The organism is Brevibacterium senegalense (assembly GCF_000285835.1).
In the GTDB taxonomy this organism is placed as follows: domain Bacteria; phylum Actinomycetota; class Actinomycetes; order Actinomycetales; family Brevibacteriaceae; genus Brevibacterium; species Brevibacterium senegalense.
In genome coordinates this window covers 308,008-364,846 of sequence record NZ_HE978601.1, presented here as the reverse complement: position 1 = coordinate 364,846, position 56,839 = coordinate 308,008, and the positions used below count along the sequence as shown (strand labels likewise).

Annotated in this window: 53 protein-coding genes and 1 tRNA gene (2 of these 54 running past the window's edge); 39 read left to right on the top strand and 15 right to left on the bottom strand. The window is 71.1% G+C overall.

Annotated elements, in window-relative coordinates; genetic code table 11:
* From HGBR_RS04750 to HGBR_RS16435, 6 genes are all read left to right on the top strand, one after another.
* Positions 1 to 72, top strand: partial view of a hypothetical protein gene (locus tag HGBR_RS04750; RefSeq protein WP_019158185.1) — the 3' portion only. 723 nt of this gene lie to the left of the window's left edge; the window shows 72 of its 795 coding nt (coding positions 724-795); its start codon lies off the left edge, out of view; its stop codon occupies positions 70 to 72.
* Between the two features lie 163 nt (positions 73 to 235).
* Positions 236 to 856, top strand: a complete 621-nt coding sequence (locus HGBR_RS04740) for a heme-binding beta-barrel domain-containing protein (protein WP_019158183.1) — start codon at positions 236 to 238, stop codon at positions 854 to 856.
* A gap of 7 nt (positions 857 to 863) precedes the next feature.
* Complete coding sequence (locus HGBR_RS04735) at positions 864 to 1,625, top strand: hypothetical protein (RefSeq protein ID WP_019158182.1); 762 nt, start codon at positions 864 to 866, stop codon at positions 1,623 to 1,625.
* 39 nt (positions 1,626 to 1,664) lie between these two features.
* Positions 1,665 to 2,888, top strand: a complete 1,224-nt coding sequence (gene ygfZ / locus HGBR_RS04730) for a CAF17-like 4Fe-4S cluster assembly/insertion protein YgfZ (protein WP_019158181.1) — start codon at positions 1,665 to 1,667, stop codon at positions 2,886 to 2,888.
* 65 nt (positions 2,889 to 2,953) lie between these two features.
* Positions 2,954 to 4,318: a 4-aminobutyrate--2-oxoglutarate transaminase gene (gene gabT / locus HGBR_RS04725; protein WP_040364637.1), complete on the top strand. Its 1,365-nt coding sequence runs from the start codon at positions 2,954 to 2,956 to the stop codon at positions 4,316 to 4,318.
* 136 nt (positions 4,319 to 4,454) lie between these two features.
* Positions 4,455 to 5,303 carry a 2-keto-4-pentenoate hydratase gene (locus HGBR_RS16435; RefSeq protein WP_019158179.1) on the top strand — a complete coding sequence of 283 codons (849 nt, stop codon included), beginning with the start codon at positions 4,455 to 4,457 and terminating at the stop codon, positions 5,301 to 5,303.
* Between the two features lie 28 nt (positions 5,304 to 5,331).
* Here HGBR_RS16435 and HGBR_RS04715 read toward each other — a convergent pair whose 3' ends face one another.
* Entirely contained in the window at positions 5,332 to 6,348 is a 1,017-nt protein-coding gene (locus HGBR_RS04715) for a bile acid:sodium symporter family protein (protein WP_019158178.1), read from the bottom strand.
* A 172-nt stretch (positions 6,349 to 6,520) separates the two neighbouring features.
* Here HGBR_RS04715 and HGBR_RS04710 point away from each other — a divergent pair, with 172 nt between their 5' ends.
* Together HGBR_RS04710 and HGBR_RS04705 are read left to right on the top strand one after the other, a co-directional pair.
* Positions 6,521 to 7,609, top strand: coding sequence for an LLM class flavin-dependent oxidoreductase (locus tag HGBR_RS04710; protein WP_019158177.1), 1,089 nt, complete (start codon positions 6,521 to 6,523; stop codon positions 7,607 to 7,609).
* 223 nt (positions 7,610 to 7,832) lie between these two features.
* Positions 7,833 to 8,906: a C40 family peptidase gene (locus HGBR_RS04705; RefSeq protein ID WP_019158176.1), complete on the top strand. Its 1,074-nt coding sequence runs from the start codon at positions 7,833 to 7,835 to the stop codon at positions 8,904 to 8,906.
* 7 nt (positions 8,907 to 8,913) lie between these two features.
* On the opposite strand, the gene pepN is transcribed toward HGBR_RS04705, so the two are convergent.
* Positions 8,914 to 11,688 carry an aminopeptidase N gene (gene pepN / locus HGBR_RS04700; RefSeq protein WP_147522232.1) on the bottom strand — a complete coding sequence of 925 codons (2,775 nt, stop codon included), beginning with the start codon at positions 11,686 to 11,688 and terminating at the stop codon, positions 8,914 to 8,916.
* A 129-nt stretch (positions 11,689 to 11,817) separates the two neighbouring features.
* Here pepN and HGBR_RS04695 point away from each other — a divergent pair, with 129 nt between their 5' ends.
* Positions 11,818 to 13,113 carry an FUSC family protein gene (locus HGBR_RS04695; protein ID WP_245533263.1) on the top strand — a complete coding sequence of 432 codons (1,296 nt, stop codon included), beginning with the start codon at positions 11,818 to 11,820 and terminating at the stop codon, positions 13,111 to 13,113.
* 1 nt (position 13,114) lies between these two features.
* Here the strand turns inward: HGBR_RS04695 and HGBR_RS04690 are convergent, their stop codons facing one another.
* On the bottom strand, positions 13,115 to 13,705 hold the full coding sequence (locus tag HGBR_RS04690; protein WP_019158173.1) for a helix-turn-helix domain-containing protein: 591 nt from the start codon (positions 13,703 to 13,705) through the stop codon (positions 13,115 to 13,117).
* An 82-nt stretch (positions 13,706 to 13,787) separates the two neighbouring features.
* On the opposite strand from HGBR_RS04690, the gene HGBR_RS16430 reads away from it, so the two are divergent.
* From HGBR_RS16430 to HGBR_RS04650, 8 genes are all read left to right on the top strand, one after another.
* On the top strand, positions 13,788 to 14,564 hold the full coding sequence (locus HGBR_RS16430; RefSeq protein ID WP_161601836.1) for an AzlC family ABC transporter permease: 777 nt from the start codon (positions 13,788 to 13,790) through the stop codon (positions 14,562 to 14,564).
* A gap of 1 nt (position 14,565) precedes the next feature.
* Positions 14,566 to 14,910 carry an AzlD domain-containing protein gene (locus tag HGBR_RS04680; protein ID WP_019158171.1) on the top strand — a complete coding sequence of 115 codons (345 nt, stop codon included), beginning with the start codon at positions 14,566 to 14,568 and terminating at the stop codon, positions 14,908 to 14,910.
* A 60-nt stretch (positions 14,911 to 14,970) separates the two neighbouring features.
* Positions 14,971 to 15,282, top strand: coding sequence for a DUF2516 family protein (locus HGBR_RS04675; RefSeq protein WP_019158170.1), 312 nt, complete (start codon positions 14,971 to 14,973; stop codon positions 15,280 to 15,282).
* A gap of 63 nt (positions 15,283 to 15,345) precedes the next feature.
* On the top strand, positions 15,346 to 16,203 hold the full coding sequence (locus tag HGBR_RS04670) for an alpha/beta fold hydrolase (protein WP_245533262.1): 858 nt from the start codon (positions 15,346 to 15,348) through the stop codon (positions 16,201 to 16,203).
* A gap of 8 nt (positions 16,204 to 16,211) precedes the next feature.
* Entirely contained in the window at positions 16,212 to 16,817 is a 606-nt protein-coding gene (locus HGBR_RS04665; RefSeq protein ID WP_019158168.1) for a hypothetical protein, read from the top strand.
* 88 nt (positions 16,818 to 16,905) lie between these two features.
* Entirely contained in the window at positions 16,906 to 18,222 is a 1,317-nt protein-coding gene (locus HGBR_RS16425; protein ID WP_019158167.1) for a glycosyltransferase, read from the top strand.
* Positions 18,219 to 18,773 (top strand): YbjN domain-containing protein, encoded by a 555-nt coding sequence (locus HGBR_RS04655; protein ID WP_019158166.1) that lies wholly within the window; start codon positions 18,219 to 18,221, stop codon positions 18,771 to 18,773. The genes HGBR_RS16425 and HGBR_RS04655 overlap by 4 nt, the downstream gene beginning before the upstream one ends.
* Positions 18,774 to 18,854: 81 nt before the next feature.
* Complete coding sequence (locus tag HGBR_RS04650) at positions 18,855 to 19,598, top strand: phosphoglyceromutase (RefSeq protein ID WP_019158165.1); 744 nt, start codon at positions 18,855 to 18,857, stop codon at positions 19,596 to 19,598.
* 161 nt (positions 19,599 to 19,759) lie between these two features.
* Here the strand turns inward: HGBR_RS04650 and phoU are convergent, their stop codons facing one another.
* On the bottom strand, positions 19,760 to 20,419 hold the full coding sequence (gene phoU, locus HGBR_RS04645; RefSeq protein ID WP_019158164.1) for a phosphate signaling complex protein PhoU: 660 nt from the start codon (positions 20,417 to 20,419) through the stop codon (positions 19,760 to 19,762).
* A 171-nt stretch (positions 20,420 to 20,590) separates the two neighbouring features.
* Between phoU and HGBR_RS04640 the strand changes: the two genes are divergently transcribed.
* Together HGBR_RS04640 and HGBR_RS04635 are read left to right on the top strand one after the other, a co-directional pair.
* On the top strand, positions 20,591 to 21,919 hold the full coding sequence (locus HGBR_RS04640) for a sensor histidine kinase (RefSeq protein WP_019158163.1): 1,329 nt from the start codon (positions 20,591 to 20,593) through the stop codon (positions 21,917 to 21,919).
* On the top strand, positions 21,916 to 22,596 hold the full coding sequence (locus HGBR_RS04635; RefSeq protein WP_019158162.1) for a response regulator transcription factor: 681 nt from the start codon (positions 21,916 to 21,918) through the stop codon (positions 22,594 to 22,596). The genes HGBR_RS04640 and HGBR_RS04635 overlap by 4 nt, the downstream gene beginning before the upstream one ends.
* 81 nt (positions 22,597 to 22,677) lie before the next feature.
* Here HGBR_RS04635 and HGBR_RS16420 read toward each other — a convergent pair whose 3' ends face one another.
* Positions 22,678 to 23,262 (bottom strand): hypothetical protein, encoded by a 585-nt coding sequence (locus HGBR_RS16420; protein WP_019158161.1) that lies wholly within the window; start codon positions 23,260 to 23,262, stop codon positions 22,678 to 22,680.
* A 265-nt stretch (positions 23,263 to 23,527) separates the two neighbouring features.
* Between HGBR_RS16420 and HGBR_RS04625 the strand changes: the two genes are divergently transcribed.
* The 4 genes from HGBR_RS04625 (at position 23,528) to ispF (ending at position 26,199) form a co-directional block, all read left to right on the top strand.
* Positions 23,528 to 24,010, top strand: coding sequence for a CarD family transcriptional regulator (locus tag HGBR_RS04625; RefSeq protein ID WP_026077336.1), 483 nt, complete (start codon positions 23,528 to 23,530; stop codon positions 24,008 to 24,010).
* A gap of 223 nt (positions 24,011 to 24,233) precedes the next feature.
* Positions 24,234 to 24,845 (top strand): PaaI family thioesterase, encoded by a 612-nt coding sequence (locus HGBR_RS16415; RefSeq protein WP_019158159.1) that lies wholly within the window; start codon positions 24,234 to 24,236, stop codon positions 24,843 to 24,845.
* A 35-nt stretch (positions 24,846 to 24,880) separates the two neighbouring features.
* A complete protein-coding gene (gene ispD / locus HGBR_RS04615) occupies positions 24,881 to 25,654 on the top strand; it encodes a 2-C-methyl-D-erythritol 4-phosphate cytidylyltransferase (protein WP_019158158.1) in 774 nt (257 codons plus the stop codon).
* Positions 25,651 to 26,199 carry a 2-C-methyl-D-erythritol 2,4-cyclodiphosphate synthase gene (ispF, locus tag HGBR_RS04610; protein ID WP_019158157.1) on the top strand — a complete coding sequence of 183 codons (549 nt, stop codon included), beginning with the start codon at positions 25,651 to 25,653 and terminating at the stop codon, positions 26,197 to 26,199. The genes ispD and ispF overlap by 4 nt, the downstream gene beginning before the upstream one ends.
* A gap of 52 nt (positions 26,200 to 26,251) precedes the next feature.
* Here the strand turns inward: ispF and HGBR_RS04605 are convergent, their stop codons facing one another.
* The 6 genes from HGBR_RS04605 to HGBR_RS04580 all read right to left on the bottom strand — a co-directional run bounded on the left by HGBR_RS04605 (position 26,252) and on the right by HGBR_RS04580 (position 32,752).
* On the bottom strand, positions 26,252 to 27,493 hold the full coding sequence (locus tag HGBR_RS04605) for a YbfB/YjiJ family MFS transporter (protein WP_019158156.1): 1,242 nt from the start codon (positions 27,491 to 27,493) through the stop codon (positions 26,252 to 26,254).
* A 15-nt stretch (positions 27,494 to 27,508) separates the two neighbouring features.
* Positions 27,509 to 28,894 (bottom strand): amino acid permease, encoded by a 1,386-nt coding sequence (locus HGBR_RS04600; RefSeq protein ID WP_019158155.1) that lies wholly within the window; start codon positions 28,892 to 28,894, stop codon positions 27,509 to 27,511.
* A 179-nt stretch (positions 28,895 to 29,073) separates the two neighbouring features.
* Positions 29,074 to 29,754, bottom strand: a complete 681-nt coding sequence (locus HGBR_RS04595; protein WP_019158154.1) for an MBL fold metallo-hydrolase — start codon at positions 29,752 to 29,754, stop codon at positions 29,074 to 29,076.
* Entirely contained in the window at positions 29,751 to 30,848 is a 1,098-nt protein-coding gene (locus HGBR_RS04590; protein ID WP_019158153.1) for an S-(hydroxymethyl)mycothiol dehydrogenase, read from the bottom strand. The genes HGBR_RS04595 and HGBR_RS04590 overlap by 4 nt, the downstream gene beginning before the upstream one ends.
* 198 nt (positions 30,849 to 31,046) lie before the next feature.
* Entirely contained in the window at positions 31,047 to 31,166 is a 120-nt protein-coding gene (locus tag HGBR_RS19325) for a methionine/alanine import family NSS transporter small subunit (RefSeq protein ID WP_019158152.1), read from the bottom strand.
* Positions 31,163 to 32,752, bottom strand: a complete 1,590-nt coding sequence (locus HGBR_RS04580; protein ID WP_019158151.1) for a sodium-dependent transporter — start codon at positions 32,750 to 32,752, stop codon at positions 31,163 to 31,165. Before HGBR_RS04580 ends, HGBR_RS19325 begins: the two co-directional genes overlap by 4 nt.
* A gap of 223 nt (positions 32,753 to 32,975) precedes the next feature.
* Between HGBR_RS04580 and cysS the strand changes: the two genes are divergently transcribed.
* The 4 genes from cysS (at position 32,976) to HGBR_RS16410 (ending at position 37,278) form a co-directional block, all read left to right on the top strand.
* The gene (gene cysS / locus HGBR_RS04575; RefSeq protein ID WP_040364636.1) at positions 32,976 to 34,472 is read left to right on the top strand and encodes a cysteine--tRNA ligase; all 1,497 of its coding nucleotides are present in this window, start codon (positions 32,976 to 32,978) and stop codon (positions 34,470 to 34,472) included.
* Positions 34,473 to 34,518: 46 nt separating this feature from the next.
* Entirely contained in the window at positions 34,519 to 35,475 is a 957-nt protein-coding gene (gene rlmB / locus HGBR_RS04570; protein ID WP_019158149.1) for a 23S rRNA (guanosine(2251)-2'-O)-methyltransferase RlmB, read from the top strand.
* A gap of 127 nt (positions 35,476 to 35,602) precedes the next feature.
* Entirely contained in the window at positions 35,603 to 36,766 is a 1,164-nt protein-coding gene (locus tag HGBR_RS04565) for a thiolase domain-containing protein (RefSeq protein ID WP_026077332.1), read from the top strand.
* Positions 36,766 to 37,278: a Zn-ribbon domain-containing OB-fold protein gene (locus HGBR_RS16410; protein ID WP_019158147.1), complete on the top strand. Its 513-nt coding sequence runs from the start codon at positions 36,766 to 36,768 to the stop codon at positions 37,276 to 37,278. The genes HGBR_RS04565 and HGBR_RS16410 overlap by 1 nt, the downstream gene beginning before the upstream one ends.
* 268 nt (positions 37,279 to 37,546) lie before the next feature.
* Here the strand turns inward: HGBR_RS16410 and HGBR_RS04555 are convergent, their stop codons facing one another.
* A complete protein-coding gene (locus HGBR_RS04555; protein WP_019158146.1) occupies positions 37,547 to 38,338 on the bottom strand; it encodes an SDR family NAD(P)-dependent oxidoreductase in 792 nt (263 codons plus the stop codon).
* A gap of 101 nt (positions 38,339 to 38,439) precedes the next feature.
* Here HGBR_RS04555 and HGBR_RS04550 point away from each other — a divergent pair, with 101 nt between their 5' ends.
* Complete coding sequence (locus HGBR_RS04550) at positions 38,440 to 39,423, top strand: LacI family DNA-binding transcriptional regulator (protein ID WP_019158145.1); 984 nt, start codon at positions 38,440 to 38,442, stop codon at positions 39,421 to 39,423.
* Positions 39,420 to 40,433, top strand: coding sequence for a LacI family DNA-binding transcriptional regulator (locus HGBR_RS04545; protein WP_019158144.1), 1,014 nt, complete (start codon positions 39,420 to 39,422; stop codon positions 40,431 to 40,433). Before HGBR_RS04550 ends, HGBR_RS04545 begins: the two co-directional genes overlap by 4 nt.
* Before the next feature lie 4 nt (positions 40,434 to 40,437).
* On the opposite strand, the gene HGBR_RS16405 is transcribed toward HGBR_RS04545, so the two are convergent.
* Complete coding sequence (locus HGBR_RS16405) at positions 40,438 to 41,331, bottom strand: trehalose-phosphatase (RefSeq protein WP_019158143.1); 894 nt, start codon at positions 41,329 to 41,331, stop codon at positions 40,438 to 40,440.
* Complete coding sequence (locus HGBR_RS04535) at positions 41,328 to 42,917, bottom strand: alpha,alpha-trehalose-phosphate synthase (UDP-forming) (RefSeq protein WP_019158142.1); 1,590 nt, start codon at positions 42,915 to 42,917, stop codon at positions 41,328 to 41,330. Before HGBR_RS04535 ends, HGBR_RS16405 begins: the two co-directional genes overlap by 4 nt.
* Positions 42,918 to 43,054: 137 nt before the next feature.
* Here HGBR_RS04535 and HGBR_RS04530 point away from each other — a divergent pair, with 137 nt between their 5' ends.
* From HGBR_RS04530 to HGBR_RS04490, 9 genes are all read left to right on the top strand, one after another.
* Complete coding sequence (locus HGBR_RS04530) at positions 43,055 to 45,022, top strand: serine/threonine-protein kinase (RefSeq protein ID WP_019158141.1); 1,968 nt, start codon at positions 43,055 to 43,057, stop codon at positions 45,020 to 45,022.
* 134 nt (positions 45,023 to 45,156) lie between these two features.
* On the top strand, positions 45,157 to 46,041 hold the full coding sequence (locus HGBR_RS04525; protein ID WP_019158140.1) for a DsbA family protein: 885 nt from the start codon (positions 45,157 to 45,159) through the stop codon (positions 46,039 to 46,041).
* Between the two features lie 90 nt (positions 46,042 to 46,131).
* Positions 46,132 to 46,208: transfer RNA gene (locus HGBR_RS04520), tRNA-Thr, on the top strand.
* 272 nt (positions 46,209 to 46,480) lie between these two features.
* Entirely contained in the window at positions 46,481 to 48,427 is a 1,947-nt protein-coding gene (locus HGBR_RS04515; protein ID WP_019158139.1) for an N-acetylmuramoyl-L-alanine amidase, read from the top strand.
* A 61-nt stretch (positions 48,428 to 48,488) separates the two neighbouring features.
* A complete protein-coding gene (locus HGBR_RS16400; protein WP_019158138.1) occupies positions 48,489 to 50,192 on the top strand; it encodes a sensor histidine kinase in 1,704 nt (567 codons plus the stop codon).
* Positions 50,189 to 50,878, top strand: a complete 690-nt coding sequence (locus tag HGBR_RS04505; protein ID WP_019158137.1) for a response regulator transcription factor — start codon at positions 50,189 to 50,191, stop codon at positions 50,876 to 50,878. The genes HGBR_RS16400 and HGBR_RS04505 overlap by 4 nt, the downstream gene beginning before the upstream one ends.
* Before the next feature lie 96 nt (positions 50,879 to 50,974).
* The gene (locus HGBR_RS20305; protein ID WP_019158136.1) at positions 50,975 to 51,388 is read left to right on the top strand and encodes a hypothetical protein; all 414 of its coding nucleotides are present in this window, start codon (positions 50,975 to 50,977) and stop codon (positions 51,386 to 51,388) included.
* 113 nt (positions 51,389 to 51,501) lie between these two features.
* Positions 51,502 to 53,622: a 3-hydroxyacyl-CoA dehydrogenase NAD-binding domain-containing protein gene (locus tag HGBR_RS04495; RefSeq protein ID WP_019158135.1), complete on the top strand. Its 2,121-nt coding sequence runs from the start codon at positions 51,502 to 51,504 to the stop codon at positions 53,620 to 53,622.
* Positions 53,619 to 55,118: an NCS2 family permease gene (locus HGBR_RS04490; protein ID WP_019158134.1), complete on the top strand. Its 1,500-nt coding sequence runs from the start codon at positions 53,619 to 53,621 to the stop codon at positions 55,116 to 55,118. Before HGBR_RS04495 ends, HGBR_RS04490 begins: the two co-directional genes overlap by 4 nt.
* A 34-nt stretch (positions 55,119 to 55,152) precedes the next feature.
* On the opposite strand, the gene HGBR_RS16390 is transcribed toward HGBR_RS04490, so the two are convergent.
* Positions 55,153 to 56,049 carry an SGNH/GDSL hydrolase family protein gene (locus HGBR_RS16390; protein WP_019158133.1) on the bottom strand — a complete coding sequence of 299 codons (897 nt, stop codon included), beginning with the start codon at positions 56,047 to 56,049 and terminating at the stop codon, positions 55,153 to 55,155.
* Positions 56,050 to 56,169: 120 nt separating this feature from the next.
* On the opposite strand from HGBR_RS16390, the gene HGBR_RS04480 reads away from it, so the two are divergent.
* On the top strand, positions 56,170 to 56,839 hold the 5' portion of the coding sequence (locus HGBR_RS04480) for an amidohydrolase (RefSeq protein ID WP_019158132.1). 620 nt of this gene lie beyond the right edge of the window; only the first 670 of its 1,290 coding nucleotides appear in the window; the start codon lies at positions 56,170 to 56,172; its stop codon lies off the right edge, out of view.

Sequence of the window (56,839 nt, the reverse complement as noted above, 5' to 3'; positions counted from 1 at the left end):
TCGCTGGGGGCGGCGCCCATCGCGCTGGGCGGCGTCATCGTCTACGTCCTCACCCGCGTCGCCGGCATCTGAGCCGCCTGCATGTCTGTGAGATCCCTGGGTTAGACTGCCGCCCATGGAGAACTACACCGGACTCGTCCTCTTCTTCGAGGCGCTCGTCGCCCTGGCCGCTCTGGGTGCCCTGGGCGTGGGCGTCAAGGTCGTCGTCAACCTCTTCAAGGTGAAGCGCTGACCCATGCCCGTCGAGATCCCCGTCGACCTGCAGCCGGAACTCGTCCCGCTCGCCTGGCTCATCGGGGACTGGGAGGGACACGGCGCCGTCGTCTACACGGACGTCCCTGAGCGCCCCATCCGCCAGCACCTCTCCTTCACCCGGGAGGGGAACGCGCCGTACCTGCTCTACACGGGGCGCACGTGGCTGACCGACGGCCCGGCCGGCGAGCCCCACGAACTGCTGGGCGTGGAGACGGGCATCTGGCAGCTGGCGCGCACCCGCGGCGACCATGACACCGGGCCCGGCCTGCTGCCGCCCACCGCGGACTCGCCGTACACCACCGCCGCCGCGGTCGAGGAGCTGCGCACGGAGCGCGACGACTTCGACCTCGAGGTCGCCCTGTCCTATCCGCACGGCCTCATGGAGCACTACGCGGGACGCGTCGCGGGCCCGCGGGTGGACCTCGTCTCCGACGGCGGCGTCAAGACCCCCACCGCACTGGACTACAGCGCCTCCAGCCGCATGTACGGCCTGGTCGAGGGACGCCTCATGTGGGTGTGGGAGATGGCCGCGAACGGCCACGAGGCCGCCGCCCACGTCTCTGCGGACCTCACCCGCACCACTCCGTCCGTCCTGGGCTGACCCCGGCGTGGAGTCCACCCGGATCCTCGCGCGCCCCCACGCGCACGACCCCGGTCCGCCGCCCCGGCGCTGGCCGCGCGTGCTGCTGTCCACCGGCGTGGTCCTCCTGGTCCTGCTGCTGGTCCTCGCCGCGTGCGCCGTCACCGTCTACAACCGGGTCGACCGGCTCACCGCCGCACTGGATGCGACGACGGACAGCGCGGACTCGCTCTTCGACACCCTCCTGGCGGACCCCGCCGCGGCGGACGCGGACCTGACCCGCGTCCGCGACTCGCTGGACGACGCCCAGGAGGAGCTCGCCGCATTCCCGATGCCGCAGCTCGAATGGGTGCCCGGCCTGCGCGACGACATGGACGCGGCCAGCCGGACCCTCGCGGTCGCGGACTCGCTGGTCGACGATGTGGCGCCCACCCTCATCTCCGTCGCGACCGTCGTGGACCTGGAGACCGGGAGCCTGCGGAACCCCGCGGACACCGGCTGGCGCAGCACCTTCGACTCCTTGGGCGACATCGCGACGCAGGGCGCGGACGCGCTCGACTCCCTCTGCACCGCCGCGGACACGCTCGAGGCGATCGACCTCAGCTCCGTCATGGACCCCGTCGCCCGTCCCATCGGGGACCTGTCCGCCTCGATCCGCGAGGCCTGCGACAGCGCCTCGGAATACGGCCCGGTCCTGGGCGCGTTGGACTCGGGAGGAGAGCTGCTGGACGGTTTCGTCGAGCGGATCCGCGACGCGGTCGACGGCGCCCTCAGCAGGCGCCCGGGCTGAGCCGCCTGCACCGACCCACCGACCGATGGAGGAGCCCCCATGAGCACGCCCCCGAACGCCCTGATCTTCCCGCGGTCGTCCGCGGTGTTCGGCCAGGATGAGCGCGCTGGCGAGGTCGCCCACTTCGGCATCCCGCTCAAGGAGCAGCGCCAGCTGGCCGACGGCGCGGCGGTCGCGGACCTGTCCGCCACCCGCGTCTTCCGCTTCACCGGCCCGGACCGGCTCACGTGGCTCAACTCGCTCACCTCGCAGAAGATCGATCAGCTGGCACCGGGGCAGTCGACGGAGACGCTCGTGCTCTCGCCCACCGGCCACATCGAGGGCTGGCTGCGCCTCGTCGACGACGGCGAGGTCCTCTGGGCCCTGTCGGACCTGCGCACGGACGAGGCGATCGGCTTCCTCGACCGCATGCGCTTCATGCTGCGCGTCGAGATCGAGGACATGACCGCCAGCCACCAGGCGGTCGGGTTCGTGGGCGCACCGCCAGCGGACCTCGCGACCACGATCGTGTGGGACGATCCGTGGCCGGCGATCGGTCTGGGCTCCGCCTCGTACGCCGTGGTCGACGCGGGCCAGCAGGCCGCGTCGTCCAGCCACCCGGGCGCCTCGATCGACTTCCGCATCGCCGTCGTCGAACGGGAGGTGCTGCGGGAATGGCGGCACGAGGGCCTCGAGGTCGCCGGTCGTGACGCGTGGGACGCGCTGCGCATCGAGGCGTGGCGGCCGGACGCGCAGGACATCGACCACCGCGCGCTCGTGGGCGAGCTGGACCTGCTGCGCACCGCCGTGCACCTGGCGAAGGGCTGCTACCGCGGCCAGGAGGCCGTCGCCCGCGTCCACAACCTGGGCCAGCCGCCCCGCCGGATCGTGTTCCTCCACCTGGACGGCTCCGGGCACCTCGTCCCGGACGCCGGAGCCGAGGTCCGCGCCGAGGTCCGCGGCCAGCTGCGCGCCGTGGGCCACGTGACCACGTCCGCGCTCCACTGGGAGCTGGGTCCCGTCGCGCTGGCCGTCATCAAGCGGTCCGTCGACCCGGAGGCGACGCTGCACGTCGTGGTCCGCGGGGCGGAGGGGAGCGGCACCCCCGCCGAGGCCGCCCGGACGGACGCTCACGCGGACGCCTCCCAGTCCGGTGAGTCCGCGGACTCCGGCGGTCCCGAGGAATTGGTCGTCGCCGCGCAGGAGCCGATCGTCGTGACGAAGCGCGAGCCGTCCGGCCCGCAGGTGCAGCGCAACCGCGAGGTCGATCAGCGCCGGCGGTGACCGCCGACCGGAGGTGACGCGAGCCGAGTGGTGACAGCGGCCTCGGCGACGGTTAGGTTCGAGGTATGGCACACGGAGCAGTGGGCGGCCCAGGGCTGCCGCAGGAGCGGACGATCAACACGGCGATCCCGGGACCCCGGTCGCAGGAGCTGGAGGCGCGCCGCAGGAAGGCGGTGGCGCCGGGCGTGGGCTCGAGCATGCCGGCCTATGTCGTCGCGGCCGGCGGCGGGATCCTCGAGGACGCGGACGGGAACCGGATCATCGACCTGGGGTCGGGCATCGCGGTCACGACTGTGGGGAACTCGAACGAGCGGGTCGTCGCGCGGGCGCAGGAGCAGCTGGCCGCGTTCACGCACACGTGCTTCATGGTGAACCCGTACGAGTCGTATGTCGAGGTCGCGGAGGCCCTCAACAGGCTGACGCCGGGGGATCACGAGAAGCGGACGGTGCTGCTGAACTCGGGTGCGGAGGCCGTGGAGAACGCGGTCAAGATCGCGCGCGTCCACACGAAGCGCAATGCGGTCGTCGTCTTCGACCACGCGTACCACGGCCGGACCAACCTCACGATGGCGATGACGTCGAAGGCGGCGCCGTACAAGAAGGGGTTCGGGCCGTTCGCGGGCGAGGTGTACCGCGCCCCCATGTCGTACCCGTACCGCGATGACGCGGCGGCCGGGACGAAGGTCAGCGGCGAGGACGCGGCGGCCCGTGCGATCTCGATGATCGACAAGCAGATCGGCGCGGACGACGTCGCGGCGATCGTCATCGAGCCCATCCAGGGCGAGGGTGGCTTCATCGTGCCGGCAGAGGGCTTCCTGCCGGCGCTGGCCGACTACGCGAAGGCCAACGGGATCGTGTTCGTCGCGGACGAGGTGCAGGCCGGCTTCGCGCGGACCGGCGCGATGTTCGCCTCCGAGCACGAGGGGATCGTCCCCGACCTCGTCACGACGGCGAAGGGTCTGGCCGGCGGACTGCCGCTGGCCGCGGTGACCGGGCGTGCGGAGATCATGGACTCCGTGGGCGCGGGCGGCCTGGGCGGCACGTACGGCGGCAACCCCACCGCCGTGGCCGCAGCGCTGGGCGCGATCGAGGCGTACGAGAACGACGGGCTGCTGGAGCGGGCCGTGGAGATCGGCGAGATCATCGTCCGCCGCGTCGAGGCGCTGCAGGCGAAGCACCCGGAGATCGGGCACGCGCGCGGACGCGGTGCGATGCAGGCGATCGAGCTGGTGCAGCGCGATTCGATCGACCCCAACCCGGAGCTCGCGAAGGCGGTCGCGGACCACGCGGCGGCGAACGCCGTGCTGGTGCTGGTGACCGGCACCTTCGGCAACGTGCTGCGGTTCCTGCCCCCGCTCACCATCAGCGACGCGCTGCTGGAGGAGGCGTTCGACGTGCTGGAGAAGGGTTTCGCTCAGGCCCTGGGGTGAGGGCCGTGTACTTCCGGTAGGTCTGGGGATCGTGGACGGTCATCGTCGCGATGAAGTATGCGGGCATCGGCGGGCTCCTTCGATTCCGTGGGGGATGCGAGACTGACGCTCACACGGTGGATGAGAGGACGGTCACATGGATGTGAAGAGTGGGAACGACGAGACCCTGGCCGCCTGTGCCGCGCGGATCGCGGGGGCGTACTCACGCGGCGAGTCGATCGCCCCGCTCACGGACGAGCACCCGGACATGACGGTCGCGGACGCCTACGCGATCGCCGACCTGGTCCGACAGGAGCGCGAGGCTGCGGGCGAGCGGGTGATCGGCTGGAAGATCGGATTCACGAACCGCACGATCTGGGACCAGTACGGGGTCCGCGCTCCGATCTGGGGGCCGATGTACGACACGACGACGCGGCCGCTCGCTCAGCCGGTCGACGATCTGCGTGCGGGGGAGTGGGCGCTCGCCGGACTGACGGAACCGCAGATCGAGGCGGAGATCGCGTTCCGCTTCTCCGCGGTCCCGCGGGTGGGTGCCGACGAGCGCGCGCTGCTCGATGTGATCGACGGGATCAGTCATTCCTTCGAGATCGTGCGGTGCCCGTACCCCGGGTGGTCGTTCCGGCCGGTCGACACGATGGCGGCGGCCGGGCTGCACGGCGGATTGGCGACCGGGGCGTGGTTCGCGGTGGGTGAGGCGGACCGGGACGAGTGGGCGCGGGCGCTGACCGACTTCAGCATCACGATCCGCAGCGACGACGGGGTGGAAGGCTCCGGTCGCGGGGAGAACGTGCTGGGTGGACCGCTGTCGGCCCTGCGGCACTTCGTCGAGGAGAGCGCGCGGGTGCACGGCGATGTGATCGTGCGGCCCGGTGACATCGTCACGACCGGCACCGTCCCCCGTGCGTACCCGATCCGCACGGGCCAGCGCTGGGAGACCCAGGTCCACGGTCTGCCGCTGCCCGGCCTCTCACTGCACGCCGTCTGACCCCGACGTACTGGAGTGTCGGGCCGCGTCAGTCCGTGATCGGTCGGCGCGCGTAGAGGGCCGCGAGGATCGCACCGGACACGTTGTGCCACACGGAGAAGACCGCACCGGGAAGCGCGGCGGTCGGCTCGCTGGGGAAGTGGGTCGCGGCCAGTGAGGACGCCAGTCCGGAGTTCTGCAGTCCCACCTCGAAGGACAGAGCCCGACGTTCCGCCGTTCTGAGGCCTGCGAGGCGGGCGGCGACGTAGCCCAGCGTGAGTCCCACTCCGTTGTGCAGGATGACCGCGACGAACACCAGGGCGCCTGCGGTCATGAGCGAACCGGCGGAACCGGCGACCACGACCGCCACGACGTAGGCGATGGCGATGGTCGACAGCCACGGGAGGACGGGCCCCAGCAGATCGATGAGGCGCGAGAAGAGCGCGCGCACGACGACTCCGGCGATGACGGGGACGAGCACGGTCTGCACGATCGACAGCATCATGGCGCCTGCGGAGACGTCCATGTAGGACCCGGCCAGCCAGAGCGTGAGCACGGGAGTGAGGAGCGGTGCCAGCAGGGTCGACACGGTCGTGACGGAGACGGACAGGGCGACATCGCCCTTCGCCAGGTACGTGACGACGTTCGACGCGGTACCGCCCGGGGCGCAGCCCACGAGGATCACGCCGATCGCCAAGGCGGGCGGCAGCCCCAGCAGCTGCGCGATGGCCCAGCCCGCCACAGGCATGACGATGAACTGGCTGCCGGTGCCCAGCGCGACGACCCAGGGGCGCTTGGCGATGCGTGCGAAGTCCGGCAGGGTGAGCGTGACACCCATGAAGAACATGATGACGCCCAGTCCCCACGGGATGGTGGGGGCGAGTGCGCTGATCGAGTCGCTCCCCAGGAACCCGATCACTCCTCCGGCGATGACGAGGAGCGGGAAGATCGTGACGGCGATCCGCGCATTGCGCTCCGTGCGACGCTGTGCGACAGGATCGTGCGGTCCGGTCTGCCCGATCTCCTTCGCTGCGCTGGTGCGCGTGTCCGGGTGCTCATCCTCCACTGTCCACTCCTCCGTCGTCACTGTCGCGCACGCGAGTGCCGTGCGTGCGCACAGGCTATCCCCCCCACGCAGGCGGCTGGCGGCCGATTCCGGCAGGCGGTCCGGTCTGTGCGCGGGTGAGGGTCGCGCCGCTGATGGGATGATCCAGCGCGACCGGCACGTTCACCCAGGTATGACGACTTCACCGGCGCTCTCGATCCTCGACCTCATCCCCGTCAGACGGGGGCAGACCACCGGCCAGGCCCTTGCGGCATCGAAGGAGCTGGTGGAGACCGCTGACCGGTTCGGGTTCCACCGCTACTGGGTGGCCGAGCACCACAACATGCCCGCCGTCGCCTCGACGTCGCCGGCGCTCGAGCTCATGCACCTGGGCCAGCGCACCACCCGTATCCGCCTGGGCTCCGGCGGCGTCATGCTGCCCAACCACGCCCCGCTGGCGGTCGCGGAGCAGTTCGCACTGCTGTCCGCGGTCTACGGCGACCGGATCGATCTGGGGATCGGGCGCGCACCGGGCACGGACCCCTACACGTCCGCCGCGATGCGCGGGCACCTGGGCGAAGGGCGCATGGTCGACCTCCAGGGGAACCCGATCGACCCGGTCGAGCAGTTCCCGCAGCACATCATGGACATCCTCGCGCTGCTCACCCCCGCCGGTGCCACCTTCCCGGTGCGCACGGGCCAGCACACCCTGCACGCCTCTCCGCGCGTCGACGACTCGGCACAGGTGTGGCTGCTGGGATCCAGTGGCTACTCCGCGCAGCTGGCGGCCGCGCTGGGTCTGCCCTACGTCTTCGCCAACCACTTCGCCGGTCGCGGCACCGCCGCCGCGATCCAGCTGTACCGGGACTCCTTCGAGCCGTCGCAGCACGGCGACGAGCCGCGGACCTTCGTGACCGTCAACGCGGCGGTGGGGTCGACCGCCCAGGAGGCGTGGGACCTCGTGCAGCCGCACGTCTATCAGATGGGCCAGCTGCGCCTGGGCACCCCGCTCGAGGCGCAGCGCCTGGTGGGCGAGGACGTCGAGTCCGTCCTGACCGACGGCCACCGCAGGGTGGGCGAGTCTATGTGGGACTCGTGGGCCGTGGGCACCGCAACCCAGGTCGCGGACCGCCTGCGTGAGATCGCACAGGAGTTCGGGGTGGACGAGATCATGGTCCACCCGATCGCGGGTGCCCGCCCGGATGATCCGCTGGACACCCAGCCGGCGCGCGTCGACACGGTCGAGGCGCTCGCCCAGGAGTTCGGGCTCGAGCGCAGCTGATCCGCAGACTCGCTGGCCACGCTCGCGTCTTCGAGGTGCACGCAGCCGGCCCGCACGCGCGTGCGAGTTCTCAGGCCCGTGCATGCACCTCAACGGTTCTCCCGCCCTCCCCGAGGTTTACGCAGCGCGCGGTCAGCCGTTACCCTCGAGGGTGAAACGGTGTCTTCCCCCATGCACCGGGACCTGCCGCACTGCGGCCGGTGCTGACCGAAAAGAGAATCCTGTGAATGCGAAAGCACTCCTGCCCATCATCGGGCTGTGCATGAGCGCGCTCATCGCACAGCCCGCCCTCGCCGCCCCGGACATGTCCGGAGGCACGGACGACGGCGTCGCTCTGCGCGCTCAGTCGGACGGCAAGCTCTCGAAGGGCGACACGGCCTACGTCGCGGTGACCGCAGCGACGGTGTGGACGTCCCCGGACTCACCGCGGTCGATCGACGCCCCTGCCACGAAGGCGCCCGTCGATCTGGCCGCCTGGAACCGTGCGCTGTCCAAGACCTCCGACCGCCGAGGCCTCACTGGACTCGTGCAGACACAGGCGCCCTACGGCGCCGAGGTCACGGTCCTCGCCACCCAGGGGAAGTGGGCCAAGGTCGCGGTCGCGGATCAGTCCACCCCCAAGGAGAAGCGCGGCTACCCCGGCTGGGTGCCGAAGTCCCAGCTCGTCGAGAACGACCGCTTCACGGAGTTCCTGGACGACCACCCCACCGCCGTCGTCACCGCCAAGACCGCGAAGCTGGAGCACGTCCAGTACGCGGAGCTGCCCGGAGACGAGACCCCCCGGGCGACGATCAACGTCGCACTTCCCCTCATCGCCCAGGACGTCGACGACGTCCGGGTCGCACTGCCCGGCGGCGGTGCCGCGTGGATCGACTACGACGACGTGCGCATCGAGGACTCGGAGCACGGCTTCACCGTCGACAAGCCCTCGCGGTCCGACATCGTGAAGACGGCCCGCCAGTTCGAGGACCTGCGCTACCTGTGGGGCGGCGTGAGCCCGTACGGCTTCGACTGCTCCGGCTTCACCTACACCGTCTACCGCGCCCACGGCGTCGACCTGGCCCGCGATGCCGGCGACCAGCAGAAGCAGGGCAAGGCCGTCTCCAGCTCCGGCCTCAAGTACGGCGACCTCATCTTCTTCGCGTCCGGCGGCAAGGGACGCGCCCACCACGTGGGCATCTACGTGGGCGACGGGAAGATGATCCACGCTCCCAACGCCTCGAAGTCCGTCGAGATCGTCGACTGGAAGGCCTGGGACTCCGGCAACCAGTTCGTCGAGGCCCGCCGCTACCTCTGACGCGGCCTCAGTCGCGCGGGGCGTCGCGCAGGCGGATGCTCCGCTGCAGGTCGTCCAGGGACTCGATGAGGAGCCGTCGCTGCGCGGCCGGTGCCTCCGGATGCTCCTGCAACCAGGCCTCCGTCCGCGCCACCACGCGCCGGGGCCGTGCCGACCACGACGGGAACAGACCCACGACCAGCCGGCGTGAGATCTCGATGGGGCGCGTCGCCCAGAACGTCTCGAGCTGCTCGAAGTAGTCGTCGACGCGCGCCTCCAGCAGGGGGTGCGGCATGGGCGCCGTGATCCCGCCGATCCGTGCGGACAGATGGTCGTTGCTGAGCGACTCGTCCCGGGTCGCCTCCATCCAGGCGGTGTCGCGCGCGATCGCCAGCGGACGGGCCGCCCGGACCATCGCCGCGTTGACGGCGCCGGATCCGGTCCGGTCCAGGGCGGCCTCGGCGTCGATGTGCTCCGTGTCCGCCCAGCCCAGGATCACGAGCGCCCGCAGCGCCGTCCACCGCAGCGCGTGGTCGACGACCAGGCCGGGTGCGCCCTCCGCGAGCGCATCACCCGGCAGCGTCGCCAGCACGTGCTGGGCGAAGGCCCGCCCGTGCGTGAGCGAACGGTCGGAGCCGCGCGCGCCTGCGGTCCGCGCGGTGAGCGAGAGTGCGAAGCGGGCGAGGCTCAGCTGCCGGTCCGTGCCCGCTTCCGCCTGCGCGAGGGCCTCCAGCACCGTCTCGAGGACCGCGGCGATCGCGTCGATCCGCTCGTCCTCGCGCACCCAGCGGTTGAGGGCCGTCCCCAGCGTCGTCATGACCGAACTCAGGATCCCCGGGTGCTCTTCCGTCGTCAGCACCCCCGAGGCCGCTCGCAGGTACGCGGGCACGGGCATGACCCCGTCGCGCACCGCGTTCGCGAACGACGAGTTCACGATCGCCCGGTCCAGCGGCTCCAGATCGCCCACCCGGGCGACGGCGGTCGCCTCGGAGACCGGGTCCAGCCGGATCTTCGCGTAGTCGCCGTCGCCGTGATTGAGCAGGAGCAGTGCGGGCCCTGGCTCGCCCACCAGTCCGTCGACCGCCGCCGAGGCCCCGGTCACCTCGACCTCCCACGTCCGGCGCAGGCGCAGGCCGCCCTCGTCGACCTCATCGAACGCGGCCAGCACGAGGCGGTGCGGGCGCAGCGTGCCGGGCTCGCCGTCGGGGGCGAAGCCGTCCCGCTGGGTCAGCCGGGCGGAGGTGATGCGCGGGGCGGGGGAGTCCACCGCGGGCGTCTCCCCGGCCTCGGCGTCGTCCGTCTCGATCTCGAGCCGCAGCTCGGAGGTGCCGCGCGTCTGCAGCCAGGCGGCCGCCCACGCGCGCACGTCGCGGTCCGGTGCGGCGGAGTCGAGGGCTGTGAGGAAGTCATCGAGCGTCGCGGTGCCGAACGCGTGGGCCGCGAAGTAGGCGTTCGAGCCGGCGAGGAACGCGTCCTCGCCCACGTAGGCGACGAGCGCCTTGAGGACGCTGGCGCCCTTCGCGTAGGTGATGCCGTCGAAGTTGAGCTTGGCGGCCTCGACGTCAGGGATGTCCGCGACGATCGGGTGCGAGGTGGGGTACTGGTCCTGGCGGTAGGCCCAGTCCTTGCGGCGCAGGGCGAAGCTGACCCATCCGTCCTCGTACGCCGTCGCGCTGGCCAGGGCGTGGCCGCCCATGTAGTCCGCGAAGGACTCCTTGAGCCACAGGTCGTCCCACCACGCCATCGTCACGAGGTCGCCGAACCACATGTGGGCCATCTCGTGGAGGATGGTGGTGGCGCGGGATTCGCGCTCGGCGCGGGTGGCGCGATCGCGGTGGATGTAGGAGTCCGTGAACGTGACGAGGCCCGGATTCTCCATCGCGCCCAGGTTGTACTCCGGCACGAAGATCTGGTCGTACTTCCCCCACGGGTAGGCCTGGTCGAAGATCCCGTGGAAGAAGTCCAGGCCCTGCCCGGTCACGCGCAGGATGTCCTCCGCGTCGACGTGCGCGGCCAGCGACTGCCGCACATGCACGCCCAGCGGGATCGTCTCGCCTGTGCGCGCGACCCGGTGCTCCCCGGTGAACGACGCGTACGGACCGGCGCACACGCACGTGAGGTACGAGGAGACCGGCAGGGTGGGGGCGAACCGGTGCAGGCGGACGGGGCCGTGCTCCGGGCGGGTGCCGGCTTCCCGGGCGGTGAGCGGGGTGACGGACTCCGCCGCCGTGTTGTTCAGGACCGTCCACTCCGCCGGGGCCAGGACCTGGAAGACGTAGCGCGCCTTGAGGTCCGGCTGGTCGAAGACCGCGGCGACGCGGCGGGCGTCCGTGGGCTCGTACTGGGTGTAGAGGTAGGTGAGGCCGTCCGCGGGATCCGTGAAGCGGTGCATGCCCTCGCCGGAGCGGGAGTACGCGGCGTCCGCGACGACGATGAGGCGGTTGGCGCCTTCGCGCACGTCGAAGCGGATCCTCGCTCCGTCGAACACCTGTGCGGGGTCCAGGTCCTCCCCGTTGAGGGTGACGACGTGGACCCGCGGCGCGATGAGGTCGATGAACGTGGAGCCGTCCGTGCGCGCCGTCAGATCGATGACCGTGCGACTGCCGAACACGGCGACCTGCGGATCCGCGGCACCGGAGAGGTCGAGGTCGACGGCGTAGCCATCGACGCTCAGCAGCGCGCTGCGCTCCCGGGCCTCCGCGCGCGTCAGGTTGGTGGTGCGCGGCGCGCGGGGCGCTGGCGCTGCGGTCTGCGGGGTCGCGGCCTGCGTCACTGCGGCCTCTCGTTCCTCGTCGTGGCCCATTCCGTCAGCATGTCACAGGCGGGTGGGGAGTGGCGACGGGGGCTTCGCCGGTGGCCCGTCCCGGCCCGCAGGGGAGGGGCATCCGTCCACGCCCAGCCCATTCCACAGCGGGGTCGATAGAGTTGTCGTGTGGCTGACGGCGGGCGGATGCGCAGGTGGACGGCGACGACGGGACTGGTCGTCCGCAACCGCGCGCGCATGGGCGCCCGTCGGCTGCGCCTCAACTTCGGCCAGGTCCTCCAGCTGACGGTCGCGGCCACGTTCGCCTACGGCTTCTGCGTCTACGTCCTGGGTCACCAGATGCCGTTCTTCGCCGCCGTCGCCGCCGTCGTGGGGATCGGCCCCATGCTGGACCGGCGTCTGCGCCGGTCGATGGAGATCGGATTCGGCGCGGTGCTGGGCGTGCTCTTCGGCGAGCTGTTCGTGCACGTCTTCGGCGGGGGTCTGTGGCAGCTGAGCGTCATGCTGTTCCTGGCGGTCTGCCTGGGCATGGTCATGAACTCCGGCGCGATCTTCGTGACGCAGCTGGGCATCCAGTCCATCTACATCGTGACCGTCCCCGTCGCGATGACGGACGGCGCCTTCTCCCGCACGATCGATGCGACGGTGGGTGCGTCGACCGCGGTGCTGCTGGCGTTCATCACGCCCTCCGACGCCCGCAAGCGGCCCCGCAACCAGGCCGCGAACCTCCTCGAGGAGATCGCGCTGCTGCTGCGCGAGACCGGCGATGCGCTGCGGCGGTCCGACCCGCAGGCCGCCCGCCGCGCGCTGGCCCGGGCGCGCGACTCCCAGCAGTACGTCGACTCCTGGCGGGCCGCGCTGCGCATCGCGGAGGAGGCCGCCCGCATCAACGCCCGCTCCCGCCGCTACGTGGCGGAGGTGACCCGCCTGGCCCGCGCCTGCGAGTTCGCTGACCGCTCGATGCGCATGCTGCGGGTGGTTCTGCGCCGGGCCGTGTCCGTGTCGGAGAACGGCCCCTCCGATCCGCTGCTGGCCGAGTCCGCGTATCAGATGGCGGAGGCCGCGGACCTCCTGCGCGCAGCCCTGCGCGAGGGGCGAGACCGCATCGAGGCGGAGCGGAAGCTCACCGGAGTCGCCCGCACCCTGCGGCCCACCATCGCCATGCATGAGGACATCGAGCAGACGACGATGCTGCTGCTCCTGCGCCCCCTGGTCGTCGACCTCCTGCAGGCCGCCGGCGCGTCGAACGACGAGGCGCAGGCCGCGCTGCCCACCCTCGAGGTCGAGCCGGAGACCGGCGCGCTGCGGTACGTCGAGGAGGCGGACGACGCCGCCGAGGCTGCAGCCGGCTCCGCAGGAGGAGGCGCCTCCGCGGACGAGCCCGCCTCGACGGACGGGCCCGGGGCCGCGGGAGCGGAGGACGCGGACGCCCGGGAGGACCGGCGGGATCCCGGCGGGGTCTGAGTCAGCTCGATTCGACGACGCAGAGGTACATGGTGCCGGGCGCCAGGGCCTCGTAGATGTGGAGGGTGTCGCCCGGATGGCGGATGTAGTCGCCGGGGGCGGCATCGATCGGCTCGCCGTCGACGGTGAGGCGGAGTGCGCCGGTGGAGATGACGAGGTGCTCGATCGTGCCGGAGGGGTGCGGCTGCGCGACGCGCGGGGCGCCGGGCTCCTGGTGGATGAGGTAGATGTCCCGGCGCGCGTGCGGGGGGCACGCGCTCAGGAGCGCGGCGGAGTAGTCCGCGGCCGACGACGGCAGGTCCATCGCCTCGCCCCGACGGATGACGGAGACTTGCGGGCGGTCCGGGTCCAGCAGCTGTGACAGCTGGACGTCCAGTGCGGTCGCCAGTGCCCACAGCGTCTCGACGCTGGGATTGCCGCTGCCGCCCTCCAGCTGCGACAGCGTCGACTTGCCGATCCCGGCCCGCTTCGCGGTCTCCGACAGGCTCAGTCCGCGGCGCTCGCGCTCACGGCGCAGCGCATGCGCCAGGCGGTCCATGGGGGAGCCCGGTGCGGGGCCGTCGGAGGGTGCGGGATCCGGTCCGGTGTCCATACGACGCATTCTACCGTTCGTTCGTCATATGGTCTAAGTGTTCGCTTGACGGAACGTGCGGGTGCTGGGCACCATGATTCTCATGCACGCACTGAGAGGCATCCCCGGGCCCGTCTGGCGGGACGCGATCGTCATGAATGTGATGATCCTGCTGGTCGGGCTGTCCTACGGTGCCATCTCGCAGACAGCGGGCTTCCCCCTGTGGCAGACGGTGCTGCTGGCGGCGGTGGCGACCGGCGGTGCCGCGGAGCTCACGTTCGTGGGCGTCATCGCGGCCGGCGGCCTGCCCGTCTTCGCGGTGCTGGGCGGTCTGCTGGTGAATGCGCGCAACTTCGCGTTCGGCCTGAGCATCGGCCAGTACGCGCCGTCCGGCTGGCGCACCTACCTGGCCGCGCACCTGGCCAACGACGAGGCGACCGCGTTCGGTCGGGCCGGACGCAACGACCGTGAGAAGTGGTCGCGATTCACGATCTCCGCCATCCTCCTCTTCATCGCATGGGTGGGAGGCGCCGCGCTGGGACAGCTGCTGGGCACCGTCCTGGACGCGAACATGCTGGGGCTCGACACGGCCCTGCCGATCCTGCTGTTCTGCCTGGTCGTGGGGGACATGCGGAACCGGTTCCTGGGTGCGACCGCGGCGGCCGGCGCGATCATCGCGCTCGCCCTCACCCCGGTGGCACCGCTGGGACTGGCGTCCGTGGGCGCCCTGCTCGCACTGCTGCCGGCGGCCGGCATCCTGCGCCTGCGGCGGCGAAGGGCGGATTCACCGGATCCGGTCACGTCGGACACCGGGGACGCGCACGCAGGCGGTGCGGCCTCGGGATCGGGATTCACCGGGACCACGGGACGGGAGGGCTGACATGGAGACGATCCCCTTCCTCCTCGCGCTGACGGGACTGGCCGGCGGCACGTATGCGATGCGTCTGCTGGGAGTCCGGCTGGGCGCCCGCGCCCGGGCCGGCGGCGAGACGGACCAGGCGCCGTCGCCGGCGCGCGTCTGGATGGACCGCGCCGTCGTCGTCCTCATCCTCGCGGTGGCCGTGACCGGCGGCTTCTTCGATGGTCAGGAGGTCGCGGACGCCGGCAAGGTGCTGGGGGTGGCGGCCGGGATGACCGCCGGCATCCTCAAAGTGCCCATGCTCCTCTGCGTCGTGCTGGGCATGGTCGTGTGCGCGGTCATCCGCGCGACCGGCTTCGGCTGGTGAGCGCACTCTGATCGTCGCGGGCTGAGGGGGCCGCTCAGACTCAGCCGGTAGGCTGATCGCATGCAGGCCCTCGGCTCGATCCAGAGCACCATCTTCCTCCTCCTCGTCACGGCGATCTTCGTGTTCGCCGTGGTCGCGCTGATCTCGTCGCTGCTCTACTCGGACGAGATGTACCGCGCAGCGGACAAACGGACGAAGAAGTTCTGGTCGCTCATGCTGGGCGGCGCGGTGCTCGTGAGCTTCCTGGGCCTGCCGCCCCTCAACGCGATGCCCATGTTCATCACGATCATCGCCTTCGTCGCGACCGCCGTCTACTGGCTGGACGCCCGCCCCGCCCTGCGCCGGGTGGACCCGCGCCGCCGGAAGCGCTGAGCCTCCCGCTTGCGTCCCACCGGTGGGAAGCAGTGGGACGTTCGCTGACTACGCTGGGGGACCATGACGGACCGCTCATCAGATGCTGTGCACGGGACGTCCGCGCGCCCCACCACCCCGCAGGCTCCCGACCGCAATCGCCCCGGCGCAGACACGGACTGGATCTCCCGCTTCGGCACCGGTGACCCGGTCACCCTTTTCGCCCACGGCTTCTCCGGACAGATCCGCGACACCCGCCCGTTCGCCGCGGGCATCGACGGCACCCGCGCGCTCGTGCACCTGGGTGGGCACGGCGGCCGTCCGTCGCCCGGTCCCGGCTGGGACTACGGCACGATCGCCGCGCAGCTGTCCCAGGCACTCGCCGCCACGCAGGCCACGCGCGCACTGGGGGTCTCGATGAGCGCGGGCGGTCTGGCCCGGCTCCTCACCCAGCGCGACCCGCACGCGACCGCGCTGCAGAAGGTCGCCTTCGTCCTCCCGGCCTCGTGGAGCGGCTTCTCGCCGGCTCTGTCCGACGCGATCGACGAGGGCGTCGCCCAGGTGCGCGCCCTCCTGGAGGCCCGCGACCGCGCCGGCCTCATCACGTATCTCCTCTCCCGCGAGCCGGCCGAAGTCCAGGCCCTCGAGCCCGCTCGCGCCTGGGCCGCGCAGAAGGTCGACGCCCTCCTCACGACGGACATGTCCGACGGGGTGGGCCTGGCGCAGCAGATCGCCGTCGACCACCCCCAGGCCGCCGCCGCCTTCGCCGGTGACGTCCTCGTCCTCACCCACGAGGACGACCCCTCCCACCCCGTCGAGGTCGCCCGCGACTACGCCGCCGCGTTCCCGCACGCGCAGCTGGAGATCCTGCCGCCCGGTTCGATCCTGTGGCGCGGCCGCACGCGCATCCGCGCGATCCTCACGTCCTTCTTCAACGACTGACGGCACCCGTGCACCGCCGCATCCTCCTCGACACGAGCGTCCTCGCCCCCGAACCGCTCTGGCTCTGGACCCTCGCCCTCACCGACGGCATCCCCGCAGCGCAGCGCCCGCAGCTGCTCGTGACCGACGGCGTCGCCCGCGAGCTGCGCCACGCCCTGCGCCGCGTCGACCCCCGCCTGGACCGCCGGCGCGCGGACCTCGCGGCCCGCCTGCGACTCGACTCCCTCACCGTCGCCGAGGCCGCGGCCGGGCCGTCAGCCCCACCCGCCTCCCAGCGTCCCCGGGTCCTCGACCCGGGCGACGCGTTCCTCGATGCGGACGCGCTGCGGCTGGGCGTGGGGGCGCTCGTGACGGATGACGTCCACGCTTTCGCTCCGCTCACGGACGAGGAGCGGGGCTATGAGATCCAGACGGCGGACGAGTTCCTCTGCGCCGTGACGGGCGACCACGTCCTCGACCTCGTCGAGGCGCACGAGCGGTACCGGGTGCTCCTCGCGCGCACCGCGGACGCGCTGGGCCTCGACCAGGTTCCCGGTTCTGCCAGCCACCGCCTCCGCCGATCGCGCGCCCGCCGCTTCGCGACCCGCCTCGTCCGCGCACAGCGCCGTGCCTGACGCTCGCACGCCATCGCTCAGAGCGGTTCCCACGCACGCGCCCCGACACCGCCCCTCCACCTGTCCGACACCCGGATAGACTCCGGGCGTGCGCATCGTCCTCCTCTCCCTCCACACCTCGCCCGCGGCGCAGCCCGGCACGGGGGACGCCGGCGGGCTCAACGTCTACGTGTCGCACACCGCCGCGCACCTCGTCCGCGCCGGACACGCGGTCGACATCATCACCGCGGACCCGGCCGCGGACTGCAACGCCGCCGTCGACCTGGACGAGGGCGTCCGCCTCCACATCCTCGCCGTCGATGCGACGACCAAGGACGAGATGGGCGAGGAGGCCGGCGCCATCGCCCGGCGGATCGCGGCAGACCCGGAGCTCGCCCCCCTGCTGCGCGGCGCGGACGTCGTGTGGGCCCACTACTGGGTGTCGGGCCTGGTCGCCTGCGACCTGCGCGCACTCGCCCGCACGGCGCCCGCTCCCGGCCCGGTGCCACCGTACGGATCCGCACGGCAGTCCGGTCCCGCCCTCGCGATGTCGTTCCACACGATCGCTGCGGTCAAGGACCGGGACCTGGGGGATGCCCGCGAACCCGCCCTCCGCCTGGACGCGGAGCTCCGCATCGCCCGCGAGGCCGACCTCCTCGTCGCCAACACCGCCTCCGAGGCGGCGGACATGCGGGATCTCCTCCACGCGGACCCCGCCCGCATCCGCGTCGTCCCGCCCGGCGTCGACACGGCCACCTTCCGGCCCGGCCCGCTGCAGGACGCGCGCCGTGCCGTCGGGGTGGAGTCCGCCGACCTCCTCGTCCTGGGGGTCGGTCGCATGCAGCACGTCAAGGGCACGGACATCCTCCTCGAGGCACTCGCGCAGCTCGCCACGACCGAGCCCGTCCTCGCTGCCCGGACACGCGTCGTCATGCTGGGCGGAGCCTCGGGCGAAGCGGACGCGACGCGACTGCAGGAGCGGGCCGCGGCCTCGGCGGCGGGGGGTCTCATCGAGTTCCGGGACCCGGTCCCGGCGTCCGTGCTGGCAGACTGGTACCGGGCCGCGGACCTCGTCGTCGTACCGTCCCGGTCCGAATCCTTCGGATTCGTGGCCGCCGAGGCCGTCGCCAGCGGCACGCCCGTCCTCGCCTCCCAGGTGGGCGGGCTGGCCCACATCGTGCGGCCGGGGGTCTCCGGCGTGCTGGTCGCGGACCGCAGTCCCTACACGTGGGCGGGGGCGATCGCGGCACTCCTGGCGGACCCGGGGCTGCGATCGCGGCTGGCGGTCGGGGCGACCCGGATGCGCGACGAACTCAGCTGGGAGACAGCGGAGGCTGGCATGCTGGGCGTGCTCACGGAACTGGCCGCCGCCGGCACGCGGGGCACGACGGACAGCCGGGGCGCGACGGAGAGGAGTGACGCATGAGCGAGGCAGTCATCGATCTGGTCCGCCGGTGGGCGGCGGAGAACGAGGTGGAACTCGAGTCGGTCAGCGAGTCGCAGGCCGTCGTCATCCTGCCGGGGGAGAAGAAGCTCAAGACGAACGTCTCGATCCGGGAGACCGCGCACACGATCGACTTCCAGGCGTTCGTCGTGCGGCGGCCGGACGAGAACCGCGAGCGCTTCTTCCAGTGGCTGCTCCAGCAGAACGGTCGACTGGGCGGGCTGTCGTTCTCCGTCGACCGCTACGACGACGTGTACCTGAACGCGAGCCTGCCGCCGCAGGCCTTCGCGGGGGAGGACGCGGACGACGTGCTGGACTCCTACCTGGGCCGGTTCCTCGCGATCGCGGACCGGTCGTTCAACGATCTGCTGGCACTGGGCTTCCTCACGAGCATGAAGCGGGAGTGGGCGTGGCGGATCGCCCGCGGCGAATCGACCCGCAACCTCGAGGCGTTCGAGCATCTGGTCGCCGGTGACGGCAACGAGTTCATCGGGACGTTCACGGACCTGGACGAGGAGCCGGAGAGCACCTGACGGGGGCGGAGCGGACGCCTGCTGGACCGCTCCGCGGACGCGCGGTGAGATGATGCGCGGGCTCGTGCCAGAATGAGAGCCATGACGTACAACCTTGTGCTGCTCCGCCACGGGGAGAGCGAATGGAACCAGAAGAACCTCTTCACCGGTTGGGTGGATGTCCCGCTCACGGAGAAGGGCCGCGGCGAGGGTGTGCGTGCAGGTGCGCTGCTGCGTGAGCACGACCTGCTGCCGGACGTCCTGCACACCTCGCTGCTCAAGCGCGCGATCCTCACCGCGCAGATCACGCTCGAGGCCGCGGACCGCTCCTGGATCCCCACGACCCGGTCGTGGCGCCTGAACGAGCGCCACTACGGCGCACTGCAGGGGAAGGACAAGAAGGAGATCCGCGACGAGTTCGGCGAGGACCAGTTCATGGAGTGGCGCCGCTCCTTCAGCACCCCGCCCCCGCCGCTGGACGACTCCTCCGAGTGGTCGCAGGCCGCCGAGCAGCGCTACGCCAACCTGGGCGCCGCCCTGCCGCGCACGGAGTGCCTGGCGGACGTCATCGTGCGCCTCCTGCCGTACTGGTACGACGCGATCGTCCCGGACCTGCAGCGCGGCCGCACCGTGCTGGTCGCCGCGCACGGCAACTCGCTGCGCGCCCTCATCAAGCACCTCGAAGGCATCTCCGACGACGAGATCACCGGGCTCAACGTCCCCACCGGCATCCCGCTGCACTACGAGCTGGACGAGTCCCTGACCCCCGTGGGCGGGAAGGGCCGCTACCTGGACCCCGAGGCCGCGGAGGCCGCGATCGGCGCGGTCGCCAACCAGGGGCGCTGAGTCCCCGGTTCCACCAGTCGGCACCGCCGGCCGGGATCGCAGACCGACGCACCTGACCGACCTCACGCAGAAGCCCGCTCCCGGAACATCCGGGAGCGGGCTTCTGTCTGGTGCCGTCGTGCCGGGCGCAGCCGGAGCGGGCGCCGGTCGGGCAGGCCTGATCATTCGGTGCCGGGGATGAGCTCCGACGTCCACGACCCGGTCAGCAGGTACTCGATGCGCTGAGCGATCGAGACCGCGTGGTCGCCGAAGCGCTCGAGGTAACGGGAGAGCAGCGTGACGTCCGCGACCTGTGACGGGCTCAGGCTGGAGCCTGCGATCTTCGTGAAGACCGCCAGGTGGAGGGTGTCGAGCGTCTCGTCCAGGTCGTCGATCGTGGGGACCGCGTCGAGGCCGGGCTCGGAGACGAGCTCCTGGATCGCGTGCGCGATGCGCACGGCCGCCGTCGTCATGTCCTTGAGGATCTGGCGGAAGTCGTCCGGGACGGCCGACTCCGGGAAGCGGATCCGCACCTGCTGGGACACGTGGCGGGCCAGATCGCCCATCCGCTCGATCGAGGCGCTCATCCGCAGGGTCGCGATGACGACGCGCAGGTCGCGGGCGACGGGGGCCTGGAGCGCCAGGATCTCTGCCGCGGACTTGTCGAGCTCCAGCTGGAGACGGTCGATCTCCACGTCCCCGGCGATGACCTCTTCCGCCAGTTCCAGGTCGTTGGTCCGCAGCGCCTCCTTGGACTTCTCCATCGCGACGCTGACCTTCTGCGTCATCTCGACGAGCATGTCGGCCAGTGAGTCGAGTTCGTTCTGGAAGACTTCGCGCATTCTGGGGTGATCCTTTCCGCATGGTCATCGCGCCGGGTGGGCACAGATCCACGTGCCACCATCGCACCGGTGCGTGAATGGCGACTGACCCGACGGTGAACCTTGGGGCACATCCTACCGGCGGGCCCCGATCCGGCGGACGTGGGCCCTTCGTCGGTCTAGGGTGGGGGCGTGGATCTGCTCATCGTCGCCGTGCTCACGGGAACCGTGGGGTTGGGACTCGGCATCGCCGGGATCCTCGCGTTCCGCTTCTCCGAACGCAGCCGCAGCGCCGCGGACCTCCATTCGGACAACGACCTCCCGGACGGCATCGCAGAGGTGCTCGCGGTGCTCCCCAGCGCCGCGATCGTCGTCGACGCCGGAGACGACGTCGTCAAGGCCTCGCCGGTGGCCTACACGTTCGGTCTGGTGCGCGGGCACTCGCTCGTGGTCGACGAGCTGCTGGCCGTCGTCTCGCGGGTCCGCTCCCGGGGCCTCATCGAGGAGATCGAGTTCGAGCACTCCGTGGGCTCCGCAGGCTCGCCCCGCTACCTGCACGCCCGCGTCGCCGCGCTGGGGCCGGCGTTCGTGCTGGTGCTGTGCGACGACCAGACGGAGGCCCGTCGCGTCGACGCGGTCCGCCGCGACTTCATCGCGAACGTCTCCCACGAGCTCAAGACCCCGATCGGGGCCATGTCGCTGCTGGCGGAGGCCGTCACGGACTTCGCGGACGACCCCGAGGCCGTCGCCCGATTCGGCGGTCGCATGCAGCGGGAGTCGACCCGGCTCACGCAGCTGGTCAAGGAGATCATCGACCTGTCCCGGGTCCAGGACCACGAGGTCCCGGCCGCGCCCGAGCGCGTGCCGGTCGCCCGGGTCGTCGAGGAGGCCGTCGACCGTGCGCGCACCGTCGCGGACGGCAAGGGCATCGAGCTGTCCGTGCTGCACGGCGGCGACTGGTACATCGAGGGCAGCTACGAGCTGCTGGTCAACGCGGTGCGCAATCTCATCGACAACGCGATCCACTACTCCAATGAGGGGACCCGCGTGGGGGTGGGCGCCAAGCTCGAGGACGAGCGGGTGGCGATCGCGGTGACGGACCAGGGGATCGGGCTCAGCACGGAGGACACGCAGCGGGTCTTCGAGCGCTTCTACCGGGTCGATCCGGCGCGCTCGCGGATCACCGGTGGCACCGGCCTGGGGCTCAGCATCGTCAAGCACATCGTCGCAACGCACGGCGGCGACGTCCGCGTCTGGTCGCGGCTGGGACAGGGGTCGACCTTCACGATCCTCCTGCCGCAGGCGCACCCGGAGGACTTCACATCGGGGCTCGCGGAGGCCGCGCGGCAGGGCATCCTGCTGGACGCCGCGGACGACGGGGCCGTCGACGAACCCGGTGGGGACCCGTCCGCAGGCGAGGCGCCGGCCGGTGGTGCTGAGGTGCCGCCGCCCATTGAAGACGGGGCGCCCGTCGAGGAAGATGAACACCACGAAGACACTTCAGGAAGAGGAGCACTGTGACCCGCATTCTGCTTGTCGAAGACGAGGAGTCGTTCTCGGATCCGCTGTCGTACCTGCTGGAGAAGGAGGGGTACGACGTGACGGTCGCCGCAGACGGACTGGTCGCGATCGCAGAGTTCGAACGCGCGGGTGCGGACCTGGTGCTGCTGGACCTCATGCTGCCCGGCGCCTCCGGCACGGAGGTCTGCCGACAGCTGCGCTCGAAGTCGAACGTCCCCATCATCATGCTGACGGCGAAGGACTCGGAGATCGACAAGGTCGTGGGCCTGGAACTGGGCGCCGACGACTACGTGACGAAGCCTTACTCCTCGCGTGAGCTGTTGGCCCGCGTGCGTGCCGTGCTGCGCCGGAACGCGGACCAGGCGGACCTCATGGACTCGGTCATCGAGGCCAGCGGGGTGCGCATCGACGTCGACCGCCACGTGGCGTCCGTTCGGGGTGAAGAGGTGTCGCTGCCGCTCAAGGAGTTCGAGCTGCTGGAGATGTTGGTGCGCAATGCGGGCCGCGTCATGACCCGCGGCCAGCTCATCGACCGGATCTGGGGCCAGGACTACGTGGGCGACACGAAGACCCTCGACGTCCACATCAAGCGCCTGCGGGCGAAGGTCGAGACGGAGCCTTCCACGCCCCGCCTCCTCGTGACGGTGCGGGGTCTGGGCTACAAGTTCGAGGCCTGAGAGTCCGGACCCGGACAGACGAACGGGGTGCACGACGGGAATCCGTCGTGCACCCCGTTCTCGTGTCTGCGGGGCTGAGGGTCAGCCGGTGGTCGTGCCCTCGCCGGTGGTGCCGTCCTCGTTGGGCACGCCCTCCTCCGTCGCGCCCTCCGTGGGGTCCGTCGTCGGGTCGGCCGCCGGTGCGGTGGGCAGCAGGTCCGCGTACTCAGGGAGGGAGTCGTCCAGGACCTGGGCGCGGATCGTCTCCGATGCGCTGCCCACGGTCGCCTCGACGTCGACCAGCGATCCCACCTCGGCGTTGAGGCCGCTGACGATGAGGGGCTCGACGCCCGACTCCGGGTTCTGCGGGTTCTGGTGGAACGACTCACCGGGCTGCAGGGTGGTCTCGACCGTCTCCGGGCCGATCTCCAGCGTCACCTGACGCGACTCGTCCGAGCCGTTGATGAGGCTGTAGAAGACGTTCGCGTCTCCGTCCTCGTTCTGGAGGATGAGCAGGCCGCGGACCTCGACGCCCTCCAGGTCCTCGCGGGACCAGGCGCCGTCACCCCCGTTGTACTCGTAATTCGCTGTCTGGTCGGCCGACAGCATGTTGGCACAACCGGCGAGGGGGGCGATGACTGCGAACGCTGCTGCGGCCACTGCCAGGCGCGCGGTCCTCTTCTTCACGATCCGGGCTCCTTGGACGTACGACGACACGGAACTTCGTGGCCATCCTAGCGTCCTTTCGACCAGACGTAGAACTCGCTTCGATTCCGCTGACAGAACCATGAATGCGCAGGCCCGCACCCGATCCCGGTCGGCCTCGTGCGACGGTGCGTCGAGTCCGTATCGTGAGAAGGGCCGGACCCTACCATCGGATCGCTGTGACCCTCCTCATTTCCTCGGCGCGTCACATGCTAGACTTGGTCACTGCGAAAGGGGTTCACAGAATATGGCATTTCAGGTCGGCGATACCGTTGTCTACCCCCATCACGGGGCGGCGACTGTCCAGGAGATCAAGACTCGCGCGATCAAGGGAGTGGAGAAGCTCTATCTGAAACTGCAGGTGTCCCACGGTGATCTCGTCATCGAGGTGCCCGCGGACAATTGCGACCTCGTGGGAGTCCGAGATGTCGTCGGCGAAGAGGGCCTCGAGCAGGTCTTCCAGGTCCTGCGCGCGGATGTGACGGAAGAGCCCACGAACTGGTCCCGCCGCTACAAGGCGAATCTGGAGAAGTTCCAGTCCGGCGATGTCATCAAGGTCGCAGAGGTCGTGCGCGATCTGTGGCGTCGCGAGCAGGACCGGGGCCTGTCCACCGGAGAGAAGCGGATGCTGGCGAAGGCGCGGCAGGTCCTCGTCTCCGAACTCGCCCTGGCGGAGAAGAAGGAAGAGGAGGAGGCGGAGGCGCTGCTGGACGAAGTCCTCGCCTCCTGATCTCCACACCCACCGCACACGCGGAACGCACCGGCCGGTCACCCCTGAGGGTGACCGGCCGTTCGCATGTCGCAGCGCGGTCCCGCAGGTGCCGTTCGTGCGGGGTCCGCTCGTACGGGTTCTGTTCAGACGGGGTCCGTCTCGCTCCGCCCGTGAGACGCCCCGGCGCGTGCTCCTCCCGGCAGTGTAGGACTGGACAGAAGGCCCCGACGAAGGATCGACGATGACTCCTGCTGCTGGAACCCCCACCGACGAGCGCGACGCGCTGCTGCACTACGCCGAGCACACCGCCCGCATCACCCGCGACCTCATCACCGCGCTCGTGACGGAAGACGACGTCGATGCGCTGGCGGGACAGGTCGCGGACCTCGCCGCACGCCTCGCGGACGCGGCGGCGGATCCCCGCGCCGTGCGGGTCGAGGACACGGATCTGGTCCCCAACCACATCGAGCGCGACGTCTCGCCGGCCTCGTCCGTCCGCAACCCGATCGCCCCGCCCATGCGGATCGTCCCGGACGGGGACGGCTACCGCTGCGACCTCACCCTCCCGCTGCAGTACCAGGGACCGCCCGGGCGGGTGCACGGCGGCATCGTCGCGACGCTCGTCGACCACCTCCTGGGGCACGCGGCCGCACTGGCGGGACCGGCCCGGTCGATGACGCGGTACCTGACGATCAACTACGACGGCGGCACGCCCATCGGGGAGCCCCTCACGGTGCGTGGGCGCGTCGTCCGCCAGGAGGGCCGCAAGCGGTTCCTCGAGGCGGAGATCGTCTGCGCCGGCGAGGTGCGCGTCCGCGCCGAGGGGCTGTGGATCCTGCCCCGCACAGCCTGAGGTCCGGCCGCACCCCGGCCCCGTATCCTGAGCGCATGTCGACGGCACTGCTCATCCCCGCCGCGGGCTCCGGCACCCGCCTGGGCGCGGGCCTGCCCAAGGCCTTCGTCCCGCTGGCCGGCCGGACCCTGCTGGCCCGTGCCGTCGACGGAGGCGTCCGCTCCGGCGTCGTCGACACCATCGTCATCGCCGCCCCTGCGCATCTCCTGCGGGAGGCGGAGGGCATCGCACGGACCGCCGCAGCTGCCGCGGTCACCGCGCGTGCCCCGGGCGCTGAGGGCCGTGATCCGGCAACCGGCACCGCGGATACGGCCCCCGCCCCCGTCTCGATCCTCGTCGTGGCCGGGGGAGAGGAGCGGACCGTGTCCGTCGCCGCGGCGCTGGCCGCCGTGCCGGAGGCGGAGACCGTCCTCGTCCACGACGCGGCCCGCTGCCTCACCCCGATCGAGGTCTTCCACCGCGTGCACGCCGCGCTGCAGGACGGGGCCCGCGCCGTGGTCCCCGTCCTCCCGGTCACGGACACGGTCCGGACCCAGGCGGAGGACGGGACGTTGAACGGCGGCCTGGACCGCTCCGTCCTGCGCCGCGTCCAGACGCCGCAGGGGTTCCGCCGTGCGGTGCTCCATGCCGCGCACACCGCGCACCTCGACGACCCCGACCCGGCACTCACGGACGACGCGGGATTCGTCGAGCGGATCGGCACCGCGCTCACCGCGGTCGACGGTGACGAGGCCTCCCTCAAGATCACCCACCCGCTGGACCTGCGGATCGCGCAGCTCCTCCTCGAAGACGCAGGAGACCTGACATGACCGGCGATCCCCGCCCGGCTCACGCCGCCCCCGCACATCCCGCTTCCGCACAGTCCGGCTCAATCGCGCTGCCCCGCGTGGGCACGGGCGTCGACGTGCACGCCTACTCGCAGGACCCCACCCGCCCGCTGTGGATCGCGGGGCTCCTGTGGGAGGGCCAGACGGGACTCGAGGGGCACTCGGACGCGGACGTCGTCGCGCACGCGTGCTGCGACGCCCTGTTCGCCGCCGCTGGCATCGGGGACCTGGGAGCGCACTTCGGGACCGGTCGTCCGGAACTGGCGGGGGCCTCGGGAACGGTCCTCCTGGCGGAGGCGGCCCGGCTGGTCCGGGACGCCGGCTTCCGGATCGGCAACGTGTCCGTGCAGGCGATCTGCGTGCGGCCGAAGATCGGCACCCGCCGCGACGAGGCGCAGCGGGTGCTGAGCGAGGCCGCCGGCGCGCCCGTGTCCGTGTCCGGGACGACGACGGACGGGCTGGGGCTCACGGGCCGGGGCGAAGGCGCCGCCGCGATCGCGACCGCCCTGGTGGTGCCGCGGCGCTGAGTCCGCGCAGTGCCTCAGTCCGCGTGAGAATCGGAGTGAGGGTTTCGCATGATCAGCGATTGATGTTGCCGGCGATCACACCGATCAACGTCAACGCCATGGCGACGGCCAGAGCGATCGCCGAGGCGATGAAGGCCAGGGCGATCCGGTCGCTCAGGGCCGCGGCGACGATGGCCGGGCCGATGATCTGACCGATGCTGTACCACGACGTCAGCTTCGCCGAAGCGTTCGCGACTCCCATCTGCGTGCCGACACCGATCGTCATCATGACTGCTCCGATGAACGTGAATCCGAACAGGGCGGCCGCGATGATGAGCACGATCGGGGTCTCTCCGAAGACCGCGAGCAGAGCGCCGAAGACCTGCAGGGAGTAGCAGACGGTGAGCGCTTTGACGGTGCCGATCCGGGCTGCGACCGCTGACCAGGTCAGGGGAGACACCGCTGTCGCGATGCCTGCGATCATCCACGTCGACGCGGCCGCAGTTCCCCCGAAGACCGGTTCGGCCAGCACCACGAGGTAGGTGCCGATGATGATGTAGCCGCCGCCCTGGAAGAAGTAGCCGGTGGAGAGGAAGGCCATGGCCCGGCGACGGCTGGTCTCGAACGGGGTGGCCGCGCCTGTCCGGTCGGTGGACTGGGTGGGGGAGCGGTCGGTGGGTTCGCTGGGGTGGGCGGCCTGGGCGGGGGTGTGGACTGCGATCCGGGCCGGGATCGGCCAGTTCCACGCGATGAGCGAGAACACGGCGGAGACGGCCGCGCAGATGAGCCACAGCTGACGCCAATCGGCGAAGCCGCCTGCGACGAGCACGATGGTTCCGGAGACGAGGATGCCCAGGCCGACTCCGCCGTAGGAGATGCCGCCGTCGCGCGGTCTGCGGGAGTTCGCGGGGATCCGTTGGGTGACGCATACGAAGATCAGCCCCGAGGCGAATCCGGCGATCGTGCGGATGCTGCCCTGCCAGATGAGGTTCGGGGTCAGGGCGACCGCGGCCAGACCGATGGTGGAGACGACGAGGCTGAGCCGGTAGACGAAGCGGTTGGGCTGGACCCAGCCTCGGGCGATGACGAGGGTGCCGATGAAGTAGCCGACGTAGTTCAGGGTTGCGATCCACGCTCCGGGGGCCGAGCTCCAGTGCAGGGCTGCGACCATGAGCGGCAGGGCGGGGGTGTAGAAGAAGCGGCCCATGCCCATCGCCACGGACAGTCCCAAGGCGCCGCGGACGGGGTCGAACGAGAGGCGGCCGGCGTGTGCTGACAGGTCGCTCGTCTCCTTCCGCGGTGGCTGAGCTGACAACTACTGGTTCATGTGTCAGCCGGCGGTGTGCCGGGGCGCGATCCGCGCGGTGACGATGCGGCCGGCGATGAAGAGGGCGACGTACAGGCCCAGGGTCGCCAGCAGCTGCGAGCGCACGTCCGGGACCGTGAAGCCCAGGACGATGACGGCGACCAGGGCGGCCAGCGTCGCCCACGACAGGTACGGGAACAGCCACATCTTGAGCGGCAGGTGCTGGCCGGCCCGCTCCGCCCGCGTGCGGAGGATCAGGTGCGAGATGATCGCGGCCAGCCACGTGGCGATGAGGGTGGAGCCCACGAGGTTGAGCAGCATGCCCAGCACCGCCTCCGCCCAGAGGTAGTTGAGGAGCACCGCGACGAAGCCGAACGCGACGGACATCCAGACGCCCGCCGCGGGCACCGCCCGGTCGTTCAGGCGCCCCGTGCGCTGGGGCGCCATTCCTCGCTGCGCCAGCGAGAAGTACATGCGGGAGGCGCCGTACATGTTCGCGTTGAGCGAGCTCAGGAGCGCGGCGACGATGATGAAGCCGATGATCGCGCCCAGCACCGGCAGCCCCGCCGTGTTGAGGACCGCGACGAACGGGCTCTGCAGCAGGTCCGGATCGTCCCACGGAAGGGCGAGGACCATGATGCCCACGGACCCCATGTAGAAGAGCAGGATGCGCCACACGATCGTGCGGGTGGCGGTCGCGATCGACTTCTCCGGCTGAGCGGTCTCTGCCGCCGCGACCGCGACGATCTCGATGCCGCCGAACGCGAAGACGACGACCAGCAGGCCCGCCGCGATCCCGCTGATGCCGTTGGGCATGAGACCGCTCGCCACGTGCGTGAGGCCGGGGCTGTCCGCCGGCGTCCACCCCAGCAGGAAGGCGACGCCCAGGATGAGGAAGAGGACGACGAAGGCGACCTTGATGAAGGAGAACCAGAACTCGAACTCGCCGAAGTTCTTGACGCCCCACAGATTGATCCACGTGAAGACGACCATGAAGACGAGCGCGTAGATCCACTGCGGGAAGAGCGGAACGATGCCCGCCAGGATCTGGGCGGCGGCCGTCGCCTCTGCGGCGACGACGAGGCACAGCGTGATCCACCACAGCCATCCCACCGCGAACGCCGTCGACGGTCCCAGCGCCTTGCCCGCGTAGTAGGAGAACGCACCCGGGTTGGGGTCCGCCGCGACCATCTCGCCCAGCATCCGCATGACGGCGATGACGATGAGGCCCGCGATCGCGTAGGACACGAGGACGGCGGGACCGGCCGCGGCGATGCCGGCGCCGGAGCCCACGAACAGGCCCGCGCCGATCGCGGAGCCCAGGCTCATCATGACGAGGTGGCGCGGTCGCATCGCCGGACGCAGGCCGCTGCTGGTCCGGTCGTCTCCACTGCTGATCTGGTCGTTCACAGCCCAGATCCTACAGATCCCGTGGCACCGCGTGTGACGCACCTCGCCCCCGTGGCCCTCTCCGCGATGCAGAGAGGGCCACGGGGGCGAAGGCGGCGGGCACTCGAGGCCCGCGCGGACGTCGAGCCCACGGCCCGTGCCGCGTCCGCGTGCGACACGGCGGCCGTGTCAGCAGCGGATCAGTGGCCGCGGTCCAGCCAGTCCTGCAGGTTCGGGGATTCCGCTCCGATCGTCGTCGAATCGCCGTGACCGGTCAGGACGACCGTGCGGTCCGGCAGCTCGAAGAGCGTCTCCGCGATCGACTGGATGATCGTGTCGAAGCTCGAGTACGACCGTCCGGTCGCTCCGGGGCCGCCCTGGAACAGGGTGTCGCCGGAGAACAGCACGGGGCTGGAGGCGGAGGCGCCCTCCGGCAGCACGTCCTGGGGGATCCGCAGCGTCTCGCTCACGTAGAAGCACGTGGAGCCGGGGGAGTGCCCCGGGGTGTGCAGCGCCTTGAGATGCACACCCGCCACGGCGTACTCCGCACCCGGGTCGATCGACCGGTCCGGTCCGGTGGTGGGGTAGACCATGTCCCACAGCACCCGATCGTCGTCATTCAGGTGGATGGGCGGGTCCCCCACCGCGCGAGCGGTGTCCGCGACCGCACGGATGTGGTCGTCGTGCCCGTGGGTCAGGAGGATGGCCTTGACCTTCCGTCCGCCCACTGCGGCGGCGACCGCCTCCGCGTCGTGCGCGGGGTCGATGATGATGACCTCCTCATCGTCGCCCACGATCCACACGTTGTTGTCGACGTCGAACGTGCCGCCGTCCAGGGAGAACGTCCCGGACGTCACGAGCCTCTCGATGCGCGCGCTCACGGGATCTCCACCACCGATCGCAGGACCTCGCCCCGGCCCATCTTCGCGAACGCCTCCTCGACGTCCTCGATGCCGATGCGCTCGGACACGAAGCTCTCCAGCGGCAGGCGGCCCTGCTTGTAGAGGTCGACGAGCATGGGGAAGTCGCGCTTGGGCAGGCAGTCGCCGTACCAGGACGACTTGAGGCTGCCGCCGCGGCCGAACACGTCCAGCAGCGGCACGGTCAGCTCCATCTCCGGGGTGGGCACGCCCACCAGGACGACGGTGCCCGCCAGGTCGCGCGCGTAGAACGCCTGGCGCCAGGTCTCCGGCCGGCCCACCGCGTCGATCACGACGTCCGCGCCGAACCCGCCCGTGAGCTCCTGCACGGCCGCGACCACGCCGTCCTCGTCCAGGTCGGACGAGTCGATCGTGTGTGTCGCGCCCCGCTCCAGGGCCCACTCGAGCTTGCGGGGGTCACGGTCGATCGCGATGATCGTGCCGGCGCCGGCCAGCTGCGATCCGACGATCGAGGCCATGCCCACACCGCCGCAGCCGATCACGGCGACGGACTTCCCGCGGGTCACCTCGCCGGTGTTGATCGCGGCGCCGATGCCCGCCATGACGCCGCAGCCCAGGAGGCCCACGACGGCGGGGTCCGCCTCCGGCACCTTCGTGCACTGGCCGGCGGCGACGAGCGTCTTCTCGGCGAAGGACCCGATGCCCAGCGCCGGCGACAGCTCCGTGCCGTCCTCCGCCAGCGTCATCTTCTGGCTCGCGTTGTGGGTGTCGAAGCAGTACCAGGGCTCGCCCCGGTCGCACGCGCGGCAGTCGCCGCAGATCGCACGCCAGTTGAGGACGACGAAGTCCCCGACGGCGACCTCCGTGACGCCCTCGCCCACCTGGGACACGACGCCCGCGGACTCGTGACCCAGCAGGTACGGGTACTCGTCTCCGATTCCGCCCTCTCGATAGTGGAAGTCGGTGTGGCAGACCCCGCAGGACTGCACGTCGACGACGACCTCACCCGGACCGGGGTCCGGGATGACGATGTCGACGAGCTCCACGGGTGCGCCCTTGGCGCGGGAGATGACTCCCTTGACCGTTGTCGGCATGAGACTCCTTTCAACCTCCCGCAGGTGCGCGCACGGCTGCGGGAGGACTCCGCGTCGCAGACGCGGTGTGTGGGACACGGCCAGCCTATCGGCGCGCATCGCGCCTGCCCAGTCCTGGACGGATGCGCCCGAGGCCGGGGTCCGGTGCCGTCTGTGCGGCACCGGACCCCGGCCTCGGGAGGGGTGGGCGGGGGTCGGTCAGTCGACCTCGCCCGTCGTCGTATCGGGGTGACGACGCAGGTGCAGGATCGACCAGGCGAGCCCGCCCCAGATGGTTCCCAGCGAGATGATCATCATGATCACGGCTGCTGCGCTCATGCCTCCTCACCTCCTGTCGGGGCCGTCGTGGGCGACGGGGCGCCGCCCGCCTCAGCCTCGAACTCCGCGCGTGCCCGGGCGACGCGGTCGAGGCTCTTCCGGGGCCACGGGATGATGCTGACCAGGTAGGAGAGGTACGCGAGTGCCGCAATGAGGCCCCATCCGAACAGCAGCAGGTGCCAGGTCGGGTAGCCCTCGTAGCCCTCCTGCGCGTAGACCATGATCTGCTGGATGAGCATGAAGCCCAGCACGATCGGTGTGACGACGGAGACGCAGATGATCCAGACGGGCCCCAGCTTGAACGAGGACACGCTGTTGAGGTGATCGCGCAGTTTGGGCAGGCCCACCAGCAGCCAGCCCACGGCGATGATCGCGGTGAGTGCGACGCCCACGATGCCCAGGTTGTTCGTGAACGCGTCGATCGTGTCGAGGACGCTCAGGCCGGTGGCGGTCGGCATGATGAGGATCGAGATGATCGCCATGAGGCCGCCCACGACGACGGTGGACGTCCGCTCGCTCCAGCCCGTCTTGTCCGCGATCGCGGAGATGGGCACCTGGATGATCGACACGAGCGACGTGAGGCCCGCGAAGATGAGAGAGAGGAAGAACAGGACGCCGAAGATCGCGCCGCCGGGCATCTCGCTGATGATCGTGGGGAACGCGATGAACGCGAGGCCCACGCCGTTGCTCACGACTTCGTCGACGCCCACGTTGGCGGTGTGCGCCATGAAGCCCAGTGCGGCGAACACGCCCACGCCGGCCAGCATCTCGAAGCCGGAGTTCGCGAAGCCCACGACCAGGCCGGAACCGGTCAGGTTCGTCTTCCGCTTGAGGTACGACGCGTAGGTCAGCATGATGCCGAACATGATCGAGAGCGAGAAGAAGATCTGTCCGTAGGCCGCCACCCACACGGTGGGGCTCGTGAGGGCCGCCCAGTCCGGGGCGAAGAGCGCGTCGAGGCCCTCGAGTGCGCCCGGCAGGAACAGCGCGCGCACGACGAGGGCCGCGAAGAGGACGATGAGCAGCGGCACGAAGACCTTCGAGAACCGCGCGATGCCGGCCTGCACGCCCGCGAACAGGATGGCGAGGCAGACGATCCAGACGGCGATGAGCGGGATGAGGACGCCGGGCACGAAGTCGCCCGACAGTCCGGCCTCGCCGTTCTGCTGGAGATACTCGCCGATGAAGAAGCCCTCCGGATCATCGCCCCACGCCCGGGTGACGGAGAACCCGGTGTAGGAGACGGCCCAGCCGACGATGACGGCGTAGTAGATGCCGATGCAGGTGGCGATGCCGACCTTGAACCAGCCGATCGGCTCTGCGGCGGGGTGCATGTCGCGGTACGCCAGAGGCGCGGAGGACCGGGCGCGGTGGCCGATCGCGTACACCATGAAGAGCAGCGGGATGCCCGCCGTCAGGAGTGCGATCAGGTAGGGGACGATGAACGCGCCGCCGCCGCTCGAGTAGGCCACGTAGGGGAAGCGCCAGATGTTCCCCAGTCCGATCGCGGATCCGATCGCGGCCAAGATGAAGGCGGTGCGGCTCACGAACACCTGACGACCTGGTGCGTTCGTTGCCGTGGACATGGACACTTCCTTTCTGCGGTGTGCGTCGCTGCACTGAGAGTCCGGAGTCTAGATCACAGCCGGGTACTCCCTGAGAATATTCCCCCAGATGTGGCGTGCATCACGACGATGATAGTACTCTTTCGTCGTTTGGAGCCGTGGCGCTCCGACACTCGGAGATTCCGATCCGGTCTCGGTTCGCCAGCAGGCGGTGACCTGCGGGTCGCTCGGTAGACTGGCCCGCGTGATACGACTGCACAGCACCGATTCCGGCACCTTCGTCCCCCTGTCGCCCGTGCGCGACGGACACGTGGGGATGTACGTCTGCGGTGCCACCGTGCAGGGAGCCCCGCACATGGGACATATGCGCGCCGGCGTCGTCTACGACCAGCTGCGCCGCTGGCTCCTCTACCGCGGGCTGCAGGTCACGCTGGTGCGCAACACGACGGACATCGACGACAAGATCCTCACGAAGTCCGTCGAGGAGGGCCGCGAGTGGTGGGCGCACGCCTATCACTACGAGCTCGTCTTCACCGACGCGTACCGGACGCTGGGCGTCCTGCCTCCCACGTACGAGCCGCGCGCCACCGGGCACATCCCGGAGATGATCGAGCTCATCGACCGCCTCATCGCCGCCGGTCACGCCTACCCGGCGGAGGACGACTCCGGCGACGTCTACTTCGACGTGCGCTCGTGGCCGGACTACGGGGCACTCACGCACCAGAGCGTCGACGACATGACGGACGCGGAGGACGCGGACCCGCGGGGCAAGCGCGACGTGCGCGACTTCGCCCTGTGGAAGGGTCACAAGGAGGGCGAGCCAGCCACCGCGTCGTGGCCCTCCCCGTGGGGGCGCGGGCGTCCCGGCTGGCACATCGAGTGCTCCGCGATGTCGACGAAGTACCTGGGCGCGGAGTTCGACATCCACGGCGGCGGCCTGGACCTGCGCTTCCCGCACCACGAGAACGAGCTGGCGCAGTCGACCGCGGCCGGGGACCCCTTCGCCCGCATCTGGATGCACATCGGGATGCTCAACGTGGGCGGGGACAAGATGTCGAAGTCGCTGGGCAACTCCGTGTTCGCCCACGACCTCTTCGACCAGTACCCCGCGGCGGTCATCCGGTACTTCCTCTCGACCGCCCACTACCGGTCGGTCCTCGAGTTCACGCCCCGCCTCGTCGAGTCGCAGCGTGCAGCATACGACCGCATCGCCGCGTTCCTCTCCCGCGCCCGCGAGGTGCTGGGCGCGGACGCACCGGCACAGCCGCGCGCGCTCGACGGCTACACGGACCGCATCGCGGACGTGCCCCAGGACTTCGCGACCGCGATGGACGAGGACCTCGCGGTCCCCCGTGCCCTGTCCGTCGTCTTCTCCACGGTGCGCGAGGGCCAGCGTCTGCTGGGGGAGAAGGGGCAGGAGACCGCGGCGGACGACCGGGGCGCTCTGCGCACCGTCGTCGCGCAGGTCGAGCTCATGCTCGACATCCTGGGGGTCAACCCCGGGGACCCGGCGTGGGGCGCGCAGGCGACCACGGCCTCGGCGACGGAGGGCGCGTCCGCGCAGGATCCGGTGCGGACGGCACTGGACTCGCTCGTCGACCACATCGCCCAGCAGCGGCTGACGGCGAAGGCTAAGAAGGACTTCGCGACCGCGGATGCACTGCGGGACCGTCTGCGGGAGGCGGGCGTCCTCATCGAGGACACCCCGGGCGGCTACCGCTACGAACTGGCCGGGCACTGACGCGCCGGATACGCGCACTCACGACGACCTCGGACGAGGAGACACCATGACGACGTCACCACGCAGCGGCGGCAGCCGCCGCGGCAAGAAGGGGCCCACGAAGGGCACCGGCGGCCACGGCCGGCGGAAGCTCGAGGGCAAGGGCCCCACGCCCAAGGCGGAGGACCGCACCTACCACAAGGCCTACAAGAGCGAGCACGATCGGCAGAAGGAGCAGCGCCGGCAGCAGTCGACCCGCCGGAAGAAGGAGGCGGGGAAGGACACCGTCGCCGGCCGCAACTCCGTGCTGGAGGCGCTGCGCGAGGGCGTGCCCGCCACGGCCCTCTACATCGTGGGCCGGCCGGACGTGGACGACCGCCTCAAGGAGGCCGTCACGATCGCCGGTGAGCGCGGCATCGTCATGCTCGAGGCGAGCAGGGCGGACCTGGACCGACTCACGGACGACGCGATCCACCAGGGCATCGCGCTGCAGGTGCCGCCGTACGAGTACGCGGATCCGGACCAGCTCCTGGCGCGGGCGGCCGGACGGCTGGAGAAGCCGCTGCTGGTCGCGCTGGACGGGATCACGGATCCGCGGAACCTGGGGGCGATCGTGCGGTCGACCGCCGCGTTCGGCGGGCACGGCGTCATCGTGCCGGAGCGGCGCGCGGCGGCCATGACCGCGGCGGCGTGGAAGACCTCTGCGGGTGCCGCGGCGCGCATCCCCGTCGCGCAGGTCGTCAACCTCGTGCGGTCGCTGCAGGAGCTCAAGAAGCAGGGCGTGTTCGTCCTGGGCCTCGACATGGACGGCGACGTCGAGCTGCCGGGCCTCGCGATCGCGGACGCACCCGTCTGCCTGGTCGTGGGCTCCGAGGGCAAGGGGCTGTCCCGACTGGTGCGCGACGTCTGCGACCAGATCGTGTCGATCCCGATCGCCGCCTCGACGGAATCGCTCAACGCGGGTGTCGCTGCAGCGGTGAGCCTGTACGAGATCGCACGGGTGCGGGGAGCGGAACAGGCCTGAGGCGGGCCCAGACTGACGGCGGTGGGGCCGAGGGGTGGATCTCCGCGGATGAGACAGCCGAGTGGTCAGGATCACTCGTGCACTAGGCTCGATCTCAATTGAACGATCGATCACTAGGAGTCGGAGCGTGAGCATTCGCGGTGAAGCGATGATCGCAGGGGCGTTCGAGCACCCGCTGCGCAGGATCCCGGACATCTCCATCCCGCGCCTCCACGCGGAGGTCGCGGCGGGGGCCCTCGCGGACGCGGGTCTCACCTTCGCGGACGTCGACGCGTACTTCTGCGCGGGTGACGCACCGGGGTTCGGCCCACTGTCCATGGCCGACTACATGGGGCTCACGAACCTCCGCTACGTCGACTCGACGGACATCGGCGGCTCGTCGTACGTCGCCCACATCGGCCACGCGGCCGCGGCGATCGCGGCGGGGAAGTGCGAGGTGGCGCTCGTGACCCTGGGTGGACTGCCACTGCAGGGCCCCCCGTTCTCCGCGGTGAACAACCCGGACAACCCGGAGTACGCCTTCGAGAACGTCTTCGGCACGACGACCCCGGCGATGTACGCGCTCGCGGCGCAGCGGCACATGCACGAGTACGGCACGACGGCTCAGCAGCTGGCGGAGGTCAAGGTCGCCGCCTCCCTCCACGCCCAGCACAACCCGAACGCGCTCCTCCAGAAGCCGGTCACGGTCGAGGACGTGCTGAACTCCCCGTACATCGCCGACCCGCTCCACCGCCTGGACTGCTGCGTCATCACCGACGGCGGCGGCGCGGTCGTCGTCGTGAGTCCGGCGGTCGCGAAGCGCCTCGAGCGTCAGTCGGTCACCGTGCTGGGACACGGCGAGGCGCCCAAGACCGCTGCCGGCGGCCGCATCGACCTCACGCACACCGGCGCGGTCTGGTCGGGACCGAAGGCCTTCGCCGAGGCCGGGGTCACCCACGCGGACATCGACTACGCCTCGATCTACGACTCGTTCACCATCACGGTCATCGAATCGATCGAGGACCTGGGCTTCTGCGAGAAGGGCCAGGGCGGCGCCTTCGTCGCGTCCGGCGCGCTGCGCGCCCCCGACGGCGGGCTGCCGTTCAACACGGACGGCGGCGGGCTCTGCAACAACCACCCGGTCAACCGCGGCGGCATGACGAAGGTGCTCGAGGCGGTCCGCCAGCTGCGCGGAGAGGCGCACGCCGCCGTGCAGGTGCCGGACTGCGACATCGCCCTGGCGCACGGCACGGGCGGTTCACTGGGGACCCGCATGGGGTCCGCGACTCTGATCCTGGGACGGGAGGCATGATGAGGGAGAAGGCGAACACGGCAGCGGGTGGCGCTGTGACGGCGGATGCAGCGGCGGGTGCTGCGGCCTCGGCGTCGGATGTGACCGGCCGTGCGCGCATCGGTTCCGACCTGCCGACCCCGGCACCCTCGCAGAACGTGGAGACGGCGGGCTTCTGGAAGGCGACGACGGAGGGGCGCCTCCTCTTCACCCGCTGCGACGCGTGCGCTCAGCCCACGTGGTATCCGCGGGAGTTCTGCCCGCACTGCGGCACCCTCGACGTGACGTGGGAGGAGGCGGCCGGCACCGGCACCGTCCACAGCTTCACGATCGTCCGTCGCGGCGCGCTGGGTCCGTACGCCGGCGGCCCGCCGTACGTGCTGGCCTACGTCGAACTGGACGAGGGCGTGCGCCTCATGACGAACATCGTCGAGGTCGACGAGGCGGATCTGCGCATCGGCCTGCCGGTCCGCGTCGTCTTCCACGACACGGGAGACGGCTCCGCGCTGCCGCGCTTCCAGCCGGCGGCTTGAGCGGCTGACCCCGGCCGGCGGCCTGAGCGGCTGACCCCAGCCGGCCACGAAGCGACTGACTCCAGCGCCACCCCGACACGGTACTCGCGAAGTGCGGGAATGCTCGCCCGGACTTCGCGAGCGAAGCCGCATGTAGATCGCGTGCGGCTCAGCCCCCGAAACGGAACTCGCGGTGTACGTGAAAGCATTCACGTACACCGCGAGTTTCGTCGTAGGTAGAGAGCGCCGCGTGCTGCGTCTGCCGCGGCGGGGTCGCGGCAGACGCGCCTCAGACCCGGGGGGTGAAGCGGCCGTCCTGCGCCATCCAGCCGCCGTCGACCAGCAGCGAGTGGCCGGTCACGTACGAGGACGCGTCCGACGCCAGGAACAGGACCGGGCCCGCGATCTCGTGGAGGACGCCCCAGCGGCCCAGCGTGCCCTTCTCCGCGTAGGCGTCCCACCACTCGCGGTCGGCCTTGATCTGCTCCGTCAGCGGAGTCTCGAACGGGCCGGGCAGGATCGAGTTGACGCGCACGCCGGAGCCGCCCAGCTCGCTCGCCAGGGTCTTCGTCAGCTGCACGACGCCCGCCTTCGCCGCCGCGTACAGGCCCTGGCCCGGCTCGATGACGAGCGCGCGGAAGCTGGCGAACGTGATGATCGAACCGCGTCCGCGCTGGGCCATCCGAGTGCCGAACGCGCGCATGAGGCGGTAGGTGCCCTTGAGGTTGATGTCGATGACGCGGTCGAACTCCTCGTCCGTCGTCTCCGCCATCTTCTTGCGCACGTTGAAGCCCGGGGTCATGACCAGCACCTCTGCGTCCGCGAAGCGCTGCGCGACCTCCTCGACGTTCTCCGTCGACGTGATGTCCAGGGCGACGGCCTCCGCCGTGCCGCCGCGGGAGGCGATGATCTGCGCGGTCTCCTGGGCGCCGTCCGTGTTGAGGTCCCCGCAGACGACACGGGCGCCGGCGTCCGCGAGACCCACGGCCGTCGCGCGTCCCAGTCCGGAGGCGGAGCCGACCACGACCGCCGTGCGATCGCTCAGGTCGAAGAGGGAGGGGATGTGGGGGAGCTCGGACATGGTGGGCCTTCCTGGGGTTGCGATGGTCCCTCCGATCATCGTCCATCGGCACCCAGATGTGCACGAATGGTCCGCATACCGGCCAGCCCTAGGATGGACGCATGACGGTGACGGTCGAGGACATCGCGGCGCGGGCGGGGGTCTCCCTCTCGACGGTCTCGCGCGTCCTCAACGACCGGGGCGTCGTGGCGCAGGCGACCGCGGACCGCGTGCGGGCGGCGATGCGTGAGCTGGGGTACACCCGCTCGACGCTCCTGGAGCGCACCGTCCACCCGCTCGTCGCCGTCTGCGCACCCGCGCGCCCGGAGCACTGGCAGCTGGACGTCCTCAACCGCGTCGACGTCGCCCTCCAGCGCAGCGGCGTCCTCACCGCGACCCCCTCGATCGGAGCGGACCTGTCCGAGGTCGAGGCCGTCGTCGCCGCCGGTGCCTCGCTCGTCCTCACCCCCACCTTCACACCGGTCGACCTGCCGGTACCAGTCGTGCGCTTCGCGGAGGCCGCCCGGGACAGCACTCGTGAGCCCTACCCCGGCGAGACGATCGCTGCGCGCATCGACCTGGCCGGCGGCCTCACCCTCGCGTTCGACCATCTGCTGGCGATCGGACACCGGCGGATAGGCCTCATCTGCAACGACAGCGGCGTGCTGGCGGATCAGCTGCGCGCCCGCTTCCTGGCCGACCACCCGATGGCGCGGTTCCACGACGGTCTGGAGGACTGGATCGCGCCGGTCCCCAAGTCGTTCGCCGGTGGCATCGACGCAGCCCTGCGCCTCAAGGACCGCACGTGCACCGCCGTCATCGTCCAGTCCGGCCTGCAGCTCTACGGCGTGTTCCACGGCATCCGGCAGCGCGGCCTCGTTGTCCCCCGCGACCTGTCCGCGGTGAGCCTGGGCGATTCGCTGACACTGCGCTACACGCAGCCGCCGGCCACGGTCCTGGGCTTCGACACGAACGGGATGGCGGAGTCGCTCACCGCCGCCGCCCGCACCGTCCTGGACCTGCCCGGCGATCGGCTGCCCGCCGTCCCGCCCACCTTCCGCCCGTCCCTCATCGCCCGGCGCTCGACGACGGCGGTGCAGCGATGAGCCGCCCCACCCTGCGCCAGATCGCCCAGGCCGCGGACCTGTCCCCGTCGACCGTCTCCCGCGTCCTGCGCCGGGTCCCCGGGACGTCTCCGGCCGCCCGCGAGGCCGTCGCCGTCGCCCTGCGCGGGCTGGGGGTCGAGCCGTCGCCGGACCCGGGCGCCCCCGCCGCGGGTCCCCAGCTCATCGGCGTCGTGTCGAACCAGCTGGAGGAGCCGGACGTCGACCACTACGGGACGGTGGCGCTGGCGCTCAACCGCGAGATCTTCGCGCGCGGGCACATCGCGGTGTCCGCCACCGCCGCCGAGGACCTCGATCCCGCTCCCGCCTTCGCCGCCCGCGGGGTCGCCGGTGCGATCGTGCTGGGCGGTGCGGAGGCCGGCCGCAGCGCACCCCGGCTGGCGCAGGCCGGCATCCCGGTCGTGCGCATCTCGAACGCGCCGCATTCGGGGCTGCCCCAGTTCGTCCTCGACGCGTCCAGCGGCATCGAGACGGCCGTCCGCCACCTCGTCCACATGGGGCACAGGCGGATCGGGTTCGCGGTCATGCAGAACTCCGCCGCGGAATCCCGCGCCCACGTGTTCCGCCAGGCCGTCTCCCAGACGCTGCACGTGCCGGCCACCCGGTCCGAGGCCCCGGTCGAGTTCGCCCGCGAGGGCCAGCACGCCGGCACCCACGCCGCCGAGGTCCTCCTCGCCCAGGACATCACCGCCGCCATCACGACCTCGCCCGCGCTCACCCTGGGCTTCTTCGAGGCGACCGCGCAGGCCCGCCTGCACGTGCCCCGCGACCTGTCCCTGCTGTCCGTGGGCGACCTGCAGGACGCGGACGTCCTGGATCCGCCCATGTCGCAGGTGACGTACGACTGGGCGCGGCTGGCGGAGTCCGCGGTCGCGGAGCTGCGCCGCGTCATCGACCAGCGCGCCGCCGGCACGCAGGCCGATGCCGCCCACTACCGGGTCGTCCCGGAGCTGGTGCTGCGCGCCTCGATCCGCCCGGTCACCAAGCGCTGAGGACTCACACCCCGTCGCCGAGGTCGCGGTCCCGTCCCAGCGCGGCCCGCCGCTCCGCTACCAGCCGGGTCAGCAGGTCCGCGACGGCCTCCGGGCCCGCGATGCGGTGCGGGGCGGCCGTGGCCTGATCGCCCACCTTGACGCCCAGGCCCACGAGGTCGGTGCGCTCGTTCAGGTGCGCGAAGGCGTCCTCATCCGTCGTGTCGTCGCCCAGGAAGAGGACGGCGTCCGCCTGCGTCGCCGCGATCATGCGGGCCAGGCCGTCGCCCTTCGTCTCCATGCGGACCGCGAACTCCGTCATCGCGTGACCGGCGAAGCTGCGCAGTCCGGTGAGTCGCGCGGCCAGGACGGCCAGTTCCGCGTGGAAGTAGTCCGCGCGATTCTCGCTGACCCCGCGCGTGTGCGCGGTCCGGCCCAGCGGCTTGGGCTCGATCCGCAGCTCCCCGTGACCCTGGGCCGGGGTGCCGGCGGCGATGGAGCGGAAGCCGGCGTCCAGCTCGTCGAGGAGGGCGGCCTCGGCGGCGGTGAGGGGAGTGGACCAGCCGGGTGCGCCGGCGGCGGGAGTCTCCACCGCGGCCGGGTCCGCGGGCAGGGCGGAGAAGTCCGTCTCCAGGCCGTGGGAGCCGATGAAGAGGACGGAGTCCGGGGCGGCGGACAGGTCCTGCAGGACCTCCATGCTGCGGCCGGAGATGTAGCCCACCGGGGTGTTCGGCAGCGCGGCCAGCTGTGCGACGGCCTCCGCCGAGCGGGGCAGGGGGCGGGAGGCCGCCGGGTCGTCCTGCAGCGGCGCGATGACGCCGTCGAAGTCGAGAGCGACCAGCAGGGTGTGTGCGGTGGTGAGAGGGGAGAGGTCGAGGGCCGAGGGAGCCGTGAGGGGCGGGTCGAGCAGTGCGGTCACAGGGGCGTCTCCGGGGTGGGGTCGGATGTGTCCGGGGGAGGGGTGACGGAGGGGCTGCGGGGTGGGGTGGACGCGTCGGAGGGGGTTGTGTCCGAAGGGGCTGTGTCCGAGGGGAGCGAGCCGGGGGCGGCGGTGACGGCGTGGGCGGCGCCTCGGCGGGTGGCGGCGATCCCGCGCAGGGTGCCCAGGAAGTCCGCGGACCAGCGGGCGACGTCCTCCGTGTGCAGCCGGCGGCGCATTGCGCGCATCCGGCGGCGGCGCTCCTGTTGGGGCATGCGGACCGCCTGCAGGATGCTCGCCTTGAGGCCGGTGATGTCGTACGGATTCACGGTGACGGCCTGGGTCAGCTGCTCCGCCGCACCGGTGAACTCGCTGAGCACCAGCACGCCGTCGTCCTCCGTGCGGCACGCGACGTACTCCTTCGCCACGAGGTTCATCCCATCGCGCAGCGCCGTCACGAGCATGACGTCCGCTGCCAGGTAGTACGCGGCCATCTCGTCGCGGGGGTACGAGTGGTGGAAGTAGTGGACCGGCTGGTGGTGCAGCGTCGAGTGCTCGCCGTTGAGGCGGCCCACCGCCTGCTCGACGTCGTCGCGCAGCTGCCGGTACTGCCCGATCCGCTCGCGGCTGGGTGTCGCGATCTGGACGAGCGTCGCCTCGCCGGAGGAGACGCTGCCGTCGTCCAGCAGCTCGCCGAAGGCCTTGATCCGGTGCCGGATCCCCTTCGTGTAGTCCATGCGGTCGACGCCCAGGAGGAGGATCTCCGGATCGCCCAGCTCCCGGCGGATCTCGCGGGCGCGGGCGATCGTCGCCTCCGACCGGGCCATCGCGTCCAGCTGCGCGGTGTCGATCGAGATGGGGAACGACCGGGCATGCGCGACGTGCGATTCCGCGCCGTCCGGTCCGGGCACGCTGACGGCGGTGTCCTTCGTCGACCGCTTGAGCGTGATCCGCACGGCGCGGCGGAAGTTCGCGGCGTCCGCCGGTCGCTGGAAGCCGATGAGATCCGCGCCCAGCATGCCCTCGAGGATCTGCGCCCGCCACGGCAGCTGCGCGAAGATCTCCCAGCCGGGGAACGGGATGTGGTTGAAGAACCCGATCGCCAGGTCCGGACGGGCCCGCCGCAGCAGTGCCGGGACCAGCTGCAGCTGGTAGTCGTGCACCCACACGACGGCGCCCGGCGCGGCGATCTGCGCGGCCCGGGCGGCGAACCGCTCGTTCACCGCCACATAGCTGTCCCACCAGGTGCGGTGGTACTCCGGGTGCACGATGAGGTCGTGGTAGAGCGGCCACAGCGTCGCGTTGGAGAAGCCCTCGTAGTAGCGCTCGATGTCCTCTGAGCTGAGCGGCACGGGGACCAGGTGCATGTCCTCGAGGTCGAACGGCTCGAACTCCTGGTCCGTCGCGCCGGCCCACCCCACCCATGCGCCGCGCGTGCTGCGCATGACGGGGGCGACGGCGGTGACGAGGCCGCCGGGGGAGGCCCTCCACGCAGGCGGATCGACCGTGTCGTCCCGGTCGACCGGGAGGCGGTTGGCGATGACGACGAAGTCGAACGTCGTGTCGTCGTTCCCGACGGTGGACATGGGTGGGACTCCTCCCTCCACCGGGCGGTGGAGCTGCGGTGCCGCGCGGCGAGGACACGCCGCGCGTCTCCCCGCGCTGAGCCACGACCCGGCGGGCGGATCGGGGACATTCAGATCTCTCCCCTAAGCTTAGCCGCGTGGAAACGGAGGAACTGGGCGGGTATCGCCTGATCGAGGAGCTGGGTGCCGGCGGCATGGGCGTCGTGTACCTGGGCGTCGACGGCGGCAACAGCCCCGTCGCGGTCAAGGTCCTCCACCCGCACATCTCCAGCGACGACACCGCCCGCCGGCGCCTGGCCCGCGAGACCCGCACGCTGCGGCGCATCAAGCACCCGCGGATCGCAGAGGTCCTGGACGCGGAGCTCGAATCCGACCGTCCGTTCATCGTCACGGAGTTCGTCGACGGCACGACCCTGTCCGCGGACGTCCGCGAGCACGGGCCGTTCCAGGAGGACGAGCTCGTCCACTTCGGCCACGCGCTGCTGGACGCCCTCAACGCCGTGCACGAGGCCGGGGTCATCCACCGCGACCTCAAGCCCGCCAACGTCATGATCATGGACGGCGAGCCGATGGTCATCGACTTCGGCATCGCCCAGGTCGCGGACGAGGTCAAGGTGACCGCGACGGGTCTGGTCATGGGCACGCCCGGCTACCTGAGCCCGGAGATCGCGGACGGCAAGCCCTCGAGCGAGAAGACGGACTGGTGGGGCTGGGCGGCGACGATGGTGTTCGCCGCGACGGGCCGCAACCCGTTCGGCTCCGGTCCGCTCGAGGCGGTGCTGGGCCGCGTCGCGATGGGCAAGGCGGACCTGGACGGCGTGCCCCAGAGGTTCGTGCCGCTGCTGCGCGCGTGCCTCGAGCCCAAGCCGGAGCGACGGCCGTCCGGCGCGATGATCCTCCAGGCGCTCGTCGACATCGAATCCGGCCGTGTGCCGGAACTGGGCGGTGCCACCCGCACGCAGATCCCGCAGGCCGGTGCGGTCCAGAACTCCGAGCCCGACGGCGCAGGCGCCGTGGCCGGCGGGGCCGTCGCAGGAGCCGCGGCGGGTGCTGCCATGGGCGCAGCGGGCGCGGGCTCCTATCCGGGGCAGCCGCGCGCGCACCACGGTCCGCCGCAGACAGCGGTGGGCCTGCCGGCCGTCGCCCATCAGGGACAGCACGGGCAGCCGGGACCGCAGGGTCGACAGGGCGGGGGACCGCAGGGCTGGCAGGGCGCACCCGCGCAGCAGGGGCACGGTTCACAGGGCTACGGACACCCGCAGCAGCAGTTCGCACCCCAGAGCGGACCGGGCACGCACGGTCCCGGTCCAGCGGGTGTCGCCCAGGCCTCGGCGCCGGCGGCCTTCGCGCCCCACGGACAGCGACCGTACGGTGCGCTGTCGCTGGACGAGGTGCAGCGACAGCGGAACGAGCGACAGGGACTCCAGCCCCACAACCAGCACCCGGGCCCGGTGCAGACCCACGGGCCGGACGGTGCAGTGGGGGGCTACTCGCCGTATTCGCCGCAGGGCGCTCGCGTGCCGACGGTACCGTGGCTGCTGCTGGCGTTCAACCTCTTCGGCATCGTCTTCACGGCACTGGGACCGATCCTCGTCGCGGCCGTCATGATCGTGTGGCAGGTCCTGGCGCGCACGGCGGGCCGCCTGCACACCGCGCGCCGCCGCCGTGTCGTCGAGTACGGCCCGCAGGCGGCCGGCGCCTGGTCCGCGGCCGCACGCGCACCAGGCTCCGCGGTCGCCTCCGTGTTCACGACGCTGCTGAGCCTGCTGCTGCCCACCGTCGCGGCACTGGCGGCGGCGATCCTCGCGTGGCTGGACATCGTGGGCATCGTGCCCACGGGGCGCAACGAGGAGTGGGCACTGTGGGCGGCGGCGCTGGTCTTCAGCGTCGTCCTGTGGCTGGGGCCGGGGTCGCACAACCTGCGACTGGGCTCGCGGGTCCTCTTCTCACCGCTCACGAAGTCCGGGAGATCCGGGATGATCGCCGCGATCGTGCTGGGTGCGCTCGCCGTCCTGGCGTTCACGACCGTGCTGGGCGGGGCGTCGGCGGTCTGGTGGCCGCTGCCGGAGAACCCGTTCGAGTATCTGCCGGAGCCCGGCGCCTGATGCACGCGGCACCGCGTGCGGGAGCGTCGGCTGAGAACCGACTGAGGGTCGCGGCACGGGCGTGCGCGGTACCCTTCGTCTCAAGAGATACAAGTATCAACGATCGATCCGACAGTCGACAGACATGAGGGGCTATGGCGAAGAACCCGTCCGCTGATGACCGCCGCGCGAACGCACGCGAGAAGGCGCGGCAGATCGCGGCCGCGCAGGCGCAGAAGGAGAAGAGGGCCAAGGCCATCCTCTACGGCGGCATCGCGGTCGTGGTGATCGCAGTCATCGCCGTCGTCGGCACGCTCGTGTGGCAGTCGTCGCGACCCGCACCCGCGCCGGTGGGCATGGTGTCCGGCACCGTGGCGTTCGGTCCCGGTGAGGGCGAGGGGCTGCAGGCCGTGCTGCCGGAGGGCGAGGACGAGAACGCGGATGTGTCCGCGCTGCCCACGCCCGCCGAGGCCGGAGTCCAGGACGGCGCGGCGGTCGTCAAGGTCTACCTGGACTTCCAGTGCCCCGGCTGCCAGGCCTTCGAGGACACGAACGCGGAGACGCTCAAGCGCCTCGCGGAAGAGGGCTCGATCGTCCTCGAGTACGAGCCGGTCGCGATCCTGGACCGCTACTCCAGCGGCAACGAGTACTCGACCCGCACGGCGAACATGATCGCCTGCGTCGCGGACTCCGGCCAGCACGCGGTGCTCCCGGACCTCTTCGCGGACCTGTTCGCGCAGCAGCCGGAGGAGGGCAGCGAGGGCCGCTCGGACGAGGAGCTCATGGCCGTCGCCGAGGGCGCGGGCGTCGATCTGGACGCCGCCGTCACCGTCGACGACGAGGAGATCGCGACGGTCCGCGACTGCATGTCCGGCATGGGCTTCGACCGCTACGTCGAGCGCACCACACAGGACGCGCTGGGTGACGAGGGGCTGCAGGGCACCCCGTACGTCAAGGTCAACGGCGAGGAGTACGAGGGCGACTGGTCGAACCGCGAGGCCTTCGCCGCAGACCTCATCCGGATGTCCGGCCAGGGCTGACCACGTGGAGGGTCCGGTGTGGGTGACGCCCACGCCGGATCCGTCCTGTGTGCGTGTGTGCGCGGGGTGGATTAGACTGGGCCGCCGTATGCCTCCTTAGCTCAGTTGGCCAGAGCATCTGTCTTGTAAACAGAGGGTCGCCGGTTCGAATCCGGCAGGGGGCTCCACCACGAGAAGGCCCCTCACCAGCAGAAATGCTGCGTGAGGGGCCTTTCGTGGTGGAGCCCGTCGTCGGTCTCCGGCTGCGGGCCAGAGGCCTGATCGAGTGGCGCGAACCGTCCTCAGGCGCGCTATCATGCGGATGGCGACCCTTCAGGAAACGTACGGAATCCCTTGAGCCTCTGCTGAGGGTCGCCGGATCGACGACTGCAGGGCTCCACTCATGTCCGCTGGTGACAGCGCACGCCTGGTGGAAGACACATGACGTGAAGGAGCGCCCATGCGCAGACAGATGCTGGTCCCGACGATCGCTGCGACAGCCGCGCTGACCCTGGTGGTGGGGTCCCTGCCCGCGCAGGCCTCAGCGGGGCTGGGTGCTACCGGAACGACCGAGTCCACGGCCACCGAGCCGTCATTGACGGTGTCCGACGAGGCAGACGCGGACGCGCCGATGCCCACGCCGTCGACCGCGCAGCCCGCCGAGGCCGACGACCAGACTCCGGTGCCCGTCGATGGGAGTACGCAGGAGATCGTGTCCGGTGCCACCGCCCAGGTGGACGTGGACGCGAGTGACGACACTGTGGCCGTCGTGGGCGTCAGCTGGGAGCTGGGCGCATCCGATGCTCCGGAGACCGTCGAGTACCGCGTCCTCGATGAGAACAAGGCGGCAGGCGACTGGATCGAGCTCGACGTGCTCGCCGGTGACGGCCCGGACCCGGGCACCGCGGAGGCGGCGGGTGCGCGCACCGGCACCGAGCCGCTCATCATCGCGACCGACGAGCAGGTCGAGGTCCGCGTGGACTCCGGCGCCGCCCAGGTGCAGGCGCTCGAGAGCCCGGTCACCGACGCGGACGCGGACCTCACGGGGGCGCAGTCCGCGGTTCCGTTTCCCTCCGCGGCCACGACCGCGCAGCGCGAAGCGGTCGATGCGGTCGCGGACGCGAGGGCGACGAACCGCGGTCTCACGTACACGACGCGCGCGCAGTGGGGTGCGAACGAGAGGCTCAAGCAGTGCGAGCCGGACATGACGACGACGAACAGGGCGATGGTCGTCCACCACACGGCGGGCGCGACGAACTACTCGAAGCAGCAGGTGCCCGGCATCCTCCGGGGAATCCTCAACTACCACACGCAGGCGCTGGGCTGGTGCGACGTGGGCTACAACATGCTCGTCGACCGCTACGGCACCGTCTACGAGGGACGCGCCGGCGGAGTCGACAAGGCCGTCGTCGGAGCGCACGCCTCCGGGTTCAACACGGGCACGTTCGGCGTGTCCGTCATGGGCACCTACAGCAGGCCGGCGCCCCAGGCCGCAGTCAACGCGCTGGGCCGTGTGGGTGCCTGGCAGGCGTCGCTGTGGAAGTACGACCCCACGTCGAAGGTGACGCTCACCAGCGGTGGAGGCGGCTCCGCGAAGTACGCGAAGGGGCGGAAGGTGAGCCTGCCGCGGATCTTCGGTCACCGCGACACCTCGGCGACCGAATGTCCCGGCAACGGGCTCTACGGACAGCTTTCGCAGGTCCGGACGAAGGCGGAGGCCGGATACGACAAGGACAAGGACACGTCGATCCCTGTCCCGGGTCAGATCGGGAAGTTCCACGCGAAGAACAAGGCGAAGACGGGCGCGCCCATCACGAAGCAGAAGTGCGGGCTCAAGGGCGGCGGCTGCTCGCAGAAGTTCGTCCGCGGGTCGGTGCACTACAAGAAGTCGACCGGTGCCCACTTCACGACGAAGGGCTCCGGCATCCAGCGCCATTGGATCTCCCAGAAGCAGCAGAACGGCACGCTGGGCTATCCGACCGGTGAGGTGATGCGGCTCAAGGGTGTGTCGAGCTCCTTCGCCCAGAACTTCGAGGGCGGCACGATCGTGTACAAGAAGTCGACCGGCGCGCACACAGTGCGCGGCGCGATCGGGACGAAGTGGAAGAAGCTGGGGTGGGCGAACAGCAGCATGAAGCTGCCGATCACCGCGCAGAAGTGCACGCTCGTCCGAGGCGGCTGCTTCCAGAAGTTCCAGGGCGGGTCGATCCACTGGTCGAAGAAGTCCGGGGCGCACGAGACGAAGGGCGCGATCCAGCGCGCGTGGGGAACCCAGAAGTACGAGAAGGGCCGCCTGGGCTACCCGACCAGCGGTGAGTTCACCTCCGGCGGCCTCAAGCGGCAGAACTTCGAGGGCGGCTACATCACGTGGTCGAAGAAGCAGGGCGCGAAGATCCGCTACAGGTGAGCGGCTGCGGCCCATCCGCCCCGGATCGACAAGCCGGGGCGGATCGGCCACAGTAGCGAGCATGGGCGCAGAGGGCGGAAGGACGGACGAGCGGCAGAGCGCTGCCACCGCACCTGATGCCGCGTCCGCGTCCGCAGGCGTGCCCGGGGCGCGCACGGTGCGCGGCCGTGTGCTCGCGATGATGCTCGCGTTCATGCTGCTGGGTCTGGCCGCCGCCGGCACGGTCAGCTACACCTCGCAGTTCGCGGCGCTGGAGGCGCGGGTCGACACAGAGCTGCGCCAGGAGATCGACGAGCTGGAGCTCGTGGCGCAGCTGTCGCTGGAGAGGCAGGAGGGCGGTCTCGAGGACCTGTTGCGCTCCGCGACCGGCGCGGTGGTGCCGGGCGAGTACGAATCGGTCATCGCGCTGCTGGACGGCCAGCCGCTGTTCCAGCCGGAGGATGTGAACTTCTCCCTGTCGGATCCGGAGGTCCTCGCCCAGATCAACGACCGGTCCGTCCCCGGCCGGACCGTCTACACGGACATCACGATCGACGGCGCACCCCACCGGGCCGCGATCGCATCCGTGACCGTCGCGGGCGACGACCGACAGGGCACCTTCGCGGCCGTCAACCGGGTGGCGGCCCAGCGCGAGTCGATCTGGCGGTCCGCCGGGATCTACGCGGCGACCTCGCTGGGCGTCCTCCTTCTTGCCGCGATCGCGGGGCAGCTGGTGAGCGGCCGCCTCATGCGCCCGCTCGAGGAGCTGCGGGACGCAACCCGGTCGATCTCGCCCGACGACCTGGACCGGCGGGTGACGGTCCCGGACGGCGACGACGACGTGGCTGCCCTGGCCCGCACCTTCAACACGATGCTCGACCGGATCAGCGACGGCTTCGCAGAGCAGCGCCGGTTCATGAGCGACGTGAGCCACGAACTGCGCACCCCGCTCACCATCATCCGGGGCACCCTGGAGACCACGGACAGCACGGACCCCGCGGACGTGGAGGAGGGACACCAGATCTCGCTGGAGGAGATCGAGCGGATGGACCAGCTGGTGGGCGACCTGTCCACGCTGGCGAAGGCCGGACGGCCCGACTTCCTCCGCCTGGCACCTGTCGACCTCGAGCTCTTCGGACCCCGCGTGCTCTCCCGCATGGAACACCTGGGCGACCGCGAGTGGATCCTCGACTCGCACGCGACCGGCTTCGTACTGGCCGACGACGCCCGACTCATCCAGGCGATCGTCCAGCTGGCCGCCAACGCGATCCGGTTCACGGATCCCGGATCCCGGATCCGCCTGCGGATCGAGGTCGTGGGCCGCCGCTTCGAACCCGACCGCCCGCAGGAATCGCCGCGCAGCCTCATCATCGCCGTGCGGGACGACGGCACCGGCATCCCCGCAGGCCAGCAGGAGGCGATCTTCGACCGGTTCGTCCGCCTGGGCGCCGGGGATCCCTCCGCCGGCAGTGGACTGGGCCTCTCGATCGTCCGCGCGATCGCGGAGGGGCACGGTGGTCGTGCGCACGTCGACTCGCGCGAGGGCGTGGGTTCCGAATTCGTCCTTACCCTGCCCTACCGTCCCGTCCCGCCGGTCCCCGCTATGCCCCCGCCGGGTGCGGCAGTGGCCCCGTCCAGCGCCGCCAGGCCCCCGACCGACCCCGCCAGGCCCCCGTCCAGCACCACCGGAACACCGACCACCACCGCCGGACCGCCGTCCTTCCCGCGCCCGCCCCAGCTCCCGCATCCACCCAAGCCCCCATCCCCGCCCCGGAGGACATCATGAGGATCCTCGTCGCAGAGGACGAACCCCGCATCTCCCGCTTCGTCGCCCGCGGTCTCACCGCCAGCGGTTACACGCCCACGGTCCTCGCCGACGGGATCACCGCACTGGACTACGCGAGCAGCGGCGAATTCGACCTGCTGGTCCTGGACGTGGGCCTGCCCCGGATGGACGGATTCGCCGTGCTGCGGAACCTGCGCGAGCTGGGGTCCACGATCCCCGTCATCATCGTGACCGCGCGCGACTCCGTCGAGGACACCGTGCACGGGCTGGAGGGCGGAGCGGACGACTACCTGTCGAAGCCGTTCCGCTTCGAGGAGCTGCTGGCGCGGATCCGCCTGCGTGCGCGGGAGACGGGTGCGGCACCGGCGGCGTCCGCGGAAGGAGGAGCCGACATGCTGCGGGTGGGTGCGCTCGCCCTCAACTCCCGCACGCGCTCGATCGAGCAGCAGACGGACACGGGCACCCGCACCATCGAGCTGAGCGCCCGCGAGTACTCGATGGCCCTCATGTTCTTCGAGCACCCCGGCCAGGTGCTCAGTCGCGAGCAGCTCCTGTCCCGCGTCTGGGGCTACGACTACGACGGCGCCTCGAACGTCGTCGACGTGTACGTGGGCTACCTGCGGAGGAAGCTGGGAGCCGACTCGATCATCACGGTGCGCGGCGCCGGCTACCGACTGGCCGCCTGACATGTCCGGCGTGCGCACCGATCCCCGCGTGGGGCATGAGAGGTCTCTCATCACCGGTTCACCGCCGCCTCACCTCCGGGTGTGATCGTGAGTTCCATGATGAAGACGCAGCTTCCCGTCCTGGTCGGCGCGGCCGGCCTGATCGCGGCCGCGATCTTCGTCGTGGTGCCGCTCACCCACGAGGAGACGACGTCCCCCGGCATCTCCGTGGGCGAGCAGACGGAGGACCCGGCCCCCGCCGGCACCGTCGACGCCGAGGCCGACGAGACGTCCGCCGGCGAGGACGCCTCCCCGCACCCCACCCCGACCAGTCGCAGTCGCGCCTCCATGGTCGAGCGCCCCCTGCCCGCGCCCGCGCCCGCACCGGAATCCGGAGGCGGCGGTGCCGGCGGCGGTCGCGACGTCTGCGAGTGGGACGACGGCGAATGGGAGTGCGACGACGACGATGACTGGGACGATGACGACGACGACGATGACTGGGACGATGACGATGACGATGACGACGACTGAGTCCGCCCGCCAGGCGGACACCGCGACGCCGCCCGCCGCCCTCCTGCCAGCATGAGTGTGTCCGGCGACACAGTCCGCCGTCCGTCCGTGCGGACGCAGGAGAGGAACTCGGTATGAGCGCAGACCCGACCGCATCGACGAACACCCCCGCCGTCACGTGGCGGATCGAGGACGGGATCGCCGTCGTCACGCTGTCGAACCCGCCGGTCAACGGTCTGTCGGACCGCGTGCGCGCGGGCCTGAGCGCCGCGCTCGATGCGCTCGAGTCCACCGCGGACCTCACGGGCGTCGTGCTGGTGGGCGAGGGGCGCGGCTTCTGCGGCGGTGCGGACGTCCGCCAGTTCAACACCCCGGCCGCGCAGGCGGAGCCCCGCCTGCGCGACGTGCTCGACCGCCTCGTCCGCCTGCCCGTCCCGGTCGTCGCGGCCCTCCACGGCTTCGCCCTGGGCGGTGGGCTGGAGCTGGCACTGGGCGCGCACGTGCGCATCGCGCAGGAGGGCACGGAGGTGGGGCTCACGGAGACCACCCTGGGCCTCATCCCCGGAGGGGGAGGCACCCAGCGGCTGCCCCGCCTCATCGGGACCGGCCCCGCCCTCGACGTGATCGTGGGCGGCGCCCGCCTCTCCGCCGCCGAGGCCGCGGAGACGGGGATCGTCGACGCCGTCTTCGAGGGCGACCCCGTCGCAGCCGGGATCCGGGCCGTCCAGGTGCGGGCGGCCTCGGGAACGGGACTCACGGTGCTGGACGACCAGCCGGTCCCGGACGCCTCAGCCGTCGACTTCGCGGTGGCCCGCGCCGCGGCCCGCCGCAATCGGCGCAATGCGCGCGCCCGGCTGGCGGCGATCGACGCGGTCGAGGCCGCGACCCGGCTGCCGCTGGCTCAGGGCCTCGACCACGAGCGCGCGCTCTTCACGGAACTCGTCGAGGGACCGGAGTCGAAGGCCCTGCGCCACCTCTTCTTCGCAGAGCGCACCGCGTCCCGCATCGACGCGCTGCCGCGGGACACGCAGCCGCGGACGATCGAGCAGGCGGCGGTGATCGGCTCCGGCACGATGGGCGCGGGCATCGCGATGGCGCTGGCCGCCGCGGACATCCCCACGATCGTCGTCGACACGACGGACGAGGCGATCACCCGCGCCCGGGGCCGGATCGACGCGACCCTCGCCTCGCAGGCGCAGCGCGGCCGGATCACGCAGGACCAGGCGGCCCGGCGCAGCGCGTGCATCACCCTGACGACGGACCAGGCGGACGTCGCCCACGCAGACATCATCATCGAGGCGGTCTTCGAGGACCTGGACGTCAAGCGCACCGTGTTCGGCCAGCTGGATGCCGTCGCGAAGCCGGGGGCGATCCTCGCGACGAACACCTCTCGCCTGGACGTCGACCTCATCGCGGATGCGACCGCCCGCCCGCAGGACGTCATCGGCCTGCACTTCTTCAGCCCCGCGAACATCATGCGACTGCTGGAGGTCGTCCAGGGGAAGCGGACCGCGGACGACGTGCTGGCGACCGCGATGGCGCTGGCCCGGCGGATCGACAAGCAGCCGGTGCTGTCGCAGGTGGGGGAGGGCTTCATCGGCAACCGGATGCTCTCGCCCTACCGCCGCGAGGCGGAGCAGCTGCTGGAGAGCGGTGCGAGTCCCCGCCAGGTCGATGAGGCCCTCGAGGCCTTCGGCTTCGCGATGGGTCCCTTCGCCATGTCCGACCTGGCCGGGATCGACGTGAGCGAGGCCGGGCGGCGCACGTTCCGGGCGACCGCGGACCCGGTCCTCCTGGCGTCCCAGTCGGACATCCCCACGAAGCTGTACGAGGCCGGTCGTTACGGGCAGAAGACCGGCGCCGGTTTCTACCGCTACGAGGAGGGCGACCGCACCCGCTACGACGATCCCGCGGTCCAGGAGATCATCGAGGAGTGCGCGCAGGCGTCAGGCGTGATGCGACGGATGGTGACGGACGAGGAGATCGTCGAACGCTGCGTCCTGGCGCTCGTGAACGAGGCGGCGAAGCTGCTGGAGGACGGGATCGCCCAGCGCGATTCGGACGTCGACGTCGTGTGGGTCGCCGGCTACAACTTCCCGGCGTACCGCGGCGGCCCGCTCTTCTGGGCGCAGCAGCGGGGGCTGGACACGGTCGTCGCCCGCATGCGCGAGTTCGAGGAGACGCTGGGGGCGTACTGGCGACCCGCGGATCTGCTGGTGCGGCGGGCGGAGGCCGGGGCTACCATGGTCCGGTGAGTTCACAGCCCCCTGCCAGCACGTCCACATCCGCGCGCTCCTCGAACGGGGGCCTCCTCGACCGCGTCTTCGAGATCTCCACGCGCAACTCGACCGTGGGGAGGGAGGTGCGCGGCGGTGTCGCGACCTTCTTCTCGATGGCGTACATCGTCATCCTCAACCCCCTGATCCTGGGCACGGTCGCGGACTCCGCGGGCCGGTTCCTGGGCGGCGGCGACGTCCCCAACCTGGCCGCGGTCGCAGCGGCGACCTCGCTGGTGTCCGGCGTCCTCACGATCCTCATGGGGCTGGTGGGCAACTTCCCCATGGCGGTGTCGTCCAGCCTGGGCCTGTCCGCGCTGCTGACCTACGGCATCGTCGCGCTGCCGGGGATGACGTGGGCGGACGCGATGGGTCTCGTCGTCATCGAGGGGATCATCCTGCTCATCCTCGTGCTCACGGGCTTCCGCACCGCGATCTTCAACGCGGTGCCGGGTCAGCTCAAGACGGCGATCAGCGTGGGCATCGGCCTCTTCATCGCGATGATCGGCATGATCAACGCGGGCTTCATCTCCTACGAGGGCGGACCGGGCTTCCAGCTGGGCATGGGCGGGTACATCAGCGGCTGGCCGCTCATCATCTTCCTCGTCGCGCTCTTCGCCCTCTTCGTCATGTGGGCCTCGGGCGTGCGCGGGGCGATCCTGCTGTCGATCATCGGTGCGACCGTCCTGGCGCTCGTCCTCGAAGCGGTCTTCCGGATCGGCCCGAAGACGGGCGACGACGGCGAGGTCGCGAACGAGCACGGCTGGGGCCTGTCCGTCCCCACCCTGGACCAGCAGTGGTTCAGCCTCCCGGACTTCTCCGTGCTGGGGTCCTTCAACCTGCTGGGGTCGTGGCAGCACATCGGCATCATCGCGGCGACGCTCGCCGTCTTCACGATGCTCCTGGCGAACTTCTTCGACCTGCTCGGCACGATGGTCGCGGTCACGAAGACCGCGGGGCTCGAGGGCGACAACGGCGAGATCCCGCACGCCAAGCGGATCATGGTCGCGGACGCGCTGGGCGCGATCGGCGGCGGCATGGGCGGCACCTCGTCGAACTCCGGCTTCATCGAGTCGACGGTGGGTGCCGGCGACGGTGCCCGCACGGGACTGGCCAACGTCGTGACGGGTGTCCTGTTCCTCGCGACGATCCTGCTGGCCCCGCTGGCGGCGGTCATCCCCACGGAGGCGGCCGCGCCCACCCTCGTGCTCGTGGGCTTCCTCATGATGCAGCAGATCACGTCGATCGACTGGAAGGACCTGGAGCTGGCGATTCCGGCCTACATGACGATCGTCATGATGCCGTTCTCCTACTCGATCACGAACGGGATCGGGGCCGGCTTCCTCACCTTCGTCATCATCAAGCTGGTGCGCGGGAAGTTCCGCGAGGTGCACCCGCTCATGCTGCTCACCAGCGCACTCTTCGCCGTCTACTTCGTCTCCGGCCCGCTGCAGGACCTGCTGGGCGCCGCCTGACGGCCCCCGCAGGCCCCGACCGCCGAGGCCGCCCTCAGTCCCCCTCGCCCCGCACCGGGGTGAGCCCGGGCAGCTTGGGCTCCAGTCCGTCGCCGCTGGAGACCCGGCGCAGGCGGCGCGAGACCCACGGGGCCAGGTGGGTGCGCACCCACGCGGACTCCTCGGCCACCGCCTGGCGGACGGGACGGCCGGGCCGCTCCGGCATCGCGAAGCCCTGGCGGGTCGAGGCGGTGCCCTCGAGGGTGGCGAGCGCCTGCCGGGACACGAGCTCGTGCCCCTTCGCGCTCAGGTGGATGCGGTCCTCGGCCCACATCTCCTGCGTGTACAGCTCGCGCAGGCCCCACAGGTCCAGCATGTAGCAGCCGTGGCGCTGCGCGATCGTCCAGAGGTGGCTGTTGTAGATCCCCACCCGCGAGCGCACCGTGCGGAGGAGCGGCGAGGCCGTCTCCGTGTCGTAGCCGTTGACCATGAGGACCTGGATGCCGGCTTCGCGCAGGGCGACGACGGCCGACTCGATCTCGTCGGCCAGGTGGTCGATGTTCGTGTACGGGCGCAGGCAGTCGTTGCCGCCGGCGCACAGGCTCACGAGGTCCGGCGCCAGCTCGAGGGCCCGCGGCAGCTGCTCCGCCAGCACCTGGTCGGCCAGCCGCCCGCGGATGGCCAGGTTCCCGTACGTCAGGTCGGTGCTGCCCGCGGGTGAGGTGACCAGCTGCTCGGCCAACCGGTCGGCCCAGCCGCGGAAGCCGCCCGCGGTGGGGTCGACGACCTCGGCGTCCGTCCTGCCGGGTGCATCGGTCCTGTCGTGTCCGGCGGTCCGGCCGGCCGGGTCCGTCCCGGCGGGGTCGTGGGCCGGGTCCGCGAAGTCCATGAGGCCCTCGGTGAACGAGTCCCCGATCGCGACGTAGCTCTTGAAGGGTGGTGTGGCGGTCACTGTGATCTCTCCCGTCGACGCGCGTGCTGGAGCCATCGTATTCCCCGACCCGCTACCGTGGATGCCGACGGATTTTCGCTGTCCCCGGTCCGCCACAGCCCCCACATCCCAGGAGTCGCCGTGTACCGTTCCATCCCCGTCCCCGCCGTCCGCGACCTCGCCGTCGTGGGTGCCCGCATCCTCCCCGTCGCAGACGCGGACGGGAACCGGGCCGCGCCGATCGAGGACGGCGTGATGCTGGTGCGCGACGGCCGGATCGCGCAGGTCGGCACCGCCGCCGAGGTCGCGGTCCCGCAGGACGGCTCCCTCACCGTCGTCGACGGGTCCGGGATGGTGCTGACGCCGGGGCTCGTCGAGGCCCACGGCCACCTGGGCGTCCACGAGGACGGCGAGGGCTGGTCCGGCGACGACACGAACGAGAGGACCGTCGTCGACGGTGCGAAGCTGCGCGCCCTCGACGCGATCAACCCCGCGGAGCTGGGCTTCAAGGACGCACTGCGGGGCGGCGTCACGAGCGCGGTCGTCAAGCCGGGCTCCGCGAACCCGATCGGCGGCCGGACCGCGGCGGTGAAGACGTGGGGCCGCGTCGTCGACGAGATGGTGATCCGGGAGGATGTGTCCGTCAAGTCCGCGCTGGGGGAGAACCCCAAGCGCGTCCACGGCGAGAAGGACCGCATGCCGTCCGTCCGCATGGGCGTGGCGGCAGCGCTGCGCGAGGCGTTCGTCGACGCGCAGAACTACGCGCGGGCCCGCGACCGGGCGCAGGAGGAGGGGACCCCGTTCGACCGTG

Excerpts from the sequence above, each read along its gene's own strand:
- HGBR_RS04690 (WP_019158173.1), bottom strand. The coding sequence starts at position 13,705 with ATGGACACCGGACCGGATCCCGCACCCTCCGACGGCCCCGCACCGGGC.
- HGBR_RS04680 (WP_019158171.1), top strand. The coding sequence starts at position 14,566 with ATGGAGACGATCCCCTTCCTCCTCGCGCTGACGGGACTGGCCGGCGGC.
- HGBR_RS04650 (WP_019158165.1), top strand. The coding sequence starts at position 18,855 with ATGACGTACAACCTTGTGCTGCTCCGCCACGGGGAGAGCGAATGGAAC.
- HGBR_RS20305 (WP_019158136.1), top strand. The coding sequence starts at position 50,975 with ATGATGAAGACGCAGCTTCCCGTCCTGGTCGGCGCGGCCGGCCTGATC.
- HGBR_RS16430 (WP_161601836.1), top strand. The coding sequence starts at position 13,788 with ATGCACGCACTGAGAGGCATCCCCGGGCCCGTCTGGCGGGACGCGATC.
- HGBR_RS04535 (WP_019158142.1), bottom strand. The coding sequence starts at position 42,917 with ATGTCCACCGTCGGGAACGACGACACGACGTTCGACTTCGTCGTCATC.
- HGBR_RS16435 (WP_019158179.1), top strand. The coding sequence starts at position 4,455 with ATGGATGTGAAGAGTGGGAACGACGAGACCCTGGCCGCCTGTGCCGCG.
- HGBR_RS16400 (WP_019158138.1), top strand. The coding sequence starts at position 48,489 with ATGGGCGCAGAGGGCGGAAGGACGGACGAGCGGCAGAGCGCTGCCACC.
- rlmB (WP_019158149.1), top strand. The coding sequence starts at position 34,519 with ATGACGACGTCACCACGCAGCGGCGGCAGCCGCCGCGGCAAGAAGGGG.
- HGBR_RS04505 (WP_019158137.1), top strand. The coding sequence starts at position 50,189 with ATGAGGATCCTCGTCGCAGAGGACGAACCCCGCATCTCCCGCTTCGTC.
- pepN (WP_147522232.1), bottom strand. The coding sequence starts at position 11,688 with ATGGGCCACGACGAGGAACGAGAGGCCGCAGTGACGCAGGCCGCGACC.
- HGBR_RS04550 (WP_019158145.1), top strand. The coding sequence starts at position 38,440 with ATGACGGTGACGGTCGAGGACATCGCGGCGCGGGCGGGGGTCTCCCTC.
- HGBR_RS19325 (WP_019158152.1), bottom strand. The coding sequence starts at position 31,166 with ATGAGCGCAGCAGCCGTGATCATGATGATCATCTCGCTGGGAACCATC.
- HGBR_RS04515 (WP_019158139.1), top strand. The coding sequence starts at position 46,481 with ATGCGCAGACAGATGCTGGTCCCGACGATCGCTGCGACAGCCGCGCTG.
- gabT (WP_040364637.1), top strand. The coding sequence starts at position 2,954 with ATGGCACACGGAGCAGTGGGCGGCCCAGGGCTGCCGCAGGAGCGGACG.
- HGBR_RS04655 (WP_019158166.1), top strand. The coding sequence starts at position 18,219 with ATGAGCGAGGCAGTCATCGATCTGGTCCGCCGGTGGGCGGCGGAGAAC.
- HGBR_RS04580 (WP_019158151.1), bottom strand. The coding sequence starts at position 32,752 with ATGTCCACGGCAACGAACGCACCAGGTCGTCAGGTGTTCGTGAGCCGC.
- ispF (WP_019158157.1), top strand. The coding sequence starts at position 25,651 with ATGACCGGCGATCCCCGCCCGGCTCACGCCGCCCCCGCACATCCCGCT.
- HGBR_RS04740 (WP_019158183.1), top strand. The coding sequence starts at position 236 with ATGCCCGTCGAGATCCCCGTCGACCTGCAGCCGGAACTCGTCCCGCTC.
- HGBR_RS04670 (WP_245533262.1), top strand. The coding sequence starts at position 15,346 with ATGACGGACCGCTCATCAGATGCTGTGCACGGGACGTCCGCGCGCCCC.
- HGBR_RS16410 (WP_019158147.1), top strand. The coding sequence starts at position 36,766 with ATGAGGGAGAAGGCGAACACGGCAGCGGGTGGCGCTGTGACGGCGGAT.
- HGBR_RS04525 (WP_019158140.1), top strand. The coding sequence starts at position 45,157 with ATGGCGAAGAACCCGTCCGCTGATGACCGCCGCGCGAACGCACGCGAG.
- HGBR_RS04675 (WP_019158170.1), top strand. The coding sequence starts at position 14,971 with ATGCAGGCCCTCGGCTCGATCCAGAGCACCATCTTCCTCCTCCTCGTC.
- HGBR_RS04710 (WP_019158177.1), top strand. The coding sequence starts at position 6,521 with ATGACGACTTCACCGGCGCTCTCGATCCTCGACCTCATCCCCGTCAGA.
- HGBR_RS04495 (WP_019158135.1), top strand. The coding sequence starts at position 51,502 with ATGAGCGCAGACCCGACCGCATCGACGAACACCCCCGCCGTCACGTGG.
- HGBR_RS04625 (WP_026077336.1), top strand. The coding sequence starts at position 23,528 with ATGGCATTTCAGGTCGGCGATACCGTTGTCTACCCCCATCACGGGGCG.
- HGBR_RS04590 (WP_019158153.1), bottom strand. The coding sequence starts at position 30,848 with ATGCCGACAACGGTCAAGGGAGTCATCTCCCGCGCCAAGGGCGCACCC.
- phoU (WP_019158164.1), bottom strand. The coding sequence starts at position 20,419 with ATGCGCGAAGTCTTCCAGAACGAACTCGACTCACTGGCCGACATGCTC.
- ygfZ (WP_019158181.1), top strand. The coding sequence starts at position 1,665 with ATGAGCACGCCCCCGAACGCCCTGATCTTCCCGCGGTCGTCCGCGGTG.
- HGBR_RS04555 (WP_019158146.1), bottom strand. The coding sequence starts at position 38,338 with ATGTCCGAGCTCCCCCACATCCCCTCCCTCTTCGACCTGAGCGATCGC.
- HGBR_RS16415 (WP_019158159.1), top strand. The coding sequence starts at position 24,234 with ATGACTCCTGCTGCTGGAACCCCCACCGACGAGCGCGACGCGCTGCTG.
- ispD (WP_019158158.1), top strand. The coding sequence starts at position 24,881 with ATGTCGACGGCACTGCTCATCCCCGCCGCGGGCTCCGGCACCCGCCTG.
- HGBR_RS04545 (WP_019158144.1), top strand. The coding sequence starts at position 39,420 with ATGAGCCGCCCCACCCTGCGCCAGATCGCCCAGGCCGCGGACCTGTCC.